Source organism: Azospirillaceae bacterium, from assembly GCA_028283825.1.
Lineage (GTDB): Bacteria > Pseudomonadota > Alphaproteobacteria > Azospirillales > Azospirillaceae > Nitrospirillum.
Genome location: JAPWJW010000003.1, coordinates 1,410,001 through 1,467,671, shown reverse-complemented (window position 1 = coordinate 1,467,671; position 57,671 = coordinate 1,410,001). Strand labels below are relative to the sequence as shown.

41 protein-coding genes (1 of these 41 running past the window's edge) are annotated in these 57,671 nt (G+C 67.9%); 23 read left to right on the top strand and 18 right to left on the bottom strand.

Annotation, left to right across the window (positions count from 1 at the left end; all coding sequences use genetic code 11):
* From PW843_18590 to PW843_18575, 4 genes are all read right to left on the bottom strand, one after another.
* On the bottom strand, positions 1-904 hold the start of the coding sequence (locus PW843_18590; GenBank protein MDE1148596.1) for an oligopeptide transporter, OPT family. 1,124 nt of this gene lie to the left of the window's left edge; the window shows 904 of its 2,028 coding nt (coding positions 1-904); its start codon is at positions 902-904; the stop codon falls past the left edge of the window.
* Positions 905-1,264: 360 nt separating this feature from the next.
* Complete coding sequence (locus PW843_18585) at positions 1,265-2,500, bottom strand: tetratricopeptide repeat protein (GenBank protein ID MDE1148595.1); 1,236 nt, start codon at positions 2,498-2,500, stop codon at positions 1,265-1,267.
* 206 nt (positions 2,501-2,706) lie between these two features.
* Complete coding sequence (locus PW843_18580) at positions 2,707-4,002, bottom strand: DUF445 domain-containing protein (GenBank protein MDE1148594.1); 1,296 nt, start codon at positions 4,000-4,002, stop codon at positions 2,707-2,709.
* A 114-nt stretch (positions 4,003-4,116) separates the two neighbouring features.
* A complete protein-coding gene (locus PW843_18575; protein ID MDE1148593.1) occupies positions 4,117-4,569 on the bottom strand; it encodes a hypothetical protein in 453 nt (150 codons plus the stop codon).
* Positions 4,570-4,786: 217 nt separating this feature from the next.
* Between PW843_18575 and PW843_18570 the strand changes: the two genes are divergently transcribed.
* Complete coding sequence (locus PW843_18570) at positions 4,787-5,395, top strand: carbonic anhydrase (GenBank protein ID MDE1148592.1); 609 nt, start codon at positions 4,787-4,789, stop codon at positions 5,393-5,395.
* A 167-nt stretch (positions 5,396-5,562) separates the two neighbouring features.
* Here PW843_18570 and PW843_18565 read toward each other — a convergent pair whose 3' ends face one another.
* Entirely contained in the window at positions 5,563-7,566 is a 2,004-nt protein-coding gene (locus PW843_18565) for a hypothetical protein (protein ID MDE1148591.1), read from the bottom strand.
* On the opposite strand from PW843_18565, the gene PW843_18560 reads away from it, so the two are divergent.
* The 3 genes from PW843_18560 to PW843_18550 all read left to right on the top strand — a co-directional run bounded on the left by PW843_18560 (position 7,538) and on the right by PW843_18550 (position 14,449).
* Positions 7,538-9,217 carry a hypothetical protein gene (locus tag PW843_18560; GenBank protein MDE1148590.1) on the top strand — a complete coding sequence of 560 codons (1,680 nt, stop codon included), beginning with the start codon at positions 7,538-7,540 and terminating at the stop codon, positions 9,215-9,217. The two genes, PW843_18565 and PW843_18560, sit on opposite strands and share 29 nt — an antisense overlap.
* A gap of 848 nt (positions 9,218-10,065) precedes the next feature.
* Positions 10,066-11,301, top strand: coding sequence for an efflux RND transporter periplasmic adaptor subunit (locus PW843_18555; GenBank protein ID MDE1148589.1), 1,236 nt, complete (start codon positions 10,066-10,068; stop codon positions 11,299-11,301).
* Between the two features lie 22 nt (positions 11,302-11,323).
* On the top strand, positions 11,324-14,449 hold the full coding sequence (locus PW843_18550) for an efflux RND transporter permease subunit (GenBank protein ID MDE1148588.1): 3,126 nt from the start codon (positions 11,324-11,326) through the stop codon (positions 14,447-14,449).
* Positions 14,450-14,515: 66 nt separating this feature from the next.
* Here the strand turns inward: PW843_18550 and PW843_18545 are convergent, their stop codons facing one another.
* A complete protein-coding gene (locus tag PW843_18545; protein ID MDE1148587.1) occupies positions 14,516-15,160 on the bottom strand; it encodes a DUF1345 domain-containing protein in 645 nt (214 codons plus the stop codon).
* Between the two features lie 563 nt (positions 15,161-15,723).
* Between PW843_18545 and PW843_18540 the strand changes: the two genes are divergently transcribed.
* Positions 15,724-20,502, top strand: coding sequence for an alpha-2-macroglobulin (locus PW843_18540; GenBank protein MDE1148586.1), 4,779 nt, complete (start codon positions 15,724-15,726; stop codon positions 20,500-20,502).
* A gap of 371 nt (positions 20,503-20,873) precedes the next feature.
* Here the strand turns inward: PW843_18540 and PW843_18535 are convergent, their stop codons facing one another.
* Positions 20,874-21,407: a cold shock domain-containing protein gene (locus tag PW843_18535; GenBank protein MDE1148585.1), complete on the bottom strand. Its 534-nt coding sequence runs from the start codon at positions 21,405-21,407 to the stop codon at positions 20,874-20,876.
* Between the two features lie 543 nt (positions 21,408-21,950).
* Here PW843_18535 and PW843_18530 point away from each other — a divergent pair.
* The 8 genes from PW843_18530 (at position 21,951) to PW843_18495 (ending at position 34,257) form a co-directional block, all read left to right on the top strand.
* Positions 21,951-23,669, top strand: a complete 1,719-nt coding sequence (locus PW843_18530) for a long-chain fatty acid--CoA ligase (GenBank protein ID MDE1148584.1) — start codon at positions 21,951-21,953, stop codon at positions 23,667-23,669.
* A gap of 91 nt (positions 23,670-23,760) precedes the next feature.
* Complete coding sequence (locus PW843_18525; protein ID MDE1148583.1) at positions 23,761-24,672, top strand: ribokinase; 912 nt, start codon at positions 23,761-23,763, stop codon at positions 24,670-24,672.
* 185 nt (positions 24,673-24,857) lie between these two features.
* Entirely contained in the window at positions 24,858-26,480 is a 1,623-nt protein-coding gene (locus PW843_18520; protein MDE1148582.1) for a tetratricopeptide repeat protein, read from the top strand.
* 300 nt (positions 26,481-26,780) lie between these two features.
* A complete protein-coding gene (locus tag PW843_18515) occupies positions 26,781-27,218 on the top strand; it encodes a MerR family DNA-binding transcriptional regulator (protein MDE1148581.1) in 438 nt (145 codons plus the stop codon).
* Positions 27,219-27,341: 123 nt separating this feature from the next.
* Positions 27,342-28,478: a thiolase family protein gene (locus tag PW843_18510; GenBank protein ID MDE1148580.1), complete on the top strand. Its 1,137-nt coding sequence runs from the start codon at positions 27,342-27,344 to the stop codon at positions 28,476-28,478.
* A 24-nt stretch (positions 28,479-28,502) separates the two neighbouring features.
* Entirely contained in the window at positions 28,503-30,845 is a 2,343-nt protein-coding gene (locus PW843_18505) for a 3-hydroxyacyl-CoA dehydrogenase NAD-binding domain-containing protein (protein ID MDE1148579.1), read from the top strand.
* Positions 30,846-30,906: 61 nt separating this feature from the next.
* Positions 30,907-32,700 carry an acyl-CoA dehydrogenase C-terminal domain-containing protein gene (locus tag PW843_18500; GenBank protein MDE1148578.1) on the top strand — a complete coding sequence of 598 codons (1,794 nt, stop codon included), beginning with the start codon at positions 30,907-30,909 and terminating at the stop codon, positions 32,698-32,700.
* Positions 32,701-32,922: 222 nt separating this feature from the next.
* A complete protein-coding gene (locus tag PW843_18495; GenBank protein ID MDE1148577.1) occupies positions 32,923-34,257 on the top strand; it encodes a DUF1329 domain-containing protein in 1,335 nt (444 codons plus the stop codon).
* 315 nt (positions 34,258-34,572) lie between these two features.
* Here the strand turns inward: PW843_18495 and PW843_18490 are convergent, their stop codons facing one another.
* The 6 genes from PW843_18490 to uvrC form a co-directional block, all read right to left on the bottom strand.
* Positions 34,573-35,121: a hypothetical protein gene (locus PW843_18490; protein MDE1148576.1), complete on the bottom strand. Its 549-nt coding sequence runs from the start codon at positions 35,119-35,121 to the stop codon at positions 34,573-34,575.
* A 303-nt stretch (positions 35,122-35,424) separates the two neighbouring features.
* A complete protein-coding gene (locus PW843_18485; GenBank protein MDE1148575.1) occupies positions 35,425-36,729 on the bottom strand; it encodes an ATP-binding protein in 1,305 nt (434 codons plus the stop codon).
* 331 nt (positions 36,730-37,060) lie between these two features.
* Complete coding sequence (locus PW843_18480; GenBank protein MDE1148574.1) at positions 37,061-37,519, bottom strand: molybdenum cofactor biosynthesis protein MoaE; 459 nt, start codon at positions 37,517-37,519, stop codon at positions 37,061-37,063.
* Between the two features lies 1 nt (position 37,520).
* On the bottom strand, positions 37,521-37,772 hold the full coding sequence (gene moaD / locus PW843_18475) for a molybdopterin converting factor subunit 1 (protein MDE1148573.1): 252 nt from the start codon (positions 37,770-37,772) through the stop codon (positions 37,521-37,523).
* Positions 37,773-37,776: 4 nt separating this feature from the next.
* Positions 37,777-38,421 (bottom strand): CDP-diacylglycerol--glycerol-3-phosphate 3-phosphatidyltransferase, encoded by a 645-nt coding sequence (pgsA, locus tag PW843_18470; protein MDE1148572.1) that lies wholly within the window; start codon positions 38,419-38,421, stop codon positions 37,777-37,779.
* A 125-nt stretch (positions 38,422-38,546) separates the two neighbouring features.
* Entirely contained in the window at positions 38,547-40,514 is a 1,968-nt protein-coding gene (gene uvrC / locus PW843_18465; GenBank protein MDE1148571.1) for an excinuclease ABC subunit UvrC, read from the bottom strand.
* A 624-nt stretch (positions 40,515-41,138) separates the two neighbouring features.
* Between uvrC and PW843_18460 the strand changes: the two genes are divergently transcribed.
* The 3 genes from PW843_18460 to PW843_18450 are packed head-to-tail and all read left to right on the top strand — an operon-like array spanning position 41,139 to position 42,395.
* Positions 41,139-41,693 (top strand): hypothetical protein, encoded by a 555-nt coding sequence (locus tag PW843_18460; GenBank protein MDE1148570.1) that lies wholly within the window; start codon positions 41,139-41,141, stop codon positions 41,691-41,693.
* Positions 41,694-41,743: 50 nt separating this feature from the next.
* A complete protein-coding gene (locus PW843_18455; protein MDE1148569.1) occupies positions 41,744-41,974 on the top strand; it encodes a DUF4160 domain-containing protein in 231 nt (76 codons plus the stop codon).
* Positions 41,967-42,395 carry a DUF2442 domain-containing protein gene (locus PW843_18450; protein MDE1148568.1) on the top strand — a complete coding sequence of 143 codons (429 nt, stop codon included), beginning with the start codon at positions 41,967-41,969 and terminating at the stop codon, positions 42,393-42,395. Before PW843_18455 ends, PW843_18450 begins: the two co-directional genes overlap by 8 nt.
* Before the next feature lie 60 nt (positions 42,396-42,455).
* Here the strand turns inward: PW843_18450 and PW843_18445 are convergent, their stop codons facing one another.
* A complete protein-coding gene (locus PW843_18445; protein MDE1148567.1) occupies positions 42,456-43,658 on the bottom strand; it encodes a pyridoxal phosphate-dependent aminotransferase in 1,203 nt (400 codons plus the stop codon).
* 198 nt (positions 43,659-43,856) lie between these two features.
* On the opposite strand from PW843_18445, the gene PW843_18440 reads away from it, so the two are divergent.
* The 3 genes from PW843_18440 to PW843_18430 all read left to right on the top strand — a co-directional run bounded on the left by PW843_18440 (position 43,857) and on the right by PW843_18430 (position 47,466).
* The gene (locus tag PW843_18440) at positions 43,857-44,594 is read left to right on the top strand and encodes a nuclease-related domain-containing protein (protein ID MDE1148566.1); all 738 of its coding nucleotides are present in this window, start codon (positions 43,857-43,859) and stop codon (positions 44,592-44,594) included.
* A gap of 55 nt (positions 44,595-44,649) precedes the next feature.
* Positions 44,650-46,797, top strand: coding sequence for an excinuclease ABC subunit UvrB (gene uvrB, locus PW843_18435; protein ID MDE1148565.1), 2,148 nt, complete (start codon positions 44,650-44,652; stop codon positions 46,795-46,797).
* Between the two features lie 81 nt (positions 46,798-46,878).
* The gene (locus tag PW843_18430; GenBank protein ID MDE1148564.1) at positions 46,879-47,466 is read left to right on the top strand and encodes a DUF2239 family protein; all 588 of its coding nucleotides are present in this window, start codon (positions 46,879-46,881) and stop codon (positions 47,464-47,466) included.
* A gap of 3 nt (positions 47,467-47,469) precedes the next feature.
* Here PW843_18430 and PW843_18425 read toward each other — a convergent pair whose 3' ends face one another.
* The 3 genes from PW843_18425 to PW843_18415 form a co-directional block, all read right to left on the bottom strand.
* Positions 47,470-50,160: a hypothetical protein gene (locus PW843_18425; protein MDE1148563.1), complete on the bottom strand. Its 2,691-nt coding sequence runs from the start codon at positions 50,158-50,160 to the stop codon at positions 47,470-47,472.
* A gap of 176 nt (positions 50,161-50,336) precedes the next feature.
* Entirely contained in the window at positions 50,337-52,751 is a 2,415-nt protein-coding gene (locus tag PW843_18420) for an EAL domain-containing protein (GenBank protein MDE1148562.1), read from the bottom strand.
* A gap of 22 nt (positions 52,752-52,773) precedes the next feature.
* Positions 52,774-53,460 (bottom strand): hypothetical protein, encoded by a 687-nt coding sequence (locus PW843_18415; GenBank protein ID MDE1148561.1) that lies wholly within the window; start codon positions 53,458-53,460, stop codon positions 52,774-52,776.
* A gap of 253 nt (positions 53,461-53,713) precedes the next feature.
* On the opposite strand from PW843_18415, the gene PW843_18410 reads away from it, so the two are divergent.
* The gene (locus tag PW843_18410) at positions 53,714-54,184 is read left to right on the top strand and encodes a DNA starvation/stationary phase protection protein (GenBank protein MDE1148560.1); all 471 of its coding nucleotides are present in this window, start codon (positions 53,714-53,716) and stop codon (positions 54,182-54,184) included.
* Positions 54,185-54,237: 53 nt separating this feature from the next.
* Here the strand turns inward: PW843_18410 and PW843_18405 are convergent, their stop codons facing one another.
* Positions 54,238-54,762 carry a DUF962 domain-containing protein gene (locus tag PW843_18405; GenBank protein ID MDE1148559.1) on the bottom strand — a complete coding sequence of 175 codons (525 nt, stop codon included), beginning with the start codon at positions 54,760-54,762 and terminating at the stop codon, positions 54,238-54,240.
* Between the two features lie 177 nt (positions 54,763-54,939).
* Here PW843_18405 and msrP point away from each other — a divergent pair, with 177 nt between their 5' ends.
* The 3 genes from msrP to PW843_18390 all read left to right on the top strand — a co-directional run bounded on the left by msrP (position 54,940) and on the right by PW843_18390 (position 57,161).
* Positions 54,940-55,887 carry a protein-methionine-sulfoxide reductase catalytic subunit MsrP gene (gene msrP / locus PW843_18400; protein MDE1148558.1) on the top strand — a complete coding sequence of 316 codons (948 nt, stop codon included), beginning with the start codon at positions 54,940-54,942 and terminating at the stop codon, positions 55,885-55,887.
* A gap of 123 nt (positions 55,888-56,010) precedes the next feature.
* On the top strand, positions 56,011-56,607 hold the full coding sequence (locus PW843_18395) for a hypothetical protein (protein ID MDE1148557.1): 597 nt from the start codon (positions 56,011-56,013) through the stop codon (positions 56,605-56,607).
* Complete coding sequence (locus tag PW843_18390; protein ID MDE1148556.1) at positions 56,604-57,161, top strand: hypothetical protein; 558 nt, start codon at positions 56,604-56,606, stop codon at positions 57,159-57,161. Before PW843_18395 ends, PW843_18390 begins: the two co-directional genes overlap by 4 nt.
* The last annotated feature ends 510 nt before the right edge of the window (positions 57,162-57,671 follow it).

Below are 57,671 nucleotides of genomic sequence, written 5' to 3'. Positions count from 1 at the left end.
TGGCCGCCAGCGAGGCGCGAATGCCGTCCACCATGGGGCGGGCCAGGACGATCAGCGTCCAGATGGCGGCGGTGGCGATGGCGCCGGCGCCGATCAGGCGAACCTGTTGGCGCCAGACGACGCTGTTGGCGTACTTCACCAGATCCATGCCGTCCGTCGGCGGGTGCATCCAGGTCAGCAGCGGTACCGCGCCGAACCACGCGATGGCCACGCCCACGAACATGGCGACGCCCACCGTGGCGCCGACCAGGTAGCCGGCACCCAGCAGGGCCATGGACAGGCCGGTGCCGATGCCGGTGACGGCATTGCCGATGCGCAGGAACCCCTGAAACTGCTCGGTGAAGAAGCGCATGGCGGTCATCAGGAAGAACCCGATGGACACGATGGTGCCGGCCACCACGTCGCGCAGGCCGGCCCCCCTGGACGCCTCATCGGCCCCTGCCTCACCGGCGGTGTCGGGCGAACCGACTTTCAGCACCTCGGCCGCGGCCACACCCTCGGGATAGGGCAGGTTGCCCTGCACCACCATGGCCCGGCGCAGCGGTACCGTGTACATGACGCCCAGGATGCCGCCCACGGCGCAGATGCCGGCCGATTCCCAGAAGGGGAAGCCCGTCCAGTACCCCACGATCACCAAGCCCGGCAACACGAAGATCACCGACGACAGGGTGCCGGCGGCCGATGCCAGGGTCTGGACGAAGTTGTTCTCCTGGATGGTGCTGTCCTTGGCCAGCCGCAGGACCGCCATCGAGATGACGGCCGCCGGGATGGAGGAGGCGAAGGTCAGCCCGACCTTCAGGCCCAGATAGACGTTGGCGGCGGTGAACACCACGGTGATCAAGGCACCCAGGATGATGCCGCGCAGGGTCAGTTCCCGCATCGTGCTGTGCCCGGGCTGGGTCATCGGATGAAATCCGTCATGTAAGGAATATCCCCATCGATGGCTTGAAGGCGCCGGCCGCCATTCTCTGTTTCGAGCCCCGCCATGCGGGCGGACCGGGCCGAGATGGGCCGGGAGTGTAACGGCGCCCCCGCGCGCCGTCGAGGTCGGCGGCGGCCATCGGGCCCGTTCCGGCCCGTTTTGCCGCAAAAAGAAACGGGGCCGGCGCTGGGCCGACCCCGTTCCTCACGATATTGCGCTGAAGCTGGCTCTTTCCCTCATCCCCAGGCCGGCGACCGCCGGCCCCGGAACGAGCACCGTAGGGCGCAGTGAGGAAGCCCAAGCCGCCGGATGGCGGCGCCCGGCGCTTGAGGGCGAAATATATTAAGCCGGCTGGTTCAGATAGATCAGCCAGCCGTTGGACAGTTCCTTGAAGCCCGGGCCGGCGTTGGCCAGTTCCTGGAAGATCTTCACGGCCTGATCCTTCTGGCCGGCGGCGACGTACACCTCCGCCAGATGCAGCTTGGCGTCGTTCGGTTCCTTCACGCCCTTGGCGATGCCCTGCTGGATCAGCTCAATCGCCTTGGGGTAGTTGCCGTAGCTGGCGTAGGCCTGGCCCAGCTTTTCCAGCGGGACGCCGGTCGGGGCCTTGGCGGCCTCGGCCACCGTCTTGTCGATGGTCTTCTGGTCTTCCGCCGCGGCCTTGGTGCTCTCCGCCAGCATCTGCTTGGCGGTCGGGTTGCCACCCAGCAGGGGCTGGCCCTTTTCCAGGACGGCCTTGGCTTCGCCCGGCAGGGCGGCGTGGCTGGCCAGATCGGCCATGTCCAGGTACTCGTTGCCTTCCTTGATGGCGTTGACGCGCAGCATCAGGCGATAGACGTCCAGCGTCAGGCGGTCGGAATAGCCCGGCTTCTTCTGCATGAAGGTCAGGTAGTCGGCCCAGTAATCCTGCTTCGGGTAGTACTTCAGGATCTCACCCAGGCCGTCGACATAGGCGCTGTAATCCTTGCGGCGGACGGTGCTGTCCAGCTGCATCTGGTAGATCTGTTCCGGCGCCGGCTGGCCGGCCTTCGTGGCCACGTCGATGGCGGCCTGGCAGGCCGGACCGGTCGCGTCGAAGTTCTTCAGCGAGTACTGGGCCTGGCAGCGCAGGTTGTAGAATTCCGCCGGGGCGGTGCCGGCCTGGACCAGGGCGTCGGACTTCTCCAGGAACTTGGCGTAGTTCTTGTCCTGGTAATAGACCTGGGCCAGCGTCAGGCTGCGGCGGGCGGCCTCTTCCGGGGCCAACTGGCCGGACGCCAGTTCCGTCTCCAGCGCTTCGGCCAGATGCGGGTTGTCCTTCAGGCCCAGATAGGCCTGCAGACGCATCTCGGTGATCAGGAAATTCTCATAGGGCGTGCGGTCGGCCTTGGCGGCCTCGGCCGTGGCGGCGTTGTCCAGCACCGCCTGGTAGTTCTTTTCCCCCAGGGCCTGCTGCGCGGCTTGCAGCGGCGGGACCAGCTCCTTGCTGATGGCCTTCTCCGGCGGCGTGGCGTCCTTTTCCTTGTCCTTGGCATGGGCGGTCCCAATGCCAACGGCCAGCAGGGCACCCAGCATCAGGGGATAGAATTTGGCGCGCATTCGGTCCTCGTCGGTGGCAATAACGTTATGGCCCGGGTCCGGCGTCCGCCGTGGGGCCAAGGTCGAATTTTCGGGCGCGGCGCCTGTCCGAACGCTGCTACGGATGGACAAGGGGCAGGGCCTGGCGGGGCGACCCTGCGGGATGCGGGGGCCATCCGTCAACCCCTACGCCCGTTCCTCTGCCGAAAGCACGCCCGACCAGCGGCTTAGCCGAAAGTAAGGTCCAGCAGGTAAAGCGTGGCGCCGATCAGGGCGCCCAGCACCGTGCCGTTGATGCGGATGAACTGCAGATCCTTGCCCACGCCTTCCTCCAGCCGGCGGGAGAAGTCGGCGGCGTCCTGGGCCTTCAGGGTGTCGGTGATGAAGGTGCGGATGGCGGTGCGCCAGCCGGGGATGGCGGCCAGGAAGGCGTTCTCCACCGCCTCATCCAGGCGGGCGCGGGTGCCGGGGCGCGCCAGTTCCTGGGCCAGCGACAGCAGGGCCGCGTCCAGGGCGCCGCGCAGGGTGCCGTCCGGCCGCTCCGTATCTTCCAGTGCTGCGGCCTTCACCCGGCCGATCAGGTGGCGCAGCAGCAGGCGCAGGGTCTTGATGTCGATGGCGTTGCGCAGCACGGTCGCCAGCCGCTCGCCCAGGGCGTCTCCCTCGGCGATGCGGTCGGGGATCTCCGCCAGCCACAGGCGCAGGCCGTGGCCGGCCTCGCTGTGGGGGCTGCGCAGGTCGAACAGGTGGCCCGCCAGGGCGTCCGTCACCTGGTCGGCCAGACTGTGGTCCAGCGCCCGGGGCATCCACCATTTCGACCGGCTGGCCACGGCGTCGCGGATGTGCGGCCGGCTGCCGTGGACCAGGACGACGCCGTGGTCGGAGATTTCCTGGATCAGGGCTTCGAACATCGGGCTGTTGATGGCCTCACGCAGCAGGCGCGCGACCATGGGACGCAGATCCAGGGCGCGCAGGCCCTCCAGCGCCGCCCGCGCCAGGGCCTCGCGCAGGGCTGCCTCGCGGTCGCGCGACAGCAGGCGGGGCAGGGCCGCCAGGGCCAGGTCGGCCAACTGGGCGCGATGGGCGGGGTTGGCCAGGGCCAGGGCCAATTGGTCGGCGGCGTTCAGCCGCTGCACCTGGCCGCGCAGCCGGTCCGGCGCCAGGAATTCGCTGTCGATGTATGTGGCGATGCCGTCGGCGATGCGGTCGCGGTTCTGCGGCACCAGGGCGGTGTGGGGGACGGGCACGCCCAGCGGATGGCGGAACAGGGCGGTCACCGCGAACCAGTCGGCCAGGCCGCCGACCAGCCCGGCCTCGCCCACGGCGCGCAGCAGGCTCCAGAATCCCGGCCAGGGCCAGCCGATGAAATCGGGCAGCAGGCGGGGCACCAGGCGGGCGGCCAGCCACAGGGCCGCCGCCACCGCCAGATACAGGCTGGCGATGCGGCGCCACCGCCGCAAGGATGCGGCGCGGTCGTTCTCGGTGGCGGGATCGAAGGGCAGGGGGGGCGGCTTGGCAGGCATGGAAGCACCATGATGACGGTTCGCGGCGGCGCTGTCCCGGGCCAATGTGTTTCCTTCGACAAGGAAACCACTTGGCGCGCCAGGGATAACCGCGCCGGATGGGCCAAGGTTCCGCTAGTCGGATTCGTCATCGTGGAAGGGGAAACCGCGCAAGGCGCCGTCGATGTTGGCATCGTCGGAACTGAAGCTGTAGGCGCGGTCGGTGGGCATGCGATAGCGGCCGGTCTGCAGTCCATCCAGGATGCGGGCGGAAATCCACCCCGACAACAGGGCGGCTGGTCCGGCCAGAGCCTTGTCCGGGTCGCGCAAATAGCTGCGGTGATAAAGGGCGGCACCGATGGCGGCCCCATGGCTGGACAGGAACTCCGCCAGCATGTCCACGAACTCCGCCGGGTCCAGCATGGGTTCCACCGAGCCGGCGGTCCGCGCCAGCACGGGGTACAGCAGGTGGGTGCGGTCGGCGAAGCGGACGTCACGCTCGATCCGGTCGGCCACCAGGTTCAGGTAGCGGCTGCGGGGGGCGGGGTGGCCGCGCAGGGCGGCATCCAGGATCTGGCGATGATTCATGGGAAGGCCGAAACCAATGCAACCTTTCGTGGCTGTCCAGCTTGGGGGCTTTCCCCCGCCGGGGCCATCGCTTTATATAGGCACCGCCGAAGGGGGTAACACCCTGACCAGGGCGCGGCCGCCACTCGGTTGACCGGTGCCCGCAAGACCAGTATGCCGTGGGGCCGGCCGCCGCCCTGGTGGCCAGGCCCAGTCACAGACGCCGGGAGACACGTTCATGCGGAAGCTCATCGAGGGATTTCTGAATTTCCGCGCCACCGCGTTTCCGGATCAGGCCCGGCGCTTCCAGTGGCTGGCGGAGGTGGGGCAGAACCCGCGCGCCGCGGTGGTCGCCTGCTGCGACAGCCGTGTCGATCCGCAGATGATCTTTTCCGCCGGCCCCGGCGACCTGTTCATCATCCGCAACGTCGCCAACCTGATCCCGCCCTACCAGCCGAATTCCGACTACCACGGCACCAGCGCCGCCATCGAGTTCGCGGTGCGCCAGTTGCGGGTGGCCGACATCATCGTCATGGGCCATACCGGCTGCGGCGGGGTGAAGGCCCTGCTGGCCGAAGGGGCGCTGGACGGCGACTTCATCGGCCACTGGATGGCCATCGCCGCCAGCCTGCGCGGCGTGCGCGACCAGGCGGAGGCGGAACGCCAGGTCATCCGCCTGACCATCGCCAACCTCATGACCTTCCCCTGGATCAGCGCCGCGGTCGCGGCCGGCGGCCTGCGTCTGCACGGCTGCCTGTTCGACGTGGCCGAGGCCGACCTGCTGTTGCTGGACCAGGCGACCGGTGACTTCAAGTCGGTTCAGGACGGGGTTGAAGTGCCTATTTGACGCGTCCCTCAGGCGCCGGGCGCGGCCATCCGGCCGCTGGGCTGTCCTCGGTTTCCAGTCCGCCTTCGGCTCCCCAGAAATCTCCGGCGGCTGCGGTCGCAGCCTAGGGGGGATTGATTCGATATCGGAATGAAAAAGGGCGCCTCGGTCGGGGCGCCCTTTTTCATTCAGCCGATGGGCTGGCCGGGGCAGCCGATGAAGCGGCTGCCGGCCGGCAGATGTTCGCCCTTCATGACCAATGACAGGGGGCCCAGGTCGGACCCGCGCTCCAGCACGCTGTCGTACAGGACGACGGAGCCGGCGCCCACCTGCGCCTCCGGCCCGATGGTGACGGGGCCCAGCTTCATCACCCGGTCTTCGAACAGATGGGTCTGCAGGGTGGCGCCGGGGCCGATGGCGGCGTCGTCGCCGATGGTCACCAGGTCCATCTCGCAGACATAGGTGGTTTCCAGGTAGACGCGGCGGCCGATGCGCACGCCCAGCAGCCGCATGTAGGCCGACAGGAAGGGTGTGCCCAGGATGGGGCCCAGCACCCAGCCGGACATGGCGTCAAACAACGCCGTCACGAACTCGATGCGCCAGATGGCCACACTCCACAGCGGGTGGATGCCGGGGCGGAAGCGGCCCACCACCACCCATTTCACCAGGGCCAGCAGCAGGGCGGCGCAGGCGGCCACGGCCAGCGGGCCCAGGCCCAGCCAGCCCAGGGCCGCCCACAGGCCGTCCGCCGTCATGGCCCGCATCAGGAACCACAGGCCGCAGGCGGTGGCGGTGCCGCCGATGGCGCCCTGGGTGAAGATGCGCAACGCCTCAATGGTGCCGCGGGTGGCGACCAGGACGGGGCTGGGGTCCACGGTCAGGGTGTCGGACACGCCCTCCACCCGCTGGCGGCGGGGCAGGCGGATGGGCGGCAGGCCCAGCCAGTCGGTGGCGGGGTCGGCGTCGCCGGGGGCGGTGGACAGCACGCCCACCAGGCAGTTCTCCGGCAGGTCGGTGCCGGCGGCCAGGAAGGCGGAATTGCCGACGAAGGTGCCGCTGCCCACGCGGGTGGGGGCGAAGCGCACCAGGCCGCCATGGATGGCCGGGCTGCCCACCAGCGAGGCGTCGGCCAGGAAGGCGCGGTCGCCCACCTCCAGCTGTTCCGGCACCACGTGGGCGACGGTGGAAACCTCGCAGGCGCGGCCCACCTTGGCGCCCAAGGCGCGCAGCCAAGTGGCCGCGAACAGAGAGCCGTAGAGGCTGTACAGCAGTTCCACCGCCATGCGGTTCAGGCGGTCGGCGAACCAGCGATGGTATTCCACCATGCTGTCCAGCCGCACGCTGGCCCGGCCCACCACCGGCGGTACCAGGCGGCGGGCGGCCCACAGCACCAGGGCGGTCCAGGGCATGCAAAGGGCACCGCCCACGGCACCCGCCACCAGGGTGGAAACACCCAGGCTGGCGGCGGTGCCGCCCTGGTCCAGGGTCAGGGCCAGGCTCACGGCCAAGGGCAGGGAGGTGACGAAACGCACCAGGCCCAGGCTGGCCACGCCCAGCACATACCGGCCGGCGCGCGGGTTCAGGGCGCCGTCGGCCTTGCCCACCATCCAGTCGGGGCGGGCGGCGGGCTCGGCCGGCGAACCGCTCCACACCTGGCCGGTGGGCACGGTGGCGCCCTCCACCAGGCAGCCACGGGCGTCCAGGCCGGCGCCGTCGGCCAGCGCGCTGTTCAGGCCGACGATGGCGGCGGCACCCACGGTGGCGTCGGCGCCGATGCGGACGGTGCCCACCTCGATGCGGCCGGCGCGGACCCGGTGGGTCAGCAGCAGCGTATCCTCGCCGATGGTGGCGCGTTCCCCGATGGTGATCAGGTCCCACAGCATGTTGCCGTGGCAGCCCAGGAAGGCGCCATTGTCGATATGGCCGCCCATGGCGCGGGCGTACAGGCGCATCAGGGGTGTGCCGGCGATCCAGGCCATGGGCAGGAAGGCCTCCAGCCGCTGCGCCGTCCACCAGCGCCAGTGCCAGAAACCCCACAGGCGGTGCGATCCGGCCTTCACCCTGCCCAGCAGCAGCCATTTGCCGGCGATGGCGATGGCGAAGGACAGCGGCAGGGTCACCACCGACAGGACGGCCATCAGCACGAAGGACAGCGGGTTCAGCATGCCGTTGGCGGCGTTGTGCGCCAGCACCGGCCAGGATGGCCAGGGTGGGCAGGTTGGCCACCACCATCAGCACCGGCAGGGTGACGGCCTGGGCCAGGCCGAACAGCATGTGGCGCAGGCGGGCGGCCTGGCGCGCCGGGGCGGCGGTCGCCCGGCCCGGCTGGGTTTCCAGGTGCCGGGCCAGGCCGCGCACGGTGGGGTTCAGGTACAGCGAGCGCACGGTGGTGCCGGGATGGCGCAGGCGCAGGCGGGACACGGCGGAGGCGGCCGCCAGGGAATGGCCGCCCAGATCCAGGAAGAAGTCGGCGTCGCGGGCGCGGATGGGCCGGCCCAGCGCATGGGCGAAGGCGGCGGCCACCATTTCCTCCACCTCGCCCTGCGGCGGATCACCGATGTCCTCCGGCACGTCGCGGGGGGTGGGCTCCGGCAGTTCGCGCCGGTCGATCTTGCCACCCACGGTGCGGGTCATCGCCGGCACCGGCACCAGGAAGCTGGGCCGCATGTAGGCGGGGACGGAGGCGGCGACGTGGGCGGCGATGGTGTTGCGGTCGGCCGTGCCCACATACCAGATGACGATGCTGTCGATGCCGGCCACGGGCCGCACGGCGGCGGCGGCCAGCTGCACGCCGGGGCAGCCGGCGACGATGGCCTCGATCTCACCCAGCTCGATGCGGAAGCCGCGCAGCTTCACCTGGTTGTCGACCCGGCCCAGGAAATCGACGCGGCCGTCGATCAGCGGCCGGCCCACGTCGCCGGTGGCGTACAGCCGGTTGCCGGCGGCATCCAGCTTGAAACGCTTGGCGGTTTCCTCCGGCCGGTTCAGGTAGCCGTCGGCCAGGGCCGGGCCGCCGATGTGGATCTCCCCGGTCTCGCCCACCGGCACCGGCTGCCCGTCGGGCGCCAGCACCAGCACGCGATATCCGGGCAGGGCCCGGCCGATGGTCACCGGCTGGCCCGAGCGCGCCTCGTCCGCCGTCGCCACCACCGAGGCCTCGGTGGGGCCATAGGTGTTCAGCATGCGCCGGCCGGGGGCCCACTTGGCCACCAGGCTGGCGGGGCAGGTCTCCCCCCCCACCACCAGCAGGCGGACGTCGGGCAGTTCGTCGTCGATCAGGCCCAGCAGGGTGGGCACGGTGGAAAAGAAGGTGGCGCGGCGGCAGCGCAGTTCGGCCGACAGCAGCTGTGGGTCGCGCATCACCAGGCCGGAGGCCGGCAGCAGGCAGGCACCGGCGGCCACGGCCAGCCACACCTCCTCCACCGAGGCGTCGAATGCCAGGGAAAAACCCTGCCAGACCCGGTCTGTCTCCACCAGCTGGTAGACTTCCGACGCGCCGCGGACATAGGTCATGACCGCGCCGTGCGACAGCACCACGCCCTTGGGCAGGCCGGTGGTGCCCGAGGTGAAGATGAGATAGCAGGTGTCGCCGGGCAGCGGCGCCAGCACGGCGTCCGCCAGGCCGTGGGCCGACACCACGGTGTCGTCCAGCAGGGCGGTGCCGATCAGATCCTCCGGCGCCATGGCGGTGACGCCCGGCACCTCCAGGTCGCCCACCACGTCGATCATCAGGTGGGATTCGGCCTGTTCGGCGATGCTGGCGACGCGGGCGGCGGGCCAGCTGGCGTCGATGGGGATATAGGCGGCGCGGCGCAACAGGATGCCGAACAGGCAGGCGTATAACTCGGCGTTGCCCCGGCCGCGCAGCATCACGCGGGCGCCGGGGCCCACGCCCCGCGCGGCCAGGGTGGCGGCGACGCGGCGGGCGCGATCACCCATGTCGCCCCAGGTCAGCATGAAACCGTCGCCGGTTTCCACCGCGGGCAGGGACGGCGTGGCGGCGACGCGCGCCAGGAACAGCGCGGCCAGCGTTTCGGCGCCGGCCGGCCCCGGGTGTGGGCCGCGGCCTTCCGTATCCATCCGTTCGGCGATCAACGAACCGCTGAGCATCAACATCCCACCCTGGCGCCCGGGAAATCCCGGAAAAACCTCATCAAATGTCCCGACCGGACATCCCCGGTAAGGTCTGCGTTCCGTACGCCTGTTCCAGCCCCTCCGAAGGTATGGGGCGGGGTCGGCATCCCGGCGTCGGACGGTCCCGATACACAACCGCTGTAGATGGCCGATTGGTCCCCCATGTCAAGCGATTGCCGGTCCGACCCAGGGTCGCATACAAAATAAAGGGGCGCGAGGGGCTGGCGCTTAGCCGGTGGGGGTACGGGCCCCCGCCGCATACCTCTTCGTTACAAAACGATACAAAGAGCGGCTTTTCCCGTAACACAACCCTCTGTAGGTTCAGCCTCGAGATCGGCGGACTTGCGGAGGCTGGGCATTTTGCCCGGACTTCCGCTGAAAATCAGGCGTTGTCCGCCACCACGGTCGCGGGGGCCGTGGGTTCGCTGGCGCTTACCTCTTTTGGGTTTTCCAGAAGCCCTAGGTTGCGCCCTCTCGAGCCCTCATATGCTCCCCTCGGTTCCGTGCGGCGCCATTTTCGGCGCTACGAACGCCGGTCGGACAGAAGGCTAGAGACGATGACCCTCCATTCCGCTGAAATTCCCGCGAACGGGACCGAACTGGGGCATTTCGCGCCGGCGGGGCGGGGCCAGTCGGGCCTGAGGCGCTATCGCTGGTGGCTGCTGGCCGGCGGCGTGGTGGTCCTGGGCGTCGGCATCGCGGCCTATGTCCTGACCCACGCGGGTGCCAAGACGGCCGCCCCCGCCGCCGCCCCGGCCAAGGTGTCGGCCCTGCCCGTGACCGTGGCGACGTCCGCCATGGCGCCGGTCACCCGGTCCCTGCTGGTCACCGGCTCGCTGGCGGCGTTCGACGATCTGCCCATCGGGACGGAAACGTCGGGCCTGGCCCTGGCCGAGGTGCTGGTGGACGTGGGCGACCAGGTGAAGAAGGGCCAGCTGCTGGCCCGCTTCAACGACGACGTGCTGAAGGCCGACCTGGCCCAGAAGGAAGCGGCCCTGGCCGAGGCCAAGGGCAACGCGATGGAGGCCGATGCCAACTATTCCCGCGCCCAGGAACTGAACCACAACGGCTATATGAGCAGCCAGGACCTGGACAACCGCCGGGCGCTGGCCACCAGCATGCGGGCCCGCATCGGCGTGGCCGAAGCCAACCGCGCGCTGTCCCAGGCCCACCTGAAGCAGGCTGAGGTGCGGGCGCCGTCCGACGGCACCATCACCGCCCGCAGCGCCCGCATCGGCGCCGTGCTGACCGCCGGCGGCACCGAACTGTTCCGCATGATCCGCGACAACCGCGTGGAACTGGTGGCCGAGGTGCCGGAGAACGACATGATGACGGTGAAGGCCGGCCAGACGGTGGCCGTCACCGTGGACGGCGACAACACCTCCCATGCTTACACCGGCACCGTCCGGGTGGTGGAACCGACGGTGGACAGCAAGACCCGCCTGGGCCACCTGCGCATCGACCTGGAGCGCAACCCCGACCTGCGGCCCGGCATGTTCGTCACCGGCCGCGTGGCCGTGGGCGTCGTCAACTCGCTGGTGGTGCCGGAAAGCGCCGTCGTCTACCGCGAGGTGAAGCCGTTGGCCTTCGTCGTGGATGACAAGGGCATCGTCACCGCCCGCAGCATCGCCACCGGCGCCCGCCAGGGCGGCAACATCGCCATCCTGTCCGGCGTGAAGCCGGGGGAAAAGGTGGTGCTGTCGGGGGCGGGCTACCTGAAGGACGGCGACCTGGTCACGGTGGTCGACAAGATTTCCGACACGGCCGTCAAGCCGCTGCCGGACCAGCAGTGATCGCGGGCAAGGGGGCATCATCATGAGCAGCGGCAATATCTCCGCGGTCGCCATCCGCCATCCCATTCCGCCCATCGTCCTGTTCATCGTCCTGCTCGTGGCGGGCCTGGTCTCCTACTTCACGCTGAACGTGACGCAGGATCCGGACATCGATTTCCCGGTGGTGACCGTGTCGGTCAGCCGGCCGGGTGCCGCCCCGTCGGAAATGGAAATCCAGGTGACCAAGCTGGTCGAGGACGCGGTGTCCAGCATCGTGGGCCTGGACCACGTCTCCTCCACCATCACCGACGGCCTGTCCAACACGGTGCTGGAATTCAAGATCGGCTACGACACCGATCGCGCCGTCAATGACGTGCGCAACGCCATGTCGCGCATCCGCTCCAACCTGCCCTCCGACATCTATGAACCGCAGGTGGAACGCCAGGACGCCACCGGCGACGAGTTGCTGACCTACGCCGTCTCCTCCGACAGCCGGTCGGTGGTGGACCTCTCGTGGCTGATCGACAACGACATCAGCCGCGCCATCACCCACGTGCCGGGCGTGGGTGCCGCCGAGCGTTTCGGCGGGCTGGACCGCGAAATCCGCATCAACCTGGACCCCAACCGCCTGATGGCGCGGGGCATCACGGCCGATGAGGTCAATTCCCAGCTGCGGTCCCTGAACGTGGACATGCCGGGCGGCCGGGGCGCCGTCGGCGCCAAGGAACAGTCCATCCGCACCCTGGGCTCCGCCCGCACGGTGGAGGAACTGGCCAATACCGAGATCACCATCCCCGTCTATTTCGGCACCTTCGCCGGTTCCGCCGCCAAGGTGCGCCTCAGCGACCTTGGCACCGTCACCGACGGCACGTCGGAGATGCGCTTCGTCTCCCGGTATGACGGGCAGTCCACGGTGGGCTTCAGCATCCGCCGCGCGCCGCATTCCTCGGAAGTGACCATCGCCAAGGGCGTGGACGAGGAAATCCAGAAGCTGACGAAGCAGTACCCCGACGTCCACTTCAACCTGATCTTCGACAACGTCAAGTACACCAAGCAGAGCTTCGCCGACTCGGTGGAATCCCTGGTGCTGGGCTCCATCCTGGCGGTGCTGGTGGTGTGGTGGTTCCTGCGCGACGGCCGGGCCACCTTCATCTCGGCGCTGGCCATGCCGCTGTCGATCATCCCCACCTTCCTGGCCATGAAGGCGCTGGGCTTCTCGCTGAACGGCATCACCCTGCTGGCGCTGTCGCTGGTGGTGGGCATCCTGGTCGACGACGCGATCGTGGAGATCGAGAACATCGTTCGCCACATCCGCATGGGCAAGCGCCCCTTCCAGGCCGCGCTTGAGGCGTCGGACGAGATCGGCCTGGCGGTGGTGGCCACCACCATGACCATCGTCGTCGTCTTCCTGCCCGTGTCCTTCATGGACGGCATCGTCGGCCAGTTCTTCAAGTCCTTCGGCCTGACGGTGGCCGTGGCCGTGCTGTTCTCGCTGCTGGTGGCGCGCCTGATCACGCCCCTGATGGCCGCCTACATGCTGAAGCCGAACCAGAAGGACCATGACAGCCATGAAGGTCCCTGGATCGCCCGTTATGTGCACCTGCTGAACTGGAGCATGAACCACCGCTGGCTGACCGTCATGGCGGGTGTGGCCATCTTCCTGGTGTCGCTGTTCATGGCCACGCAGCTGCCGTCCGGTTTCGTGCCGCCCAGCGACAACGGCCTGTCCACCGTCCAGGTGGTCCTGCCCCCCGGCGTCACCCTGGCCGAGACGGACGCCACCACCCAGATGGTGGGCCAGATCCTGGCCAAGCGTCCCGAGGTGCTGCACGTCTGGACCCGCGCCGGCCGCAACAACCAGCTGCGCAACGGCGCCGTCACCGCCATCCTGAAGCCCAAGAGCGAACGCAAGCTGTCCAAGCAGCAGTTCGAGGCGGAGGTGACGCCGGAATTGAACAAGGTCCCCGGCGCCCACATCGGCTTCAACTCCTCCATCGGCTGGGGCGCCAAGGACATCAGCGTCCTGCTGACCAGCAATGACGGCCCGGCGCTGGAGCGCTTCTCCAACCAGGTGCTGGACGAGATGCGGCAGCTGCCCTTCCTGGCCAACGTCACCTCCACCGCGGCCCTGCTGCGCCCCGAAATCCAGATCCGCCCCTACTTCGACCGGGCGGCGGAGCAGGGCGTCTCCGTGGCCGCCATCGGCCAGATGGCCAAGATCGCCACCCTGGGCGACCTGGACACCAGCGTGGCCAAGTTCAACCTGGGCGACCGCCAGGTGCCCATCCGTGTGCAGATCGACCCCAAGTACCGGGCCGACATGGACGTGATGGAGAACCTGCGGGTGCGGACCTCCGCCGGCGACCTGCTGCCCCTGCGGGCGGTGGCCGAGATCGGCATGGGCGCCGGCGCCGTCCAGATCGAGCGTTTCGACCGGGCCCGCAAGCTGGCGGTCGAGGCCGACCTGCGCGGCATCGACGTGGGTGAGGCCATGAAGGCCATCAACGCCCTGCCGTCCATGACCCACATGCCGCCCGGCATCTCCAAGCCCGCCTACGGGCAGACGCAGGAGATGCAGAACATGATGATCGGCTTCGCCATCGCGCTGGCCACCGCCTTCCTGCTGATCCTGGCGGTGCTGATCCTGCTGTTCCGCAACTTCTTCCAGCCGGTCACCATCATGACCGCCCTGCCGCTCAGCTTCGGCGGCGCCTTCGCCGCCCTGATGATCGGCCACATGTCGCTGTCGCTGCCGGCCTTGATCGGCATCCTGATGCTGATGGGCATCGTGACCAAGAACTCCATCCTGCTGGTGGAATACGCCATCGTCTCGATGCGCGACCGGGGCATGGGGCGGCGGGAGGCCCTGCTGGATGCCGGCGCCAAGCGTGCCCGCCCCATCATCATGACCACCATCGCCATGGTGGCGGGCATGGTTCCCATCGCCTTCGGCATCGGCAACGACAGCTCGTTCCAGCAGCCCATGGCGACGGCCGTCATCGGCGGCCTGATCACCTCCACCCTGCTGTCGCTGGTGTTCGTGCCCGCCGTCTTCACCATCGTGGATGACATCAACAAGTGGCTGACGCCCAAGTTCGGCCGCTTCGTGACGCCGAAGGAGGAGCCGGTCGTCATCCCGCTGCATCACGTGGTGAAGGGCGCCGAGTAGGCGGAAACCTTCAGCGGAAAACCAAAGGGGCGGCGACCGGCGACGGCGCCGCCCTTTTTCATGACTTCAATTCCCCATCAGGCCGGCGCCCAGGTTGATGCCCAGCGCCAGGATGGCGGTGTTGAACAGGAAGGACAGCAGGCTGTGCGCCAGCACGGCGCGGCGGATGACGGCCGTCTGGGTCGTCACGTCCGACACCTGCGCCGTCATGCCGATGGTGAAGGCGAAATAGAGGAATTCCCAGTAGTCGGGCTGCTTGCAGCCGGGGAAATCGATGCCCTTGCCCTCCAGCCAGTACGCGTGGGCATAGTGCTGGGCGAAGATCATGTGCACGAAGGCCCAGGAACACAGCACGGTGGCGGCCCCCAGGATGGCGCTGCCGGCCACGTCGGGCGTGCCCTTGGCATCCGCCACCTCCATCACGATGGCGACCAGCGACGCCAGCGCCGCCAGGCTGGTGACCAGCAGGATCACCCACTTGCCCGATTCCAGTTCGCGGGCGCGGGCGCGGATGCTGTTCACGTCGGCCCGGCCGAAATGGATCAGCACCAGGGCGATGTACAGCACGATGCCAGCGCACCAGCCGACCAGCGTGGCGCTGACCGGCCGGGTCGCGTGCGTGGCGGCGGCGCCCACGACGACACCGAAGCCCAGGCCGATATACAGGCTGGGATGATGGCGGAACGGCTGGATCAGGCTGCCCAGGGGCATGGGGTGTTCCCCCCTTCTTCTCGGGTGCGGTCCCCCAGCGATAAGCCCGGCCGGGCCACCCCGCAAGGTGCCAAGGTGGCCGATGCCGGCGGCGGCGGGTGCCGCGCGGGATAGGCCGCCGGCAAAAGAGCAGCCCGCCCAGAGGCTTGGCCGAAACGTCCGTCCTGTGGGCCCGCTATCGCCTTTGGCCTAGCGTTCCCAGGACGAACGGCGGGCCGTACCGACAACGCGCCTGTTGCAATACCGTCCAAAACATCGTCCTCTGGCCTCCTGACTGGTCGAAGGCCCGAAGAACAGGGCCCCGGCTGCCCTTGTTTCTTGCCGTTATTATCGGGGTGGAGGCCCCGTCGCCCATGGTGCGTAGCTTTGTCGCGGCCCTCGCTCTGGCTGTCTTCCTGCCCGCCGCCGTCACAGCTTCCCCCCAAGAGCGCCCCCCGGCCCCGCAGCCGGCGCCGGCCCAAGCGGGAAAGCCGACCGGTACGCCATCCGCCACACCTCCTGCGGGCCCCCCGACTCAGGGCGCCAACCCTGATGCCGGCCCCTTCGGCCTGACCGGGGTCGATGTGTCGGCGGAGCGGGACGACCCCGAGGCCTGCTTCACCTTCAACCGGCCGCTGGCCAAGGCCCGGGCCGGGCTGCAGGACCCCTACGCCGGCAAGGTCGAGATCCTGGCCAAGGCGGCCCCCGCCCCGGGGCAGGCCACGGGCGGCACCCCCGCCGCCGATGCCGGCACCCTTCTGGCCCGCCCCATCGTGGTGCGCGACCGCAGCCTGTGCATCCAGAAGCTGGAGCATGGCCGCCGCTACACCGTCACCCTGAAGGCGGGCCTGCCGGCTGCCGGCGGGACCGAGACGCTGTCCGCCCCGCAGACCCGGGATATCGAGGTGCTGAATCGCCGGCCGGCGCTGGCCTTCCGCAGCGGCGGCTACATCCTGCCGCGCATCGGGCGCGAGGGGTTGCCGCTGCGCACCATCAATGTGGAGCGCGCGCGCCTGCAGGTCCTGCACATCAAGGACCGCTCGCTGGTCGAGCAAATCTATTACGGCCGCCTGAACCAGACCCTGAACGACATCGACGTCGGCTCGCTGGTGGAAAAGAACGGTGAACTGGTGTGGCGCGGCGAGATGGCCGTGGGCGACAAGCGCAACCAGGCGCAGGTGACACCTTTCCCCATCGACGCGGTGCTGGGCCAACTGAAGCCCGGCGTCTACGTCGCGGTGGCGGAGGACGCCACCGCCAAGGCCGCCAGCTGGGAAGGTCGCGCCACCCAGTGGTTCATCGTCTCCGACCTGGGCCTGACCACCCTGTCGGGCACCAACGGCCTGCTGGTCTACGTCCATTCCCTGCGCACCGCCACGCCGCTGGCGGGGGTTGAGGTGCGGGTGGTCGCCCGCGACAACAAGGAACTGGGCAAGGTGGTGACCGGGCCCGATGGTGCCGCGCGCTTTGATGCCGCCTCGGGTGCCGCCAAGGGCCAGGCCCTGTTCGCCAGCACCAAGGACGGCGACTTCAGCTTCCTGGACCTGACGGCGCCGGGCCTGGACCTGGCGGCGCGTGGTGCTGCCGGCCGGCCCTCGCCGGGGGCCCTGGACGCCTATGTCTTCGCCGATCGCGGCATCTATCGCCCGGGTGAGGCGGTGCACGTCACCACCCTGTTGCGCGACGCCGCCGCCCAGGCCGTGGCCGGCCGGCCGCTGACCCTGAAGGTCCAGCGCCCCGATGGGCTGGAGATTGAGCGCCTGGCCCTGGCTGATCGGGGCAACGGCGGTTACGCCGCCATCGTGGACGTGCCCAGCAACGCCGCCGCCGGCACCTGGACCATGACGGTGCACGCCGATGCCGATGGCCCGGCCGTGGGCACCCTGCGCCTGCAGGTGGCGGACTTCGTGCCGCCGCGCGTCAATCTGGATCTCTCCGCCGACCAGGCCCGCATCGGGCCGGAAGGGGCGCTGACCCTGTCCGTCAACGGCCGCACGCCGGCCGGCGTGCCGGCGGCCAACCTGGCCGGCACCCTATCGGTCACCCTGCGCCCGGCGGCCGATCCCTTCCCGCAGCTTCAGGGCCTGCAGTACCAGGGGTACCGCTTCGGCTTGGCGCAGGAGGATGGCGCCCCCCGGCAGGAGACGCTGCCCGGATTCGCCACCGACGCCAATGGTGTCGCCAGCGTGCCGGTGTCGCTGAAAGGCAAGCTGGACGGTTCCCGCCCGCTGGAGGCGGTGTTCCATGCCGCCCTGTTCGATGTCGGCGGCGGCACCACCGCCCACGATCTGGTGGTGCCGGTGGAACGCCACCCCTACACCATCGGCATCCGCCCGCGTTTCGCCGACGACGCCGTGCCCGAGGGGGCGACCGCCGGCTTCGACGTCATCGCCGTCTCCCCCGACGGCAAGCCCCTGGACAAGGGGCAGCTGTCCTACGACCTCTATGAGGAACGGCTGGACTATGTCTGGTTCGAGGCCAACGGCAGCTGGGACTACAAGCCCCAGGTGCGCGACCAGAAGCTGACGGGCGGCACCGTGGCCGCCACCGCCAAGGGTCCCGCCGGGATCGAGGCGCCGGTGACCTCCGGCCGTTATCGGCTTGAGGTCTACGACCCCGCCACCGGCGTCGCCGGTAGTGTGCGTTTCGCCGCCGGTTCCTGGGTCAGCGCCCGCCTGGGTGAGACGCCGGATGCGGTGGAGGTGACGGTGAAGGGTGCCGTGGGCGGTGGGCCGCTGGTCCCCGGTTCCAAGGCGTCGGTCTTCGTGCGCCCGCCCTACCGCAGCACTGTGCTGATCACCCTGGCCGACCGTGCCGTGCGCCAGACCCTGACCCGGGAGATCGGGGCCGAGGGCGCCTTGGTGGAGGTGCCGGTCGATGCCGACATCGGCGGCGGCGCCTACATCATCGCCAACGCCTTCGCCCCGGTCGAGGCCGGGCGGCGGTCCCTGCCGCGCCGCGCGGTGGGTGTGGACTGGCTGCCGGTGGCCATGGCCGGCCGCACCCTGACGCCCAAGATCGACGGCCCGGCCGAAAGCCGGCCGCGCACCACCGTGCACATTCCCATCGTGGTGCCGGGTGCGGCACCCGGGCAGGGCGTTCACCTGGTGCTGTCGGCGGTGGACCAGGGCGTGCTGGACCTCACCGGCTACAAGACCCCCGATCCCGAAGGCTGGTTTTACGGCCAGCGCCAGTTGGGCGTGGACATCCACGACGTCTACGGTCGCCTGACGGCGCCGCACGGTGCGCCGTCCGCCCCGCCGCCCGCGGCGGCCCCATCCTCGGACTCCGTGCCGCCGCGCGGCGCGCCGGTGGTGGCGCTCTATACCGGCGTGCTGGCGGTGGGCAATGACGGCAAGGTGCAGGTACCGTTGGCCCTGCCGGACTTCCAGGGCCGGCTGCGCCTGATGGCCACCGTCTGGTCGGCCGGCGCGCTGGGCCATGCCGACCGCGTTCTGTCGGTGCGTGATCCGGTGCAGGCCGACATGGTGCTGCCCCGCTTCCTGGCGCCGGAGGACACCGCCCGCCTGACCCTGACGCTGAACAACGTCAGCGGCGTGAAGGGCACCTATACCGTGACCTTGCAGGCCGAAGGCCCGCTGTCCTTCCCGGTCGATACCGCCAACCGCGGCGTCGGCGCCAAGAAGCGCAAGGGCAAGGACGTGGCGCGTCCGGAACCGCGCGACGTCGTCGCCGTGTTCCGCAGCGTGGCCAAGGGCGGCAAGGTCACCCTGAACCGCGACATCAAGGGCCTGGCCGTGGGCAACGGCCGCCTGGTGATGACGGTGAAGGGGCCGGAGGGCCTTAATCTGACGCGTGATTTCACCGTGCCGGTGCGGGGCAACCTGCCGGTCGTGACCCGGCATGAGACGGTGGACATCCGCCCCGGCACGACGGTGCAGGTGCCCAGCGAATCGGCGCAGGGCTTGCGCCCGGAAACGGCGGTTGCGGGCCTGGCGCTCAGCCCCCTGCCGGAACTGGACGTGCCCGGCCTGCTGATGACCCTGGACCGTAACGCCTATGGCTCGTCGGAACAGATCGCCAGCCGCAGCCTGCCGCTGCTGTATCTGGGCGATGCCGCCAAGGCCCTGGGCCTGTCCACCGACGCGGCGCTGCGTGAGCGGGTGGACCGCGCCATCGACAAGGTGCTGACCCTGGAACGGGCCGACGGCGGCTTCGCCCTGTGGTCGGCCGACGGCCCGGCCGAACCCTGGCTGTCCGCCTATGTCATGGACTTCCTGACCCGGGCGCGTGACGCCGGCCACGCCGTGCCGGACGCCCCCTACCGCAAGGGCCTGGACTGGCTGGTGCGCAGCGTCGGCAACAGCTGGGTGGAACCGGCCGACCTGCCGGCCCGCGCCTACGCCTTGGCCGTGGTTGCCAAGGCCAAGGCGGTGGACACCGCGGCCGTGCGTTATTTCTATGAAACCTTCTGGGACAGGCTGCCCACCCGCCTGGCCCGTGCCCATGCCGCCGCGGCATTGGCGGCTGCCGGCCTGCCCCAGGCGCAGGAAGCCTACGCCCGGGTCGACGGCCTGCGCATCACCCTGCCGGGCATGCGCGACTTTGGCTCCGACCTGCGTGACCGGGCGGCCAGCCTGGCCCTGCTGGCCGAAGGCAACGTCCCGGTGGACCGCCTGGCGGCGCAAGCCAAGGAGGTGCAGGGCCTGCTGCGCGAACCGGCGTTGATCGGCAGCCAGGAACGCGCCTGGCTGCTGGTGGCGGCCCACGGCCTGGCGCAACGCGCGGGGTCCATGACCCTGGGCCTGGCCGGCCAGGCGCCGGCCGAAACCCGGCCGCTGGTACGCCGGCTGGAGATCGGCGGCCGCCCGCTGTCCGTCGCCAATGGCGGGCAGCAGCCGGTGCAGCGCACGGTGGCCGTGTCCGGCATTCCGCTGGTCACCGACGCCACGGCACCGGCCACGCAAGGGTACGCCATCGAACGCCGCCTGCTGGACCTGAAGGGCAAGCCGGTCGATCCCGCCCATGTCCACCAGAACGACCTGCTGGCCGTGGTGCTGTCGGGCAAGGCCGACGGCACGGCGCCGACGCAAATCCTGGTCAGCGACCCGGTGGCGGCGGGGTTGGCGATCGAGACGGTGCGCATCGCGCGCGGCGGCCTGCCACCGGAACTGTCCGGTGCCGTGGGCGACATCAGCGACGCTACCCATGTCGAGGCGCGCGAGGACCGCTACGTCGCCGCCGTGGACCTGACGGCCGACCGCCGCGATTTCCGCCTGGTCTACCTGGTGCGCGCCGTCCTGCCCGGCACCTACGCCCAGGCCCCCGCCCAGGTGGAGGAATGGACTTCGCCCAATCACCAGGCCACCGGCGTCGCCGGCAGTCTGGTGATCGTGCCTTAGGCCTGTTCCCTCAAATGCCGGGCGCCCCCTTGCGGGGGCTTGGCTGTCCTCCCTTTCCGGTCCACTCCATTCCCCGGAAAGGTCCGGCGGCCGCGGTCGCGGCCTTGTCGCTACGCTCCGGTGATCCTGGCGTGGGCGATGGGGAGAGGGGGGCGGCGGCGGTGTGGCGCACATGAAAACAGCCCCGGAAGGTGCTGTGCTTCCGGGGCTGTGATCATTTTGGGGCGGGGCGTTCAAAAGCGGCGGCCCTTGCCGCCGTAGGACGCGACGGCGTCCGCCGGAGCTTTCCGGGGAGCGTCAGCGGACTGGAAAGCGAGGATGAGGCAAGCGGCCGGATGGCCGCGCCCGCCGCCTGAGGGGACAGGATTAAGTTAAGCCAGCGCCACCCACACCGCCTCGCGGCCCTTGGGGGCGTCGGCGATGCGCATCTGCACGCGCTGGCCTTCGTCCAGGTGGTCCATGCCGCAACGGCGCAGGACGCTTTTGTGCACGAACACGTCCTTGCCGCCGTCATCGGCCAGGACAAAGCCGAAGCCCTTGTCGGCCTTGAACCATTTGACGGTGCCGTCGATCTCGATTTCGGCCCCGGTGGGCACCCGGTCGCGGGGGCGCTGTGCGCCGCCGCCGGGCCGTTCCGGCGCCTCCGCCATGCCCGTCACTTCCACGATGCGCAACACCTGCGGGCCCTTCGGCCCGGCGCCGATGGTGCACAACAACTCGGTCCCCTCCGAAATGTCGGCCAGACCGGCCCGGCTGATCACCGAGATGTGCAGGAATGCGTCAGGCGTTCCGTCTTCCAGGGCAACGAAGCCGAAGCCCTTTGACGTGTTGAACCATTTAACCTGGGCCTTGGCCGGGAGACCCTCGTCCTGGCTGAAGGCGTCATACGATCCGAAGCGTGGCACGAGGCAGTACCTTCCCGATATGTGCCGGCCCCGCTCAAGGGGCACCGGCCCGATGATCTCACCCCCCATGGCCGTCGCGACGGGTATGCCCGGACCGGCCCGGAACCATCCCTGTTTTTGTACGATGCGGCGGCTTAACCCGTCTTAATGGTAAACATAAACGGTGGGGGACCGCTACTGTAATGTGTGTGGAAATGTTGCGCTGCGGCAGGGGCTTCGTTCCTTTCATCCACAGGCTGGCAGGCCGGCAACACCCCGGTATTCACGGCGCCGCCGAAATCCCGGGGGTGATGCCGGCAGCAACGACACGTTGTGCCGGGTGTCGATGATCGGCGGCGATCCCCGCACGAAACGCTTGAGTAGCGCCCGCGATGCAGGCAGGTTACCGGCTTAGACCGGGGCCTGGAGTCCCGGCAGAATGGTTGCCGTTCCGCCCGCCGGGTATGCGTCCCTCGTCGTCAGCGTCGGCACCCTCGTGCTTCAAAACATTGGAGCGGCGGCGGCCCTATGCCTGAACGGGCCCCGCCCCTGGGGAGAAAACGTATGATGGCCGACATGGCCGTGGGTGCGGCGCATATTTGGGAACACAGCTACCCATCGGGCGTGGATTGGAACGCCCCCATCCCGGTGAAACCGCTGACGGATCTGTTCGACAGTTCCGCGGCGCGGTTCGCCGACCGTCCCTTCATCGACTTCCTGGGCAAACGCTACACCTACCGCCAGGGCGCCGACATGGTGGACCGGGTGGCCAAGGGGTTGCAGGCGCTTGGCGTCGGCCGGGGCGTGCGTGTCGGCCTGTTCCTGCCCAACTGCCCGTACTTCATCTTCTGCTACTTCGGCATCCTGAAGACCGGTGCCACGGTGGTGAACTTCAACCCGCTGTATGCCGAGCGCGAGTTGGTGAAGCAGATCAATGACTCCGAGGTGGAGATCATGGTCACCATCGACGTGCCCCAGCTGTACGACAAGCTGGCGCTGATGCCGGCGCAGACGTGCCTGAAGAAGATCGTCACCGGCCGCATGGCCGATGTCCTGCCCTTCCCGAAGAACGTCCTGTACCCGCTGGTGAAGCGCAAGGACATCGCCCACCCGCCGGCCGATGCCCTGAACATGCCCTTCCGCGACCTGGTGGCGAATGACGGCCGCTATCGGCCGGTGGACATCGACCCGGTCGAGGACGTGGCGGTGCTGCAATACACCGGCGGCACCACCGGCATCCCCAAGGGCGCCATGCTGACCCACGCCAACCTGACCGCCAACACGGTGCAGTCGGCGTTGTGGTTCTACCAGGGGCGGCCGGGCCAGGAACGCATGCTGGGCGTGCTGCCCCTGTTCCACGTCTTCGCCATGACCGGGGTCATGAACCTGTCGATCTACCTGGGGGCGGAGATGATCCTGCTGCCCCGGTTCGAGATCGAGCAGGTGCTGCAGACCATCGACAAGAAGAAGCCCACCCAGTTCCCGGCGGTGCCCACCATCTACACCGCCATCAACAACTACAAGGACCGGGCCAAGTACGACCTGTCCTCGCTGGCGTTCAGCATCTCCGGTGGGGCGCCGCTGCCGCTGGATGTCTGCCAGACCTTCCAGGACCATACCGGCTGCAAGCTGGTGGAGGGCTACGGCCTGTCCGAATCGGCGCCGGTGGCCACCGTCAATCCCATCGACGGCCCGGTTGGTGGCAAGGTCAAGGTGGGATCCATCGGCCTGCCCGTGCCCGGCACCATCATCGAGATCGTCAGTGTGGAGGACGGCCGGACGGTGATGCCCCAGGGGGAGCGGGGGGAGGTCTGCATCCGGGGCCCGCAGGTGATGAAGGGCTATTGGAAGCGGCCGGATGAAACGGCACTCACCTTGCGCGACGGCCGCCTGCACACCGGCGACGTCGGCTACATGGATGAGGACGGCTACATCTACATCGTGGACCGCATCAAGGACATGATCCTGGCCGGCGGCTACAACGTCTATCCGCGCAACGTGGAAGAGGCGATCTACCTGCACCCCGCCGTCAACGAGTGCATCGTGCTGGGCGTGCCCGATCCCTATCGTGGCCAGACGGTGAAGGCCTACATCAAGCTGGCCGAGGGCCATGCCATGACGCAGGCGGAATTGTGCGACTTCCTGCGCGACAAGCTGTCGGCCATCGAACTGCCCAAGCAGGTGGAATTCCGGGACGAATTGCCGAAGACCATGATCGGCAAACTGTCGCGCAAGGCCCTGCTGGATGAGATGGAGGCGCAGAAGGCCGCCAAAGCCTCCTGACGTCTTTCCGTTGAGCGTTTAGAATCACGGCGGCGGTGCGATGGCATCGCCGCCGTTCTCTTTTCCCCCCATCGAAGGCTTTTTCCCCGCCATGCCCAAAGTCGTCGTCGCCGGCAGCATCAACACCGATGTCCTCACCACCATGCGCCGGGCGCCACGCCCGGGGGAGACGGTGAATGGTGAGACGGTGGCCTTCGGCCGGGGCGGCAAGGGGCTGAACCAGGCCATAGCCGCCGCCCGCCAGGGTGTGGGTGTGGAGTTTGTCGGCCGGGTGGGCCGCGATGCCTTCGGTGACCAGGCGCTGGCCTTCTTCCAGGCCAACGGCGTGGGCACGGGCGGCATCGCCCGCACCGATACCGCCACCGGCACCGCCATTGTCATGGTGGATGCCAGTGCGGAAAATAGCATCGTCGTCATTCCCGCCGCCAATGGCGAGGTCTCGGCCGCCGACCTGGACGCCGTGGCCATCGCCGCCGGCGACGTGCTGGTCAGCCAGTTCGAGATCCCGCGCGAGACCATCGCCGACTTCTTCCGCCGGGGCCGCGCCGCCGGGGCCACGACCGTGCTGAACGCCGCCCCCGCCCTGGACGACGCGCCGGAGTCCTTGTGGGCCGATGTCGATATCCTGGTGGTGAATGAGACGGAACTGGGCCACTTCGCCGGCGTGGACGTTCCCGGCGATGCGACGGAGGATGCCGTGGCCGCGGCATCCCGCCGCCTGATGCGCCGGCCGGGCCAGACGGTGGTGGCGACGCTGGGCGTGCGCGGCGCCCTGGCCGTCACCGCCGACGACCAGGTCATCGTGCCCGGTCGCGCGGTGAAGGCGGTGGACACCACCGGCGCCGGCGACTGCTTCGTGGGCGCGCTGGCCGCCCGCCTGGCCCAGGGCGACGCCCTGCCGCAGGCCATGCGCCATGCCAACGTCGCCGCCTCCATCGCCGTCACGCGCATTGGCGCGGGCGATGCCATGCCGACGGCGGACGAGGTTACGCCCCATCTCTGAGGGGCGGCTTCTGCCGGGCAAGCTTTGCCCGGCGGTGGCCGTCGCATCGATGCGACGGTCCCATTCCTGCCGGGGTCGTTGCAGTTCTGTATGGGAATCCAAGGCTTTCGGAAAGCGGCCCCGCTGGCACACCCCTTGCTCTCCCTCCCGGGCAAAGATTTGACCTTGCCTCTGAGGAGACGCGGATGTCCTTCGTCCAGGAATGTGTGGACTTGTCCCGCCAGCACCTGATCGCCGGTTTCCTGGCGGAAGCCGAGATGAGCTGCCGCACCGCGTTGGCGACCGATCCCGTGCATGCCGAGGCCACCCACCTGCTGGGGGTGATCGCGCTGAAGGCCAACCGCCCGGTGGAGGCCAGCGAGCTGTTCACCCAGGCCATCGCCCTGGACGGGGAGAATTTCCAGTACCGCAACAGCCTGGGCGTGCTGCTGTACGGCTGCAGCCGTTTCGCCGCGGCCGAGCTGTGTTTCCGCATGGCGGTGACACTGAACCCCGACGATGCCGTCAGCCAGAACAACCTGGGCAACGCCCTGCGCGCCCTGGGCCGCCTGGCGGAGGCCGAGGCCCGCTTCCGCGAGGCGGTGGAACTGAACCCCCACTATGCCGAGGGGCACAACAATCTGGGCAACACCCTGCGCGAACTGGGCAATCTGGAAGAGGCGGAGTTCTGCTTCCGCCATTCCCTGGGCCTGATGCCCGACAATCTGGACGCCCTGTACAATCTGGGCACCCTGCTGCTGCACAGCGGCCGGCTGGATGAGGCCGGCGGCCTGTTCGCCCAGGTGCTGGCGGCCGACAACAGCCGGTATGAGGCGGCGATCTGCCTGGCCCAGGTGTTCCAGGGCCAGGACCGGACCGAGGACGCGGTGGCCCTGCTGACCGGTGTGCAGGCCCGCTCCCCGGAAAACCAGGCGGTGCAGTACGCGCTGCAACTGCTGCGCAGCACCCAGATCCCCGATTGGCACATCCCGCGCCTGAACGATCATGAGCGCAACGACGCCTATGAGACGGCCCTGTCGCGCGCCATCCGCCCCGGCGACCTGGTGCTGGAGCTGGGCGCCGGTTCGGCGCTGGTCAGCATGATGGCGGCCCGCGCCGGCGCGGAACGGGTGATAGCGGCCGAACCGCTGCCGGCCCTGGCCGGCGTGGCGCGGGAGACGGTGGCTCTGAACGGCTACGCCGACCGCGTCAGCGTCGTGGCGAAGAGGCCGCAGGACCTGAAGCTGGGCGTGGACCTGGAGCGCCCGGCCGACGTGCTGGTGTCCAACGTCGTCAATGTCGGCATGCTGGCCCCCGACATGCTGGCCATCCTGGACCATGCCCGGCGCAACCTGGCCCGCCCCGGCGCCCGCATCATCCCGGCCGCCGCCACCGTCTGGGCCCAGCTGATCCAGGCGGACGATCTGCGCCGCGTCAGCCCCATCCGCACCGTCAGCGGCTTCGACATGAGCCGATTCGACCAGTTCCGGTCACCTGGCTACCAGCAGATCGATCTGGCGCACGACGTGCACCAGACCCTGTCGGAACCCTTTCCGGCCTGGTTCTTCGACTTCCGCGTCAGCATGCCGGACAGCGACCTCAAAAGCCTGACGGTCCAGGCCACCAAGGCCGGCACGGTGCAGGGCGTGGCCTTCTGGTTCGACCTGCACATGGATGAGGAGGTGGTCTACAGCTCCCGCTCCACCGCGCGCACCAACCACTGGAAGCAGGCCGCTTATTTCTTCGGCCAGGATTTCCATGTCGCCCAGGGCCAGCCCATGCTGCTGGGCACCGGCTACGACCACACGCAGATTCACTTTTTCATCTGACCCTCAGGCGCCGGGCGCCGCCATCCGGCGGCTGGGCTATCCTCCCTTTTCAGTCCGCTGACGCTCCCCGAAAAGGTCCGGCGGCCGCCGTCGCGGCCTACGGCATGAGCCGCGGCTCATGCCGCTTGGCGTCCTTCGGGCAGGGGTGCTGAGGGAGCGTTTTCCCTACCCCCAACGGATAAAGTTGAAAGGTGGTTCAGGAAGCCGTTGACAGCGGCGGGGGTCATGCTTACGTTTACGTAAACGTAAGGCGCCGGATCCCGACGAACGAGGATGCCTGGCCGGCCTAGGGAGAAGACGATGCCCGATGGAGCGCCCGTGACGGCGGTGGAAGAGACGTACACCATCAGTCAATTGGCCGAGGCGTTTGAACTGACGCCCCGCACCATCCGCTACTATGAAGACGAAGGCCTGCTGACCCCGCGCCGCGAAGGGCAGCAGCGGGTCTATACCCACCGCGACTGGGCCCGGCTGAAGCTGATCATGCGCGGCAAGCGCCTGGGCTTCACCATCGCCGGTATCAAGGGTTTCCTGGACCTGTATGACCTGGGCGATGCCCAGGTGGGCCAGATGCGCTTCCTGCTGAAGGGCGCGCGGGAGCGCATCCACGCGCTGGAACAGCAGCTGCGCGACGTGCAGCAGACGCTGGTCGATCTCAAGGATATCGAGGGCCTGGTGATGGACCACCTGGCCAAGAAGGGCGCGCTGGGCCAGGGGATGCCCGACGGCGACGCCTGAGCCGGCCCTGACCGGTCTTGCCGGCGTGCGGGAACAGAGCCCGGCCGGAATTCCCTTTCGCACAACAATCATCCGGCGCCCGCTCAACGAGGCGCCGACCCGTTCGAGGCGAGGAGCACACCAATGACCAAAGTCGTTATCGCCGGTTACGCCCGGTCCCCGTTCACGCTGGCCAACAAGGGGGACCTGGTGAGGGTTCGCCCCGACGACCTGGCGGCGACGGTGGTCAAGGCGCTGGTCGAGCGCACGGGCGTGAACACGGCCGACCTTGAGGATCTGATCGTCGGCTGCGCCTTCCCGGAAGGGGAGCAGGGCTTCAACGTCGCCAAGCTGATCGGCATGATCGCCGGCCTGCCGCAGTCGGTGGCGGGCGCCACGGTCAACCGCTTCTGCGGTTCGTCCATGCAGGCCATCCACATGGCGGCGGGCGCCATCGCGCTCGGCGCCGGCAAGGCCTTCATCGCCGCCGGTGTTGAAAGCATGACCCGCATTCCCATGGGCGGCTTCAACCCCATGCCCAACGCAGCCCTGAACGCCGCCAACCCTGGCGCCTACATGGCCATGGGCATCACGGCGGAAAACCTGGCCAAGAAGTTCGGCTTCAGCCGCGCCGACCAGGAGGCCTACGCCGTCGCCTCGCACAAGAAGGCGGCTGCCGCCCAGGCCGCCGGTCGCCTGGCCGATGAGATCGTGGCCATCGAGGTCAAGGGTAAGCTGGTGGACAAGGACGGCTGCATCCGTCCCGAGACCACCGCCGAGGGCCTGGCCGGCCTGAAGCTGGCCTTCGACCAGGCCGGCACCGTCACCGCCGGCACCTCCAGCCCCTTGACCGACGGCGCCTCGGCCACGCTGGTGACCAGCGAGGAATACGCCAAGGCCCACGGCCTGCCCATCCTGGCCCGCATCCGCTCCGTCGCGGTGTCCGGCTGCGATGCCACCATCATGGGCTACGGCCCGGTGCCGGCCTCGCGCAAGGCGCTGGAGCGTGCCGGATTGTCGGTGAAGGACATCGACATCGTGGAAAGCAACGAGGCCTTCGCCGTGCAGTCCATGACCGTCGCCCACGAACTGGGCTTCGATCCCGCCCGGGTGAACCTGGACGGCGGCGCCATCGCGCTGGGCCACCCGCTGGGCGCCACCGGCGCCCGCATCACCGGCAAGGCCGCCAGCCTGCTGAAGCGCGAAGGCAAGCAGTTCGCGCTGGCGACGCAGTGCATCGGCGGCGGCCAGGGCATCGCCACCGTCCTGGAAGCGGTCTGACCGGCCCGGTTGAGGAGAGATCCCATGGAGATCAAAAGCGCCGCCGTCATCGGCGCCGGGGTGATGGGCAGCGGCATCGCCGCCCACATCGCCAATGCCGGCATTCCCGTCTTCCTGCTGGACATCGTGCCCCAGGCCATCAAGGACAGCGGCGGCGACCGCAGCGCCGTCGCCAAGGGTGCCGTTGAAAAGCTGCTGAAGACCGAACCGGCCGCCTTCATGCACAAGGACGCGGCCCGGCTGGTCACGCCCGGCAACACCGAAGACGATCTGGAAAAGCTGAAGGATGTCGACTGGATCATCGAGGCGGTGATCGAGAACAAGGACATCAAGCACGCGCTGTATGCCAAGCTGGACGCGGTGCGCAAGCCGGGCTCGGTCGTCAGCTCCAACACTTCCACCATCCCGCTGGAAATCCTGCTGGAGGGTGCCAGCGACAAATTCGCCGGCGACTTCATGATCACCCACTTCTTCAACCCGCCGCGCTACATGCGGCTGCTGGAGATCGTGGCGGGACGCAAGACGCGGGCCGACGCGGTGGAGACCATCCGCCAGGTGTGCGACGTGCGCCTGGGCAAAGGGGTGGTGACCTGCAAGGACACCCCCGGCTTCATCGCCAACCGCATCGGCACCTACTGGTTCCAGGTGGCGGTGAACGCCACCGACGATCTGGGCCTGACGGTGGAGGAGACCGACCTTATCACCGGCAAGCCCATGGGCCTGCCCAAGACGGGCACCTTCGGCCTGCTGGACCTGGTGGGCATCGATTTGGGGCCCCACATCGCCAAGAGTCTCTTGTCCACCCTGCCGGCGCAGGACGATTACCGCCGCGTCTACCGCGACAACGCGCTGCAGACCAAGATGATCGCGGAGGGCTACACCGGCCGTAAGGGCAAGGGCGGCTTCTACCGCCAGACCAAGACGCCGGACGGCAAGCGCAACCGCGAGACCATCGACCTGAAGACCGGTGCCTACCGTCCGACGGTGAAGGCTGACCTGGCGTCGGCCAAGGAACGCGGCCTGAAGGCCCTGGTGACCCACCCCGACAAGGGCGGCCGCTATGCCTGGAAGGTGCTGAGCCAGGCCTTGGCCTACGCCGCCAGCCTGGTGCCGGAGATCGCGGACACCATCCTGGACGTCGATGCCGCCATGCGCCTGGGCTACAACTGGAAGCAGGGCCCGTTCGAGATGATCGACGCCCTGGGCACGGCCTGGTTCGCCGAGAAGCTGGAGGCTGACGGCCTGCCCGTGCCGGCCCTGGTGAAGCTGGCCGCCGGCCGGCCGTTCTATAAGGTTGAGGATGGGCGCCTGCACTACCTGACCACCGGCGGCGAGTATGCGGCGGTGGAACGCCCCGAGGGCGTGTTGCTGCTGTCGGACGTGAAGCGCGCATCCAAGCCCGTGGCCAAGACGGCGTCGGCGTCGCTGTGGGACATCGGCGACGGCGTGCTGTGCCTGGAATTCACCGGCAAAATGAACGCGCTGGACGACCAAGTGATGGCGCTCTATCGCAAGGCCATCGACATCATCGGCGATGGCAAGTCCGGTGCCTATAAAGCCCTGGTGGTGCATAACGAGGGCGACAACTTCTCCGTCGGCGCCAACCTGGGCCTGGCCCTGTTCGCGCTGAACATCGCCCTGTGGCCGCAGATCGAGCAGGCGACGTCGGAAGGCCAGCAGACCTACAAGGCCTTGAAGTACGCGCCCTTCCCGGTGGTGGGCGCGCCGTCGGGCATGGCACTGGGCGGTGGCTGCGAGATCCTGCTGCACTGCGACGCGGTGCAGGCGCACGCCGAAAGCTACATCGGCCTGGTCGAGGTCGGTGTCGGCCTGGTGCCCGGCTGGGGCGGCTGCAAGGAGATGCTGTACCGCCACACCTACAACAAGAAGCGCCCGGGCGGCCCCATGCCGCCCATTGCCAAGGTCTTCGAGACGATCAGCACGGCCAAGGTCGCCAAGTCGGCGTTCGAGGCCAAGGAACTGCTGATCCTGCGCCCGACCGACGGCATCACCATGAACCGCGACCGGTTGCTGGCCGACGCCAAGGCCAAGGCCCTGGAACTGGCCAAGGACTACACCGCACCGGAACCCTTGGAAATCCGCCTGCCGGGCCCCACCGCCCGTGCCGCGCTGGACATGGCGGTGGAGGGTTTCCACGGCCAGGGCAGGGCGACCGACCATGACGTGGTGGTGTCGGGTGAACTGGCCTGGGTGCTGAGCGGTGGCGACACCGACATCACCGCGGTGCTGACCGAGGATGACCTGCTGGATCTGGAGCGCGAGGCCTTCATGCGCCTGGTGCGCACACCCGGCACCATCAACCGCATCGATCACATGCTGTCCACCGGCAAGCCGCTGCGCAACTGACGTTCTGTCTTGGGACCGGGGCGGCCAGCCGCCCCGGGTTCCCCGAAAAGGAATTCCCCCGATGCCGACCTACAAGGCGCCGCTCGAAGACATCGATTTCGTCCTGAACGACCTGCTGCAGGTCGAGGACCTGACCAAGTTGCCGGGGTTCGAGGATGCCACCCGCGACCTCGTCACCAGCATTTTGGAAGAGGCGGCCAAGCTCTGCGAGAACGAGCTGCAGCCCCTGAACCGCCCCGGCCATGAAGAGGGCTGCCACTACGAGAACGGCGTGGTGCGCACGCCCAAGGGCTTCAAGGAAGCCTACCAGGCCTATGTCGACGGCGGCTGGCAGGGGCTGTCCATGGATCCCAAGTACGGCGGCCAGGGCCTGCCGCACGCCATCACCTTCGTGCTTGAGGAACTGCTGATCTCCGCCAACATGGCCTTCGCCATGTATCCGGGCCTGACCCAGGGGGCGTGGAACGCCATCCACACCCACGGCAGCGACGATCTCAAGGACACCTACCTGCCCAAGATGACCACGGGCGAGTGGTCGGGCACCATGTGCCTGACGGAACCGCAATGCGGCACCGACCTGGGCCTGATCAAGACCAAGGCCGTCCCCAACGACGACGGCAGCTACAGCATCACCGGCACCAAGATTTTCATCTCCGCCGGTGAGCATGACCTGACCAACAACATCATCCACCTGGTGCTGGCCAAGCTGCCGGACGCGCCGGCGGGCGTGAAGGGCATCAGCCTGTTCCTGGTGCCGAAGTTCCTGCCGACGGACGATAACCAGCCAGGGCCCCGCAACGGCGTCATGTGCGGCTCCATCGAGCACAAGATGGGCATCATGGCCAACGCCACCTGCGTCATGAACTTCGACGACGCCAAGGGCTGGCTGGTGGGTGAGCCCCACAAGGGCATGCGCGCCATGTTCACCATGATGAACGCTGCCCGCCTGGGCGTGGGCATGCAGGGCCTGGGCATCGCCACCGTCGCCTACCAGAATGCCGTCACCTACACCAAGGACCGCCTGCAGGGCCGGTCCCTGACCGGCGCCAAGGAACCGGAGAAGGCGGCCGACCCGCTGATCGTCCATCCGGATGTGCGCAAGAACCTGATGACCATCAAGGCCTTCACCGAGGGCGCCCGCGCCCTGGGATATTGGGTGGGCATCCAGCTGGACCAGGCCGATCACAACCCCGACCCGGCGGCCCGTGCCGAGGCTGACGAGTTCGTGGCCCTGCTGACCCCGGTGGTGAAGGCCTATTTCACCGACATGGGTTATGAGTGCGCCACCATGGCCCAGCAGATGTACGGCGGCCATGGCTACATCCGCGAATGGGGGATGGAACAGTTCGTGCGCGATGCCCGCATCGCCATGATCTATGAGGGCGCCAACGGCATCCAGGCGCTGGATCTGGTGGGACGCAAGCTGGGCCAGGACATGGGCCGCCTGCTGCGCCGCTTCTTCCACCCGCTGGCGGCGGAGCTGGAAACGGCGATGGAGGATACCGACCTGCTGGAATTCGCCGGCCCGCTGGCCAAGGCCTTCGGCAAGCTGCAGCAATCCACCGCCATCGTGGCGCAGAGGGGGATGAAGAACCCGGATGAGGCGGGGGCGGCATCCACCGACTATCTGCGCATGTTCGGCCTGGTGGCGCTGGGCTGGATGTGGCTGCGCATGGTGAAGGTCGCGAACGCCAAGCTGGCGGAGGGTGCCGGCGCCAAGGCCGGCTTCTATGAGGCCAAGATCAAGACCGCCCGCTTCTTCGTGCAGCGCCTGCTGCCCGAGGTGGATTTCCGCTTCAAGGCCCTGATGTCCGGGGCCAAGACCGTCATGGACCTGGAGGCCGAGCTGTTCTGATGCCCACAACGTGCTTTTTCCCGGCGGGGCCGGGCCACAGCCATTGCGCGACGGTCCGGCATCCCGCAAACTATTGAAATGAGAGGATCAAACGCCGGTCCCGGGCAAGTTGTCCCTGAGGTGGCGAGGTCCTTTGATAAAGCGTTTGGCCTGAGAATTACTCGCTAGACTAAACGGACGCGCGGGCGCGGTGACGACCCGGCGCATTAGGGAGGAAAAAGAATGAAGTGGACGAACACCGCGCTGATGGGCGGCGCCTTGGCCGTTTTCCTGGGCGGCATGGCGGCGGCCCAGACGGCGGCCGACCTGGGCAAGACCTTGACACCCAACGGCGCGGAAAAGGCGGCCAACAAGGACGGCACCATTCCGGAATGGACGGGCGGCATCACCACGCCGCCGGCGGGCTACAAGCCGGGCGGCCAATATGTGGATCCCTATGCCGGCGACAAGCCGCTGTTCACCATCACCGGCCAGAACGCGGGCCAGTATGCCGACAAGCTGCCGGAAGGCCTGAAGGCCCTGCTGAAGCAGTACCCGGACTACAAGCTGAACGTCTATCCGACGCACCGCAGCGCCTCGCTGCCCAAGAGCGTCTATGACGAGACCATCGCCAACGCCACCCGGGCCAAGCTGGTGGACGACGGCAATGGCGTTGAAGGCGCCAAGATCGGCGTGCCTTTCCCCATTCCGAAGACGGGCGTGGAGGTGGTGTGGAACCACGTCCTGCGCTGGAAGGGCAAGCAGGTGGAGCGCCAGTACGGCCAGGCCAACCCGCAGTCCGACGGCTCCTACACCATGATCAACATCGATGAAAAATCGAAGTTCCTCTACAACGACACCGGCCCGGACGGCCAGACCTCGCTGTATTTCCAGCAGGAAGTGACGGCGCCGGCCCGTCTGGCGGGTGAGATCCTGCTGGTGCATGAGACCATGGACCAGATCAAGGAACCGCGTAACGCCTGGACCTACAACCCCGGCCAGCGCCGCGTGCGCCGCGCGCCCAACGTCGCCTACGACAACCCCGGCACGGCGACCGACGGCCTGCGCACCTCCGACCAGCTGGACGTTTTCAACGGCTCCCCCGACCGGTACGAATGGACGCTGGTGGGCAAGAAGGAGATGTACGTCCCCTATAACGCCTATGATCTGCAGAGCGACAAGCACACCTACGACCAGATCATCAAGGCCGGCCACATCAACCAGGATTTCCCGCGCTATGAGCTGCACCGGGTCTGGGTGGTGGACGGCAAGCTGAAGTCCGGCACCAGCCACATCTATTCCCGCCGCACCTTCTATGTGGATGAGGACAGCTGGAACATCCTGGTCGCCGATCAGTACGACAACCGTGGACAGCTGTGGCGCGTGACCGAGGCCCACGGCATCAACTACTACGACATCCAGAGCTACTGGGCCGGCCTGTTCACCGTGTACGACCTGCAGTCGGGCCGCTACACCGCCAGCGGCTTCATCAACCAGGAAAAGCCCTACAACTTCAACGTCAACCTGTCGGCGTCCGACTTCTCTCCCGACAGCCTGCGCCGCGCCGGCGTGCGGTAAAGGCAACCAGTGACGGCGACGCGGCAGCTCCGCGTCGCCACGTCCCTCTACTCATTCCACACCTTCTTTCCTAGGACGCGACCGCGTCCGCCGGAAGTTTCCGGGGAGTGAAGCGGACTGGAAACTGAGGATAAGCCAAGGGCGTGGATGCGCCCGCCCGGCGCCTGAGGGGAAAACTATAAGATCGCGTCCGGCGGGTTCAGGGCCGCCGGACGCGTAAAGCCCGCGGGAGGAAGGACGCACCTCCCGCGGGCTTTTCCTTTTTCACCGGTGGAAATGGTGCCGGTCAAGCTTCCCTAAACGTAAAGCAGTATTTCAGGCCGCCCGGGCGCGGACCTTGGCCCGCCGGGCGATGCTGGCGGCGAATTCCGGCGTCTCGCGGCGGTTATGGTCGCCGCCCGCTGCTTGCCGGCCGGCGGCCGCTTCCTCGAAGGTCTGGCCGTTGGCTTCCAGGAAGGCCAGGAAGACGTCGGTGGGGTGGGCGGTGACGCGGTTGGTGTAGCGGGTGCGGTCGCCCTGGATGGCTTCCGCGATCAGTTCCCACACCACGTTGACCTGGGTCCGGCCCTTGGGCGTGAACACGTCGGAGATGGAGTTCATGCGGACGTAGGAGGGGGTGACCTCTTCCGCCACATAATGCTGGACCACCAGGCCGGTACCGATCATTTCCACATTGATGGACATGGGGCGGCCGTCATCGGTGGTGGTGACGCCGGCGGCGATGTGGTCGGGCACGCAGCAGCGCAGGTACTCCGCCTCCGGCAGGGTGAACAGCCAGTCGCCGATATCCACCTGGGCCAACGGCACGTCGATCTCGGCGCTATAGGCGGACTGGGACAGGATACGGTCGGTCAGGACTTGCATGATGGTTTCCTTGGTTGCCCGAGGTGGGGCTGCTCAGGGTGGGCCGGAAGGGCCCGCCGTCGAGGACAAGGAATACCGTTGGCACGGCCGGGCGATAACGACCGCTCTGCGCGAAACGTCTTGGCGCTAAACGCAAAGACCGGAACGGTGGCGGGAGCTTATTGCACGAGCGGCATGGGGCTTAACCCATGCCGCCGTAGGCCCCGACTGGGGCCGCCGGAGATTTACGGGGAGCGTCAGCGGACTGGAAATCGAGGATGAGGCAAGCCGGCGGACGCCGGCGCCCGCCGTTTGAGGACTACATTATGCCGTGGCTCGGTTCTCACCCGTCTGCTCCGGCATGCCGGGCAGGCGTACCGTCACCACGGTGCCGCGGCCGGGCACGCTGGCGATGTCCAGGGTGCCGCCCAGCATTTCCACGAAGCGCTTGGTCAGCGGCAGGCCCAGGCCGGTGCCACGCACGCCCGGCTGTTGCGCATCGCGGACCTGGCCGAAGGGCTTCAGCGCTACGGGCAGTTCGTGCGGCGCCATGCCCACGCCGGTATCGCGCACGATCAGGATCAGGGCGCCGCCCTTGGTGTCGGCCTGCACCTCCACCGTCACCCGGCCGCCGCGCGGCGTGAACTTCAGGGCGTTGGAGCCCAGGTTCAGGATGATCTGGCGGATCTTTTCCGGGTCGGTGCGCAGGCGCAACGGCTGGTCCGGCAGTTTCACCGCCAGGTCCACGCCGCAGTCGGTGGCCAGGGTGCGCAGCATGCGGGTGCTGTCGTGCACGGCGCGGCCGACATCGACCTCGCGCACGTCCAACGTGACCTGGCCCGACTCGGCCCGGCTCAGGTCCAGGGTGTCGTCCACCACGGCGGCCATGTGGCTGGCGGCGGCGTGCACGTCCTCGGCATATTCCAGGTAGCGGGCGTCGCCCATGGGGCCGTGGAATTCCCGCCGCAGCAGGTCGGCGAAGCCCAGGATGGCGTTCAGTGGCGTGCGCAGTTCGTGCGTGGCATGGGCCAGGAAGTCCGCCTTCTGGCGGATCTCCATGCGGGTCTGCTCCAGCGCCGACAGCAGCGTCCGCTCCCGCTCCTGCATCGCCTCCACCGATTCCAGCAGGCGGGCGGTGCGGTCCGTCACCTGCGCCTCCACCTGTTTCTGCTGCTGTGCCGATTGCCGGGTCAGGAACTGCAACTGGGCGGCGGCGGCGACTCGCGCCACGATGTCCATCGGCGGGCAGGCGGGGGCGATGAAGTCGCTTACGCCCCGTCGGCACGCCTCCTCCCGGGCGCGGGCGTCCAGTGTGCCGGCGCGCAGCAGGGTGGTGGGCCGTGCCGATGCGGGCAGGGTGTGCAACTGGGCCAGCGTGGCCATCAGATCGGCCACCGCCTCCGCGGTTTCCCCACCCTGGTCCAGCACCAGCACGTCGGGCGACAATTCCCGACAGTGGAGCGGCAAGGACCGGGCATCCTCCCGGCAATGGATGAAGCGGAAACCGCCATGGCGCAGCAGATCCACCAGAGTGATCAGGGCGCCCTGGTTGGGGTCCACCAGCAGGATGGTGGCGTTGCGCTGCGATTGGGCCAGAAAGCCGGCCGGGTCTTTGAATAGTCCGGGCATGTTGTCTCTAACGCTGATCCCGCTTTATACAACGAATCCGCGCGTATGTCGCTGTCCGTCCGCGCTTGAATCACTAAATGGGAAGTCTCGGGCAAGGCCATATCCAATATAGGAAAGACTAGGCCGGACGTATTAGACATGACGCATAAACAGGACGCGGACGGGTCGCCGTGTAACGGGGCGAGCGGAATTTTCCCTATTCTTCAGGGGATTGCGATGAAACAATATGTTGCGGCAGGTATACAATAGTGCGCCGGGCCAGCCATCGGCCGGCTTAAGGGTACGTTCGCCATCCCGACGGCCCTGGGGCGGCTGGCCCGAGGCGGTGGTTTCAGGACGATGCGGTCCAGCGGGCGGCCGCGTCGTCGTCTTCTTCCTTCGCCGCCACCCAGCGGGTGCCCTCCGCCGTCTCCTCCTGCTTCCAGAAGGGGGCCTTGGTCTTCAGCCAGTCCATCAGGAACCAGCAGGCCTCGAAGGCGGCGGCCCGGTGGGCGCTGGCGCAGGCCACCAGGACGATGCGGTCGCCGGGCAACAGGCGGCCATGACGATGGATGATCAGCACGGCGTCCAGCGGCCAGCGCGCCCGCGCCGCCGCCTCGATGGCGGCCAGCTGGCGCTCGGTCATGCCGGGATAATGTTCCAGGGTCATGGCGTCGACGGCCATGCCGCCGGCGAAATCGCGCACCAGGCCGACGAAGCTGGCGACACCGCCGATGGCCGTGTTGCCGTCGGTCAGGGACGCCAGTTCGGCGCCGACGTCGAAGTCTTCGGCCTGGACCTTGATGGCCATGTCAGCCGCCCGTCACCGGCGGGAACAGTGCCACCTCATCCCCCGCCGCCAGCGGATGGTCCAGCCCGACATAGTCCTGGTTGACCGCCACCTTGACGACGGCGCGGTTGGCCAGCGCGTCGGCATAGCCGGGGCCGCGGGCCACCAGCCAGTCGATCAGGTCGCCGGTGGTGTGGACATGGCTCGGCGGCGCCACATCCTCCTCCGCGGTGCCGATCTTGGTCCGCAGCCAGGCGAAATACAGGATGCGCATGATCTCAGGCCCCGGTGCGCACGGCATTGACGCCGGGCGTGGGGGCTGCGGTGGGGGCGGCCTTGACCGGCTGCTCGGCCGGCGCGGTGCCCGGGGGCGTCAGCATGTGGCGCAGGCCGGCGCGCAGATAGTCCCATCCGGTGATCAGGGTCAGCGCCGCCGCCAGCCACAGCAGGGTTTCGCCCACCGGCCGCACATGCAGCGCGTCGGGGCCGTGGTCGCCCACGATCAGCCAGCCGATGGCCATCAGCTGGATGGTGGTCTTCCACTTGGCCAGGCGCGATACCGGCACCGAGACGCGCAGGCCCGCCAGGAATTCGCGCAGGCCCGACACCGCCACCTCGCGCAGCAGGATGATGACGGCCGGCAGCACGGCATGGCCCACGATCTTATGGTCGGCCACCAGCAGGAACAGTACCGCCGCCACCAGCAGCTTGTCGGCGATGGGGTCGAGGAAGCGGCCGATCAGCGACTCCTCCTTCCAGGCGCGCGCCAGATAGCCGTCGAAATAATCGGTGATGGCTGCCAGCGCGAACAGGCCGGCGGCGGTCCACGCCGTCCACGCCGCCGGGAACCACAGCAGGGCCAGGATGACGGGGATCAGGATGATCCGCGACAGGGTCAACAGGTTGGGCAGGCTGGTCAGCATCGGGCGATCCCAGGGGCGATCACAGAGGGACGATCTTAAATGGCCGGTCATCCAACACACCTCGCCCGACCCTTGTTGCAAAGGTTCGGGTCGGGCGCGTTCCGGCTGGTCCATTGATCTGTAGTTTAACCGTCCGGATGGAAGTGGTCATAGATGATTTTGGCAACCGTGTCGGATATCCCCTCCACGGAGCGCAGATCGGCCAAGCCTGCACGCGATACCGCCTGGGCGGAACCGAAGTGCAGCAGCAGCGCTTTCTTCCTCTTAGGCCCGATGCCCGCCACCTCATCCAGCGGGCTGGCGCTGATCGCCTTCTCCCGCCGCTGGCGGTGGCTGCCGATGGCCCAGCGGTGGGCCTCGTCACGCAGGCGCTGCAGGAAATAGAGCACGGGGTCGCGCGGGTCCATGCCGAAGGGCGGACGCCCGGGCATGAAGAAGCGCTCGCGCCCGGCGTCGCGGTCGGGCCCCTTGGCGATGCCCACCAGCGGGATGTCGGACAGGCCCAGTTCGGCCAGCACCTCCACCACCACGCCCAACTGGCCCTCGCCGCCGTCGATCAGCAGCAGGTCGGGCCAGGTCTCGCCGCCGCGTTCCGGATCCTCCTTCAGGGCGCGCTCGAAACGGCGGGTCATGACCTCGCGCATCATGGCGAAGTCGTCGCCGGCGGCCTTGGGGTCGCGGATGTTGAACTTGCGGTAGGCGTTCTTGATGAAGCCGTCGGGGCCCGCCACCACCAGGCCGCCGATGGGGTGGGCGCCCTGGATGTGGCTGTTGTCGTAGATCTCGATGCGGGCGGGCGGCGCCTCCAGCCCGAAGATTTCCGCCACGCCGGCCAGCAGCTTGGCCTGGCTGCCAGTTTCCGCCAGGCGGCGGCCATGGGCCTCGCGCGCGTTGGTCAGGGCGTGGTCCATCAGGCGCTTCTTGTCGCCGCGCTTGGGCACGGCCAGTTCCACCTTGCGGCCGGCCCGCAGGGTCAGCGCCTCAGCCAGCAGGTCCTGCTCCTCCGGTTCCTCGCTGATCAGCACCAGGCCGGGGGCGGCGCGGTTGTCGTAGAACTGGGCGATGAAGGCGGCCAGCACTTCTGCCGTGCCCTGGTTCTTGTCGTGGCTGGGGAAATAGGCGCGGTTGCCATTGTTGCGCCCGCCACGGAAGAAGAACACCTGGACGCAGGTGCTGCCGCCGTCCTGGTAGGCGGCGATGATGTCCGCGTCCTCCATGCCCTCCATATTGATGTCCTGGTGGGCCTGGATGGCGGTCAATGCCCGGATGCGGTCGCGCATCTTGGCGGCGGACTCGAAGTCCAGCGCCTCCGACGCTTCCATCATGGCGTTGGCCATGCGGGTCTGGATGTCGCGGCTCTTGCCCGCCAGGAAGGCGGCCGCCTCATCCACCTGCTCGCCGTACTGGGCGCGGTTGACCCGGCCGACGCAGGGGGCGGTGCAGCGCTTGATCTGGAATTGCAGGCAGGGGCGGGTGCGGGATGAGAAGACGCTGTCGGTGCAGTTGCGCAGCAGGAAGGCGCGCTGCAAGGCGGTGATGGTGCGGTTGACGGCGCCGGCCGAGGCGAAGGGCCCGAAATAGTCGCCGGCCCGGTCGCGGGCGCCGCGGTGCTTGATCAGTGCCGGAAAGTCGTGATCCCGCGTGATCATGATGTGGGGGAAGGTCTTGTCGTCCCGCAGCAGCACGTTGTAGCGCGGCATCAGGCGCTTGATCAGGTTGGATTCCAGCAGCAGCGCCTCGACCTCGGTATGGGTCGTGACGAACTCCATGGTCACCGTTTCGGCCACCATGCGCTGCAGCCGGATGGGCAGCTTGGCCGGCATGGTGTAGTTGGCCACCCGGCGCTTCAGCGCGCGGGCCTTGCCCACGTACAGCACGTCGCCGTGCTCGTTCATCATGCGATAGACGCCGGGCGTCACCGGCAGGGTGCGCAGATAGGCCTTGATGGTCTCCACCCCCCGGTTCAGGTCGGCCACGGTGCGGCGGCGCGGCTTGGCCGCCCCGGGCGCCGTGTGCGCGTCGGTGTTCACCGTGTCTGAAGGCCCCGCGTCCGGAGGGGGCGGGGGCAGGGGGGTATCGTCGATGATGGCCATGCCGGACACTCTGCCGATTGCGCTTGCGGGGTCAATGGTCATGCACACGCCCTGTGGGGGTGCCGGCCGGCTCCCGGTTGTGGATCCCGCATCGCCGTAACGTATGGTCGATCCACCTTTCGGGTTACCTCAATGGTGCGAATCAAACCGCGTGAAGGCCCCGGTGGAAAACCCCACGATCTTCCACGGAACCTGTGGATAAGTTTGCGGAAAAATAGCTGACAGCGTGTGCCGCGCTAGGCGCCATAAGGCTTTCCGGATTTTGCCCAATTTTTAGGCATAAACAGCTATCTCATTGATTTTACTTAAAACCACTTCTGTCAATATCTAACAAATAGTTCATTTAGACCCAGATAAGGGTTGACAGGGTTTGTCTGATTTCAGGGGCGGGCGTTGTGTAAAACTTCCTGTCCTGCCGGTTTTCCAAGGGTTTCGCGGCACTTCCTTGGGATGGGCTTGAACGGCACGAAAGAATCACCACCCACCGGACCGCCGCGACGCAAGATCAGGGTGGTGGGCGCGGTCGATTTTCCGCCACACTCTCCCCCTAAAGTTGGTCCCGATCGCGATTGGCGGTTGGCTGCTATTCGGCCGCGCAGGCGGCCCCATAATGGAGAAGACGTGATGCGCGTCCTGGCGACCCTGATGCTGACGACCGGAATTTTGGTGGCGGGTGGTGCGCTGGATGGAACCTGCAACCGGGCGTCGGCCGCCGTGCCCGTCGGCACGCCGGTGACCATGGGCCAGGCGGACCGCGCGGCGGCCGAAACCTTGATGGACTTCCTGCAGAAGACCCGCATCCAGGCCGGGCTGCCGGCCCTGACCCGCCAGCCGGTGCTGGACGATGCCGCCGCCGCCCGCGCCCTCGCGCTGGCCAGCGGGATGGAGACGCCGGACCTGCGCCAGGGCCTGATCCACGCCCTGTACGTGCCCATGCAGGACATCGCGCTTGAGGCCCGGGCGTCGGGCGACCCGGGCCAGCCCCTGGCCATCTGGCAGGACACAGGCTCCACCGTCGGTGCGCTGGCCACCCCCGGCATGACCGATGTGGGCGTGGCCCGCGTGCCCAACGCCACGCCGGGCGGACCCAACGATGCCTATATCTGGGTGGTGGTCCTGGCCCAGCCCCTGCGCGCGCCGGCGGAATCGCCGGACAGCCCGCGGTGGTCGCCGCGTTAACACAGCGATCGCCATATTCCTAAGCGCTTGGGTTTCCGATAGGATGGCACATGCCCACGGTCTTGCGCCTGGATGGCCTGCGTGTCGTGATTTATCCCAACGACCATCCACCGGCGCATGTCCACATTCTGGGCCCGGGGCTGGCCGTGGTGGTCAATCTGATCGGAATGGAATTGCGTGAGGCCATCGGGTGCACGGAACGGGAGGCCCGCCGGATCATGGAAATGATCTCAGCCCACCAAGAGGTCCTGCTGGCGGAATGGAGGCGCATTCATGGCTGAACTGACGGCAGAGGCGTTCGATGCCGCGCTGGCCCGGGGCGAAGCGCGTTTGCGGGGCCCCCGGGCTGAAAGCGCACACTATGATGCCGACCGCGACCGGGTGATCGTGTGCCTCACCACGGGGATTGAACTGGGCTTCCCTCCACAGGCGGTTGAGGGCCTGGCCGGGGCAGCCGCAACGGACTTGGCGGAAATCGAGGTGCAGGCTTTCGGGCTGGGGCTGCATTTCCCACGGCTGGATGCGGACGTTTATGTGCCGGCCTTGCTGGAAGGGGTTCTGGGTTCCCCGCAATGGATGGCGCAGCGTTCGCCGGCGGCTGTCCTGGGTGCCACTGGTGGGCAGGCCAGGGGTGGCGCCAAGGCGGCGGCGGCCCGTGAGAACGGTAAGCGCGGCGGCCGGCCCAAGAAGGCCCGCGCGTGAAACGAAGAACGGCCGCCCCGTTGCCAGGGCGGCCATCCTCGTCAAAGCGGAAGCGTGAACTTAGCGCAGGGCCGCCGTGGCGCGCTGGATGCGGCGGCAGGCTTCTTCCAGCGCCTCGGTCGAGGTCGCGTAGCTGATGCGGAAGTGCGGGGCCAGGCCGAAGGCGCTGCCGTGCACCACGGCCACCCCTTCCGCTTCCAGCAGATAGGTGACGAAGTCCTCGTCCGTGTTCAGCACCAGGCCGCTGGGCGTGGTCTTGCCCAGGGTGCCGGCGCAGGACGGATAGACGTAGAAGGCGCCCTCGGGCCGGGGGCAGTCGATGCCCTGGGCCTGGTTCAGCATGGACACCACCAGGTCGCGGCGCTGGCGGAACACCTCGGCCCGTTCCTTGATGAAGTCCTGCGGGCCCACCAGGGCCTCCACCGCCGCCGCCTGGCTGATGCTGCTGGGGTTGCTGGTGGACTGGCTCTGGACGTTGGCCATCGCCTTGATCAACTGGACGGGCCCGGCGCCGTAGCCGATGCGCCAGCCGGTCATGGCGTAGGCCTTGGACACGCCGTTGACCGTCAGGGTGCGGTCGTACAGGGCCGGTTCCACCTGGGCCGGGGTCACGAACTTGAAGTCGTCGTAGACCAGGTGTTCGTACATGTCGTCGGTGAAGACCCAGACGTGCGGGTGGCGCACCAGCACGTCGGTCAGGGCCTTCATCTCATCATAGGTGTAGGCCGCACCCGAGGGGTTGGACGGGCTGTTCAGCATCACCCACTTGGTGCGCGGCGTGATGGCCTTTTCCAGCTGTTCCGCCTTCATCTTGAAGCCGGCCGCGGCCGTGCACTCCACGAACACCGGGGTGCCCTCGGCCATCAGCACGATGTCGGGATAGCTGACCCAGTAGGGGGCGGGAATGATGACCTCATCGCCGGCCGACAGGGTGGCCATCATGGCGTTGAAGATCACCTGCTTGCCGCCGGTGCCGATGCTCACCTGCTCCGGCTTGTACTCAAGCGCGTTCTCGCGGGCGAACTTCAGGCAGACGGCGCGCTTCAGCTCCGGCGTGCCATCGACGTCGGTGTACTTGGTCTGGCCGGCCTGGATGGCGCGAATGGCCGCCTGCTTGATATTGTCGGGCGTGTCGAAGTCCGGCTCGCCGGCGCCCAGGCCGATGATGTCGCGGCCGGCGGCTTTCAGCGCGCGGGCCTTGGCGGTGACGGCAATGGTCTGGGACGGCTTGATCCGGGCTAGGCGCTCGGCAACGATCGACATGACGGCTACCCTTGTTGGGAAATGAAAAATCCGCGGCGGACCTTACGCCTGGGCAAAATGGGGCACAACCCGCAGCCGCTGCATGACGCGCCTGCCGGGCTGTCGGTGCCGCGACATAAAGCTGCGCGCCGGCCGCCGCCGCCGCGGATGGGGGCGACAACCGGTGACAGTCCCGGCGCGATGGTTTAATCAACCGCCATGGCGCAGGACAACCCGACAGAGCTGATGAACCTCAGCCAGATGGTCACCATCGGCACGGTGGCGCTTGTCGTCATCGTCCTGATCCTGGTGGTGATGTGGGCCCTGCGGCCCAAGACCCGCACCCAGTCCCGCCGCCGCTATAATGCCGAGGCCTACCGGCGCAAGCTGGCGCTGGACGACGAGGGCTATTCCGTCGTCCACGGCCTGCATGTCCGGGACAAGCAGGGGCGGCCGATGCGCATCGACCATCTGGTGCGCCTGCCGGCCAGCGTGCTGATCGTGCTGAGCGCGCCCGGCGACATCGGCGGCAAGATCAGCGCCGGCGCCAAGGCCGGGCAGTGGCGCTACGTCACCGCCAGCGGCAAGCTGGGGCTGTACACCAATCCGGTGGTCCAGCTTCAGCCGCTGATCCACGCCCTGCGCGGACGTTTCCCCCTGGCGCGCATCCGCGTGCTGGTGGTTTTCCCCGACGTCACCCAGTTCACCAGCGGCATTCCCCGCACCGCCTGCCTGTCCGGCGATTTCCAGGCGGCCCTGAAGGCCATGGCGCGTGAGGACGGGACGGAGAGCGAGGCCCTGGCCGAGGCGTGGGAACCCCTGTGCAAGGCCCTGGTGAAGGCGGGCGGCAAGGCCGCCGTTCCGGGCCGGGGCGAGGCCCCATCGCGGACGGCCCCATCAAATGGGAACAAAACGGGTAAGCGCTCTGGAAAAGTGGCCCGGCGCAGCCTACCTTGAGGCCATGCCGCAAGATATCCACACCCTGGAACCCGTCCTGCCGACGCCCATGACCATGCCGCGGGGTGACGCCCTGCCGGCGGTCACGGACGGCCCCCCCCTGCGCATCCAGTCGGAGTTCGAACCGGCGGGCGACCAGCCGCAGGCCATCACGGAATTGATGGCGGGGCTGACGGCGGGTGAGCGCGACCAGGTGCTGCTGGGTGTCACCGGGTCGGGCAAGACCTTCACCATGGCGCACGTCATCCAGCGGCTGCAGCGCCCCACCCTGATCCTGGCGCCCAACAAGACGCTGGCCGCGCAGTTGTATGGGGAGATGAAAAGCTTCTTCCCCGACAACGCGGTGGAATATTTCGTCAGCTATTACGACTATTACCAGCCCGAAGCCTACGTCCCCCGCACCGACACCTATATCGAGAAGGAAAGCTCGATCAACGAGCAGATCGACCGCATGCGCCATGCCGCCACGCGGTCGCTGCTGGAACGGCGCGACTGCATCATCGTGGCGTCGGTGTCCTGCATATACGGTATCGGCTCGGTCGAGACCTATTCGGAAATGACCCTGCCGATGAAGGTGGGGGCCATGGTGAACCGCACCCAGTTCCTGCAGCGGCTGGTGGAGCTTCAGTACAAGCGCAACGATCTGGGGTTTGGCCGCGGTTCCTTCCGCGTGCGCGGCGACACCATCGAACTGTTTCCGGCGCATATGGAGGATCGGGCCTGGCGTTTCAGCCTGTTCGGGGATGAGCTGGAGACCATCCAGGAGATCGACCCCCTGACGGGCGAGAAGATCGCCAGCCTGAAAGAGGTGCGCATCTACGCCAACAGCCATTACGTCACGCCCAAGCCCACGCTGTTGCAGGCGGTGGAGCAGATGAAGCGCGACCTGAAGGTGCGGCTGGAGGAATTCTCAGCCCAGGGCAAGCTGCTGGAGGCCCAGCGGCTGGAACAGCGCACCACCTTCGATATCGAGATGATGGTGGCGACCGGTTCCTGCGCCGGCATCGAGAACTATTCCCGCTATCTCTCGGGGCGCGCGCCGGGAGAACCGCCGCCCACCCTGTTCGAATATCTGCCGAAAGACGCCCTGCTGATCGTCGATGAAAGCCACGTCATGGTGCCCCAGGTGGGCGGCATGTACAAAGGCGACTACATGCGCAAATCGACCCTGTCGGACTATGGTTTCCGCCTGCCGGTCTGCATCGACAACCGCCCGCTGAAGTTCGAGGAATGGGACGCCATGCGGCCCCAATCCGTGTTCGTGTCCGCCACCCCCGGCCCGTGGGAATTGGAACGGACGGGTGGCGTGTTCGTGGAACAGGTGGTGCGGCCCACCGGCCTGATCGATCCCCCCGTCCTCATCCGCCCCACCGAGACCCAGGTGGACGACGTGATGGCCGAATGCCGCGAGTGCATCGCCAAGGGCCAGCGCGTCCTGGTCACCACCCTGACCAAGAAGATGGCGGAGGCGCTGACCGACTACATGCACGAGGCCGGGATCAAGGTCCGCTACATCCATTCCGACGTGGAAACGCTGGAGCGGATCGAGATCATCCGCGATTTGCGCCTGGGCGCCTTCGACGTGCTGATCGGCATCAACCTGCTGCGCGAAGGCCTGGACATCCCGGAATGCGGCCTGGTCGCCATCCTGGACGCCGACAAGGAAGGCTATCTGCGTTCCCGCACCTCGCTGATCCAGACCATCGGCCGCGCCGCCCGCAACGTCGACGGCCGCGCCATCATGTATGCCGACAAGGTCACCAACAGCATGAAGGCGGCGCTGGAGGAAACCAGCCGCCGCCGGGAAAAGCAGGAGGCCTACAACAAGGCCAACGGCATCACGCCGGAATCGGTGAAAAAGCAGATCGCCGACGTCATGAGCTCCGTCTACGAACGCGGCGACCGCGTGAACGTGGATTCGGGCCTGGCGGACGAGGCGGGGCTGGTCGGTCACAACCTCAAGGCCGTCATCGCCGACCTGGAAAAGAAGATGCGCGCCGCCGCCGCCGACCTGGAGTTCGAGGAGGCTGGCCGCATCCGCGACGAAATCCGCCGGCTGGAGGCCATCGACCTGGGCATTGACCCTAACGCGACCCCCTTGCGGGCCAGTGCGGTGGGCGAGAAGTCGGCCAAGGCGCCCCTGCCGACTGGCCGCCCGCCGGGAAAATCATCCGGGGGTGGCCGTCGTCGTCGCGGTCCTTGAGGATTTTATCCGGGTAATATTGACGGGATGCGGTGATCGGCCTACAAACCTTTCCGTCTTCTTGAGGCGGAGGGAAATGCCATGGGCCTGGATCCGGAAATGCGCTGCACCGCCTTCGCCGGCACCCGTCACCTGGCCACGGGCACGCTGGTGGAGGCCGCGTTGGCGGCCAAGGCGGCGCTGGACGCCGGCACCACCGACCTGATCTTCATCTTCAATGACGAAACGGCGCGCCCCATCGACCTGGATCTGCGCGGCACGGCGGAAGAGATTCGCGGCCGCTTGGCGCCGGTGTTCCCGGCCGACCTGACGCCCGCCCCGCGCTCCGGGCCCGGCCGGCCCAAGCTGGGCGTGGTGGCGCGGGAGGTGACCCTGCTGCCCCGGCACTGGGAATGGCTGGCCGCTCAGCCGGGCGGCGCCTCCGTCGCGCTGCGTCGCCTGGTGGATGCCGCCCGCCATGCCAACGAAGGCCAGGATCGTGTGCGGCTGGCGCGTGAGGCGGCCTATCGCTTCATGTCCACCATGGCCGGTGACCGGCCGGGTTTCGAGGAAGCCGCCCGCGCCTTGTTTGCCGGGGACCGCGCGACCTTCGAAAACCAGGCCCGCGACTGGCCGCCCGACGTGTTGGCCCATACCCTGCGCCTGGCCGAACCGGCCTTCGCCGCCTGATCCCTATTCCGCAGTCGGCATCATCGCCCCATCCAGTGCCGGTTGCCCGATGGGGGAACGTCCACCCAGCGGCATGCCGGCCAGAACGCGCCGTGCTGCAAGGGGGTTGCCCACCGTCAACACCAGCAGGGCGCAGCCGATGGCGAACAGGCCATAGCCCAAGGGCATGTAGGGCGGCAGGAAGCGGAAGGACACGCTGGCCTGGCCGGCGGGCAGGGTGATCTGCTGGAACAGATCCGCGACCATCGCCACCGGCTGTTCCTGTCCGTTGATCGTCACGCGCCACCCGGCCATGGCCAGTTCCAGGCGGGTCAGCGTCGTGGGCACCGGGCAGTCGCTGTCGAAACTGTCCCGGCTGCGGGGAAACAGCTGGCAGCCGGCCGCGTCCAGGTAAGGCCGTGGGGCCGGCAGTTCGTACAGGCGCATCGCCCGGTCCTGGAACACCAGCGGCGGATGGTCCGCCAGATCCAGCTGGAAACGGAAGGTCTGGTCCGCGATCTCCCGCCCTTCATGGGAGATTGAGGTCCGGGCGTTGGCGGCCCGTGGCCACATCCACAGCACCAACGGGGTGTTGGCGTCGTCGTAATCCAATTCCACCGTCAGGTCCGTGCCCAGCGGCAGGGGATCATCCAGGATGATGGTGAAGGGGTGGTTGTCGGCGGCCCCGCCCAGCGCGGCGCTGCCGATGCTGCACCGGCCCTGGGAACAGACGGTGGCGGACAACACGCCATCCGACCGGTCGCCATAGGTGCCCACTGGGAGGGCAAGGCCGCTCAGGGTGCCGCCCAGTCCCGGGTCCTTCAGCGTCAGGCCGGCCCGCTGACCGCTTTGCAGGACCAGCGGGGTGTTGGGGCCGGCGGCGATATCGGCGTAGTGCCGGGCATAGGGGTCGGTGTCCGGCGCCGTCACCAGGTACTTCACGCCCACGGCCTGGTAATTGGCCTGGTTCTTCAGGAAGTTTTCCACGGGCGACGGCCCGTCCGGCCGCAGGCGGTTATGGGCGAAAACACTGGCTGTGGCGTTGTCGTCCAGGTGATGGGCCACATGGTCCACCCACCGCGCCGGCACCGGCATGTCGTCGTGATTGACCTCGCCGATCTGGAAATAGGTGCCGTAGTTGGGCTCGATCGGCCCCAGGGTGTAAAAGCGCTGGAAGCCCAGATTGTCGCGCAGGAAACGGATGCCGGCCGGTTCCAGTTGTGCCTTGCGATGATAGGCCATGGTCGGGATGACGAAAAAGACCACCGCCTCGACCACGGCCAGCACCGCCAGGACGCGGGGCGCGGCATCCGTCTTCATCCGCGGCCGGCACCAGAACCAACCCACCAGCAGAATCACGGCGAAGGCCAGTGACCGGGCGCGCCATGGCGTGACGATTTCCGCCACCGATGCCGGCTGGGGCAGGGCGAAGGCCGCCAGCAACAGGCCGGCCAGGGCGGCGCTGGCGATCCAGAAGGCGCGGACGCTGCGCCGGGCGTCCAGCGCGTCGCGATATCCCGCCGCCAGGTCGGCCAGGGCCAGGCCGGACAGGACGCACAGGGCGAATTCCCAGGTGCAGGGCAGATAACGATAGAAGGCCGTCAGGGCGAAACCGGGCACGACGGCAAGCGCCTTGGCCACGCCGGGCACGCCGTAACAAGCGGCGACGGTCACCGCCACCCATAGGCCCAGCGCCAGCCGCAGGGGGGCCAGCCGTCGCGTCATTCCCGCCAGCGCATAAAGGGACAGCGCCACCGGCAGGATGCCGGCATACCCGCCGACATCGTTCCAGAACCCTGCGGCCGTGACCGGCTGTTCGTAGATCAGGCCGTGCAGATAGGGGACGAAGACCTTGATGAAGGCGCTGGGCGGCAGGGAAAAGGCGGTGAAGCCGCCCGTATGCTGGCCGACGAACGCATCGTCCAGGAAATCGAAGAAGGCGATGATCACTGGCGCGGCCAGCATCAGGCCGCTGGCCACTCCCAGGGTCACACGTCCCAGGAAGCGCCACGCCTCGGGCCGGGGCAGGCCCGGCAGGCGGGCCAGGATCCACACACCCGCCATCAGGGCGTTGTAATAGGCGACCTCCGGAAAACCGGCGTACAGCGACAGGGCCAGGGCAAGTGCGATCCAGCCCCATCCGCCCCACCGCCCGCTGCGGTCCCGCGCGACCTCGATGCCCAGCAGCAACAGGGGCAGGAAGCACACCGGGTTGATGGATGCGGTGGCCATCCAGGCATAGGTGCCGTTGAATTCGAACAGCAGGCCCCCGACCAGGGCGGTGGATCGCGGGCAAGCCAGGCGCCGCAGCAGGAAATAGGTGGCCGCCCCGGCGATGACCTGCAGCAGCAGGTGCATGTAAAGCTGGCCGTTGGGCAGGGCCAGCAGCAGCGTGGGCGGGAACAGCGCGGCGGACTGCATTTCCCCCAGCAGCGGCGCCCCCACGCCCTGGAAATGGTTCCACCAAGGCAGGGCACCTGACAGGACGCTTTTCACGGCCCCACCGCCCAGCGCCTGGGATGTCGCTGCGATGTTTGGGTCGATGGTGGGATAGCCGTTGAGCCAGCCCGGGCCGTTGCGCGGTGTCAGGCCGGCATAGAACAGCAGGGGGTCGGCCTTCAGCAGGCCCAACAGGAGGTGGAGTTTCGCCAGGATGGGAAACAGGCACAGGGACAGCACGAACCAGCGATCCCGGCTGGTGGCATCTCGAAGCACGCCAAACCTCCCCCATAGAGGTAAACGTTGCGATATTGTTAGGTATTAATATCTATGTCTATGGACATAGTCCAATGGTCTGAGGGTTAGGATCCGGCGGCAGGGCCGATCCTGGGACGGGTTGGGGCCCGCGGATGGGAAGGAAGGGGAAACCGGCCGTAATCAGCCGGATGCCGTCAGCCGCGCGCCTGCTTCTGGGCGGGCGTTTCGCCGGCGGCGTGGGCCGCCAGGAAATCGGCGAAGGCGCTGGGCGCCAGGGGGCGGGCGATGAAATACCCCTGGGCCAGGTCACAGCCCATGTCGCCCAGCAGGACCAGCGAGGCCGCGTTCTCCACGCCCTCGGCCGTGACCTTGTAGCCCAGATTGTGCCCCAGCTTGATGATGGAGCGGACGATGGCCTGGTCCTGCGGCGTCTGGTCCAGCGCCATGATGAAGGACCGGTCGATCTTGATCTCCCGCACCGGCAGGCGCCGCAGATAGGCGAAGGAGGACTGGCCCACGCCGAAATCGTCGATGGATAGTTCCACGCCCTGGGCGGCCAGGCGGCGCAGCATGGCGATGGCGGCCTCCGGCTCACCCATGATGGCGCTTTCGGTGATCTCCAGCATCAGCCGGTCGGCTTGCAGCCCGGTCTCTGCCAGCAACTCGCCGATACGCCCGGGCAGGGACTGGTCCCCCAGGTCGCGGACGGACAGGTTCACCGACAGGCGCAGATCGTGCCCGGCCGCTGCCCAGGCCGCCGTCTGCCGCAGGGCGCGGCCCAGCGCCCAGCGGGTCAGCAGGCGGATGGTGCCCGTTTCCTCCGCCAGGGGGATGAAGCTGTCGGGTGGCACGAAGCCCCGCTTGGGGTGGGTCCAGCGCACCAGCGCCTCCGCGCCCACCACCGTGCCCGATTGCGGGTCCAGCTTGGGCTGGTAGGCGAGATCCAGGGCGTCCTGCTCAATGGCGATCTTCAGATCGCCCATCAGCGACAGCCGCTCCGGCCGGTGCGGATCGGCGGCATGGTCGTAGACGCGGATGAAGGGCTCCGTGGCGCGGGCGTCCAGCATGGCCACGTCGGCATGGCGCAACAGCACGCCGGCGCTGTCGGCGGGTGGCGCGTCCGGCGTGGGGTCGGGGTGCAGGGCGATGCCCACCCCGGCCGCCAGATCCACCGTCACGTCGGCCTGGCCATAGGGCGCCTCGCTGTAGGGCGTCTCGAAGGCGGCGACCAGGGCGGGGGCCAGGGCCAGCGCGTCGGCCCGGTCGTGGTCCACCAGCAGGACGGCGAAGCCGTGCTCGACCCGCGCGATGAAGGCGTCCGCTGCCCCATTGGCGGCGAGCGTGCGCACCAGGCGGTCGCCGGCATCGCGGGCGATGCGGTCGGCCAGGTCGTGGCCCAGGGTGTTCGCGACCTCCCGCAGCCGGTCCAGGCCCAGCAGCAGCAGGGCCACGGCATGGCCCCGGTCGATGGCGCCATCCACCCGTTCCTCCAGATGCAGGCGGTTGGGCAGACCGGTGACGGTGTCGTGCAGGGATTGGTGGCGGATGTGTTCCTCACGGTCGGCGATGGCCCGGGCCATGTCGTCCAGCGCCACCGTCAACTGACCGATCTCGTCATCCGCGGTGACGGGCGGCAGGTGGGCATAGTCGCCGTCGGCGATGCGGCGGGCCACGGCGGCCAAGGCCGTCACCGGCCGGGTGACGCTGCGGGAAATCAGCACGATGCCGGCCAATGCCACCAACAGGCCGCCGGCCATCAGCGCGCCCATGTACAGCAGCACCTTGCGGTAAGGCGCCAGCGCCTGGTCCAGCGGGTATTGCAGCACGGCCATCATCGGCAGGCTGCCGGGGGCGGTGGCCAGTGGGGCGGTCAGCACCAGATATTCCGCCCCGGCCTTGTCCATCAGCTGTGGCACCGATGCCGCCCCGGTTCCCGGCGGCGCGATGCCGGCCAGCGGTGCCACCGGGTCGCCGGCGGCGGCCACCACCGTCCAGCCGGCGTCCGGTGCCATCTGGCCCGCCAGGGCGATGTCCTTGCGCAGGGGGGACAGGGCCCGCAGTTCCTCGGCGAAGCGGTCATCCACCCGCACCAGGATGCAGATCCAGGCGACCGGGTCGGGCAGCAGCACCGGCACCACCACCAGGCGGTAGGGCGTGCCGTCGATGACGCCGGCCGCCGCCGCCCGGCCGTTGTCCACCGCCTGGGGCAGAAGGTCGGGAAAGGCGAAGCGGCCCAGGCCCGTCAGTTCGCGGGGATGGGCGGTGTCGGCGGCGATGGTGCCGTCCAGGTTGATCAGCAGCATGCGGCTGGCGCCCACCCGTCGCCCGAAATTGCGCAGCGCGCTGATGGCGGTGCCGCTGTCGTGGGTGGCCACGGATTGGCGCAGGGCATAGTCCAGCGACATGACCCGGGCATCCTCGCCCAGGTGATCCGACAGGGTTCCCAGGTGACGGGTGAAGGACGCGGCGCTGATCACCAGCTGCTGCTTGCCGGCGTCGATCATGGCCGACCGCGCCACCCCGTACAGGATGGACATGGTACCCAATTGCACGACCGCCAGGGTCGCGACCAGGAACAACGCCAGTCGGTTGCGGAAGCCGAGTGCCACGGGGGGCCGATCCAGTTCGTGCTTAATTGCTGCCGTGGTCGGGATCTTGGGCCTGGCGGCTGTCCGGCACAAGGGGTGGCAACACCATGGTCAGTGGGCCCCCACCCAGGGATGAGGCCGCCACCGTCTGCTGCGGTGCCGGCGTGCCCGGCTTCAGGCGCGGCAGCCAGGCCACCACCGTGGTGCTGGCCGCCGGCAGGCCGGTCAGCCTGGCCTTGCCGTCCTGGCCGGTGACGGCGGCGAAGGGGGCGGCGGTCACGTACAGATGGGCGATCATATGGTCATGGATGTTGCAGCCCAAGGCCACCACGCCCGCCTGGTCGAACTTGCGCTGGCCGATCTGCTCGGGCGCCAGCACGAATTCGAACTTCGCGGCCTCTGAATAGGAATAGACGTGGTGACGCGTCAGATCGCTGTTGCGGAAGGTGACGGTACCGCCCTTGGGCACCACCATGACATAGGGCACATAGGTCTCGTCGATCTGGTCCATCACCAGCGGCACGGGCGGCGCGGTCGGGGGCAGGGTGGAGCCCTCGGGCGTGGCCGTGACCACGGCGTCGGCCACGGGATGGCCGGCGGCGTCCGTCACCACCACCGTCAGGTCGGCAGCCCGCAGGGGCCGCGCGCACAGCAGCGCCAGCGCCGCCGCCAGGCAGGCCACCCCCCTCACTCCCGCGCGACCATGATCGGCGCCGACGGCGAAACCCATGAAAGCCCCTCGAAGGCTGGCTGTTTTTTGGACACACGAATCCAGGTCCGCGGCCAGGCGTTGGCCCGCGGATAGGATGCCATGTGGGCGACGGAGCGCCGGCCCCCAAGGAAAATCGGCGGTTCCCGCCTTACGGATAGGTATGGATAAGTTTTAGAATTATTCTAAAAACAACGCTTGCGAGGGTGGGGACGATGGGACTACCTTTGTCGGCGAGGCATAGGTTCGACGCAGTCAAGAAAGGTAAGAAGAAATGGCTATCGACATCGGCATCTCGGAACAGGATCGCAAGGCGATTGCCGAGGGGCTCAGCCGCCTGTTGGCCGACACCTACACGCTGTACCTGAAGACGCATAACTTCCACTGGAACGTCACGGGCCCGCAGTTCAACACGCTGCACACCATGTTCATGACCCAGTACACCGAACTGTCGGTGGCGGTGGACGACATCGCGGAGCGTATCCGCGCCCTGGGCTTTCCGGCCCCCGGCTCCTACGCCCAGTTCGCCCAGCTGACCGTCATCAAGGAAGAGACGGGTGTGCCCAAGGCGGTCGACATGATCCGCCAGCTGGTTGAGGGGCAGGAGGCGGTGGCCCGCACCGCCCGCTCCATCTTCCCGGTGGCGGAGAAGGCCAGTGACGAGCCGACGTGCGATCTGCTGACCCAGCGCATGCAGACGCATGAGAAGACGGCCTGGATGCTGCGCGCCATGCTGGAAGGCTGAGATTTCATCAAGGTGGAAAGTCGAAGGCGGTCCGGTTCCGGGCCGCCTTTTTCTTATTCGGCCGTCCGCAGCGCCGCGCCATGCTCGATGCGGTCCATCAGCCCGGTGGGCAGCAGGTGCAGGGCCGACAGCCCTTCCGCCGCCACGAACATGGGGCCGATCAGCGCCTGGAACAAATTGTCGACCAGGGCGGGCTTCTTGCCCTCGAACACGTGGCCCAGCAATTGGAAGACCCAGCCGCCCACGAACAGGCCGAGCGCCAGTCCCTGCACGCCGGCCACCGGCAGCCGCTCCACCAGCCAGGCCGACAGGACCACCGACGGGACGACCAGCAGGCCCAGGGCCAGACCGATGGGCCGGTTCAGCGCGATCCACAGCGCCCAGACCACCACGGACAGTATCAGGCCCAGGGTAACGGGGGGTGCGATGGACACCAGGCTGGTGGCCAGCACCACGGAAAAGACGATCAGGGGAATGCCCACCGCGTGGGTCGCCTTGTTGCGGGCGTCGCGGTGATAGGTCACGTACATCGCCATCTGGCGCTCGAACAGCGTTCCCGCCCCTGCCGTATCGGCCATCGCCCCCTCCCGGTTTGTTGTCCCCTATATAATAGGAGAAGAGGGCGCCGTCGGCGCGGTCGATTTGGGGCTAACGCCCGGCTATCGGCACCATGGTGCCGCACCCCTTGATCAGGCCACCATCGCCCCCTCACTTATAGGACAGCCCGGTTGGGGCGGTTGGTGAAGGAATGCGCCATGTTGGTCAGGACCAAGCGTGACTGGGAATTGCCGGAATCGGCGGCGACGCCGGAAGGCGCCTACCTCAACCGCCGCAGCCTGATGAAGGCCGCGGGCGGCATCGCCGGCGGGCTGGCGCTTGGGGGAAGCCTGGGCGGTCGCGCCCAGGCGGCCGAATCCCCGGTGCGCAATCCCGCCTACACCCTGGACCGGCCGGTGACGCCGGAGGATGCCGCCACCAGCTACAACAACTTCTATGAGTTCGGCACGTCGAAGGACGTGGTGTCGGCGGCACAGAAGATGCCGCTGCGTCCCTGGACGCTGCGCATCGACGGCATGGTGGAAAAACCCCTGACCCTGGGCATCGACGATCTGCTGAAGGCCATGCCGGTGGAAGAGCGCCTCTACCGCCACCGCTGTGTCGAGGCCTGGGCCATGGCGGTGCCATGGATGGGCTTCCCCCTGGCCAGGCTGGTGGCCTTCGCCAAGCCGCTGGCGTCGGCGACATATGTGGAGCTGCAGACCTTCGGCCGCGACACCTACGCCGCCCCCGGCCTGCGCCAGCCCTTCTACCCCTGGCCCTATGTCGAGGGCCTGACGATGGCGGAGGCGACCAGCGAGCTGGCGTTCATGTCCACCGGCCTCTACGGCAAACCCCTGGCTGGCCAGAACGGCGCGCCCCTGCGCCTGACCTTGCCGTGGAAGTACGGATTCAAGTCGGTGAAGTCGGTGGTGCGAATCAGCTTCACGGACAAGCGGCCCAAGACCTTCTGGGGGCTGCTCAACGCCGATGAATACGGCTTCTGGGCCAACGTGAACCCGGCGGTGCCGCACCCCCGCTGGTCCCAGGCGCGCGAACGGCTGCTGGGCAGCAACGAGTCGGTTCCTACCCAGATATACAATGGCTATGGCGCCCAGGTGGCCGGCCTATACAAGGGCTTGGAGAAAGAGGCGCTATTCATGTAGTTGCAGAAGTGATCATCTGGTAACTTCCCGTTAACCAAATAGCCGTCTCGAATAACGACTTGCCGCTTCTGCCGGATAATTTAAAGTATTGGCCATCCGTGTACTGCCAAAGGGGCGATCAGGGTGACCGCGGGCATTATGGCCATTCTGGAGTTCGGGTTTTTCGTTTTTCTGGCGACCGCCGGACTGAGCGTGCTCGTCTCCCTGGGCGCCCACGTCCATGGCCTGGTGGTGGAACATTTGGCCGACGTCAGTGGCCTGCGCCAGCAATTGGCCCGGTATGCCCGACTGGCCAACGGCCTGTCCGAACGGGTGGACGCCCGCAAGGACGGTGCCGGCAACGCCGCCACGGTGCTGTTCTCCGCCCAACGGCAGGAGGCCCAGCTTAAGAAAAAGGTGCGGGAGCTGGAGACGGCGCCCCACCGGTTCATCCGCAGCCTGGGGCCGGAACTGCTGCCCAACCGCCCGTTCGAATTCATGGTGATGAACAGCAGCGTTTCCCACCAGGTGAAGCGGGGGGATCGGCATGCCTTTTATGACAACAGCTGGGCCCGCCCGGTGCCCGTGCACATCTGGGCCACCAGCCTGGAGGAGGCGCGGGCGGAGTATGAGCGGGCCTATCCCCGCATGCTGGGCTTCAAGGTGACCCATGCCCAGGCCCTGTCCGCCGACGTGGCCGTGACCGATCCGGCCACCATGGCGTTGGATCCGGCCCCATGAACTGGTTCGCCTTCGCCCTGGGTCTGATGATCGTGGCCATCGGCGTGAAGCCGGCCTTCCAGCGGGCACAACGCCGGCTGGCCCGCACCCGGCACAATATACGGGACCTGCGGCACCGCCGGCGGGTGCTCAGCCACCAGGTGCGTACGCTGGCGCGGGAAAGCTTGGCGCAACGCCTGACCAGCCGGGCGGACGATGTCGAATCGGCCCAGGTGGGCGACCATATCCAGGCCCTGGCCCGCCATGTGAACGGGCTGGAACAGGTGGATCGCCGCGTCCTGGTGACGGATGAGCGGCGCGGTTTGCAGGAAACCGGCTGGATCGTCCTTATCCGCCGGACCGAGGCGCTGCCGTCGGAACCCACCCGCGTGACGCAGCTGTGGGCGGAGGGGCGCTACTTCTTCTTTTACGCCGCCGATCCCACGCGGGCGCGGCGCAAGGCCCTGCTGCGCTTCCCCGCCGCCCAGGGCCATGAAATCCTGGACGTGGTCCCGCATGAGGGCGACCTGACGGAGGCGCCCAACCTGGGCGCCGCCCAGCGGGAGAGCGCCTGACGCCGGGCCATCCCTGTGGCGGTGGGGTGGGGCCGGTTTCCGGACGCGCCTGTTCAAGGCAATGCCACCCCTGATTTGATCAGGGCAGCCTTCGGAAGGCAGGCGCCAAAAAGGGTCAAGAAAGCGCTTTACAGCCCCCGGACCTTCCCCTATAACCCGCCGCCCTGACCCCTGGTTGGCCGCACGACGGTTGAACATCGGGTCGGTAGCCGCGAGTAATCGCGGCGTGGTTCTCTGAAAAGTAAAAACATCTAACGCTGCTTTGGCTAATGAAGTTCGCCGGGGCGTGAGTATGTCGGACCGAAAATGATGCTTGATCATCTAATAAGGTTCCGGTATCCACGCCAGCGATCGAACGAATAGCCAGTCTGGTATCTGTGGCGTCGACGTTGATTTGAAAAAATGAACGAAGACGAAAAAAGATACTTGACGGTGACGAAGCAAGCGAGTAGATGTTTGGTCATCGACGCGGTGAACGCCGCACGATGAAACGACGAACGAAACGCTGGC

What these genes read in the sequence shown, in the direction of transcription:
- PW843_18585 (MDE1148595.1), bottom strand. Translation starts at nt 2,500, where the DNA reads ATGCGCGCCAAATTCTATCCCCTGATGCTGGGTGCCCTGCTGGCCGTT.
- PW843_18580 (MDE1148594.1), bottom strand. Translation starts at nt 4,002, where the DNA reads ATGCCTGCCAAGCCGCCCCCCCTGCCCTTCGATCCCGCCACCGAGAAC.
- PW843_18575 (MDE1148593.1), bottom strand. Translation starts at nt 4,569, where the DNA reads ATGAATCATCGCCAGATCCTGGATGCCGCCCTGCGCGGCCACCCCGCC.
- PW843_18570 (MDE1148592.1), top strand. Translation starts at nt 4,787, where the DNA reads ATGCGGAAGCTCATCGAGGGATTTCTGAATTTCCGCGCCACCGCGTTT.
- PW843_18560 (MDE1148590.1), top strand. Translation starts at nt 7,538, where the DNA reads ATGCCGTTGGCGGCGTTGTGCGCCAGCACCGGCCAGGATGGCCAGGGT.
- PW843_18555 (MDE1148589.1), top strand. Translation starts at nt 10,066, where the DNA reads ATGACCCTCCATTCCGCTGAAATTCCCGCGAACGGGACCGAACTGGGG.
- PW843_18550 (MDE1148588.1), top strand. Translation starts at nt 11,324, where the DNA reads ATGAGCAGCGGCAATATCTCCGCGGTCGCCATCCGCCATCCCATTCCG.
- PW843_18545 (MDE1148587.1), bottom strand. Translation starts at nt 15,160, where the DNA reads ATGCCCCTGGGCAGCCTGATCCAGCCGTTCCGCCATCATCCCAGCCTG.
- PW843_18530 (MDE1148584.1), top strand. Translation starts at nt 21,951, where the DNA reads ATGATGGCCGACATGGCCGTGGGTGCGGCGCATATTTGGGAACACAGC.
- PW843_18525 (MDE1148583.1), top strand. Translation starts at nt 23,761, where the DNA reads ATGCCCAAAGTCGTCGTCGCCGGCAGCATCAACACCGATGTCCTCACC.
- PW843_18520 (MDE1148582.1), top strand. Translation starts at nt 24,858, where the DNA reads ATGTCCTTCGTCCAGGAATGTGTGGACTTGTCCCGCCAGCACCTGATC.
- PW843_18515 (MDE1148581.1), top strand. Translation starts at nt 26,781, where the DNA reads ATGCCCGATGGAGCGCCCGTGACGGCGGTGGAAGAGACGTACACCATC.
- PW843_18510 (MDE1148580.1), top strand. Translation starts at nt 27,342, where the DNA reads ATGACCAAAGTCGTTATCGCCGGTTACGCCCGGTCCCCGTTCACGCTG.
- PW843_18505 (MDE1148579.1), top strand. Translation starts at nt 28,503, where the DNA reads ATGGAGATCAAAAGCGCCGCCGTCATCGGCGCCGGGGTGATGGGCAGC.
- PW843_18500 (MDE1148578.1), top strand. Translation starts at nt 30,907, where the DNA reads ATGCCGACCTACAAGGCGCCGCTCGAAGACATCGATTTCGTCCTGAAC.
- PW843_18495 (MDE1148577.1), top strand. Translation starts at nt 32,923, where the DNA reads ATGAAGTGGACGAACACCGCGCTGATGGGCGGCGCCTTGGCCGTTTTC.
- PW843_18490 (MDE1148576.1), bottom strand. Translation starts at nt 35,121, where the DNA reads ATGCAAGTCCTGACCGACCGTATCCTGTCCCAGTCCGCCTATAGCGCC.
- PW843_18485 (MDE1148575.1), bottom strand. Translation starts at nt 36,729, where the DNA reads ATGCCCGGACTATTCAAAGACCCGGCCGGCTTTCTGGCCCAATCGCAG.
- PW843_18480 (MDE1148574.1), bottom strand. Translation starts at nt 37,519, where the DNA reads ATGGCCATCAAGGTCCAGGCCGAAGACTTCGACGTCGGCGCCGAACTG.
- moaD (MDE1148573.1), bottom strand. Translation starts at nt 37,772, where the DNA reads ATGCGCATCCTGTATTTCGCCTGGCTGCGGACCAAGATCGGCACCGCG.
- pgsA (MDE1148572.1), bottom strand. Translation starts at nt 38,421, where the DNA reads ATGCTGACCAGCCTGCCCAACCTGTTGACCCTGTCGCGGATCATCCTG.
- uvrC (MDE1148571.1), bottom strand. Translation starts at nt 40,514, where the DNA reads ATGGCCATCATCGACGATACCCCCCTGCCCCCGCCCCCTCCGGACGCG.
- PW843_18460 (MDE1148570.1), top strand. Translation starts at nt 41,139, where the DNA reads ATGCGCGTCCTGGCGACCCTGATGCTGACGACCGGAATTTTGGTGGCG.
- PW843_18455 (MDE1148569.1), top strand. Translation starts at nt 41,744, where the DNA reads ATGCCCACGGTCTTGCGCCTGGATGGCCTGCGTGTCGTGATTTATCCC.
- PW843_18450 (MDE1148568.1), top strand. Translation starts at nt 41,967, where the DNA reads ATGGCTGAACTGACGGCAGAGGCGTTCGATGCCGCGCTGGCCCGGGGC.
- PW843_18445 (MDE1148567.1), bottom strand. Translation starts at nt 43,658, where the DNA reads ATGTCGATCGTTGCCGAGCGCCTAGCCCGGATCAAGCCGTCCCAGACC.
- PW843_18440 (MDE1148566.1), top strand. Translation starts at nt 43,857, where the DNA reads ATGGCGCAGGACAACCCGACAGAGCTGATGAACCTCAGCCAGATGGTC.
- uvrB (MDE1148565.1), top strand. Translation starts at nt 44,650, where the DNA reads ATGCCGCGGGGTGACGCCCTGCCGGCGGTCACGGACGGCCCCCCCCTG.
- PW843_18430 (MDE1148564.1), top strand. Translation starts at nt 46,879, where the DNA reads ATGGGCCTGGATCCGGAAATGCGCTGCACCGCCTTCGCCGGCACCCGT.
- PW843_18415 (MDE1148561.1), bottom strand. Translation starts at nt 53,460, where the DNA reads ATGGGTTTCGCCGTCGGCGCCGATCATGGTCGCGCGGGAGTGAGGGGG.
- PW843_18410 (MDE1148560.1), top strand. Translation starts at nt 53,714, where the DNA reads ATGGCTATCGACATCGGCATCTCGGAACAGGATCGCAAGGCGATTGCC.
- PW843_18405 (MDE1148559.1), bottom strand. Translation starts at nt 54,762, where the DNA reads ATGGCCGATACGGCAGGGGCGGGAACGCTGTTCGAGCGCCAGATGGCG.
- msrP (MDE1148558.1), top strand. Translation starts at nt 54,940, where the DNA reads ATGTTGGTCAGGACCAAGCGTGACTGGGAATTGCCGGAATCGGCGGCG.
- PW843_18390 (MDE1148556.1), top strand. Translation starts at nt 56,604, where the DNA reads ATGAACTGGTTCGCCTTCGCCCTGGGTCTGATGATCGTGGCCATCGGC.